The sequence below is a fragment of the Streptomyces sp. NPDC005722 genome (assembly GCF_040630935.1).
Taxonomy (GTDB): Bacteria; Actinomycetota; Actinomycetes; order Streptomycetales; family Streptomycetaceae; genus Actinacidiphila.
Window position 1 is genome coordinate 109619 of record NZ_JBEXYN010000006.1, and the last position, 56198, is coordinate 165816.

51 protein-coding genes (2 of these 51 running past the window's edge) are annotated in these 56198 nt (G+C 73.7%); 24 read left to right on the forward strand and 27 right to left on the reverse strand.

What is annotated here, in order from left to right; all coding sequences use genetic code 11:
- Window positions 1-683, reverse strand: partial view of an acyl-CoA dehydrogenase family protein gene (locus tag ABZ479_RS10040; RefSeq protein ID WP_500461072.1) — the 5' portion only. The gene continues 439 nt to the left of window position 1, outside the view; 683 of the gene's 1122 nt are visible here — the first part of the coding sequence; the start codon lies at window positions 681-683; its stop codon lies beyond the left edge, outside the window.
- Complete coding sequence (locus tag ABZ479_RS10045; RefSeq protein ID WP_500461073.1) at window positions 674-1870, reverse strand: amidohydrolase family protein; 1197 nt, start codon at window positions 1868-1870, stop codon at window positions 674-676. Before ABZ479_RS10045 ends, ABZ479_RS10040 begins: the two co-directional genes overlap by 10 nt.
- Before the next feature lie 168 nt (window positions 1871-2038).
- Between ABZ479_RS10045 and ABZ479_RS10050 the strand changes: the two genes are divergently transcribed.
- Together ABZ479_RS10050 and ABZ479_RS10055 are read left to right on the forward strand one after the other, a co-directional pair.
- Complete coding sequence (locus ABZ479_RS10050; protein ID WP_500461074.1) at window positions 2039-3538, forward strand: class I adenylate-forming enzyme family protein; 1500 nt, start codon at window positions 2039-2041, stop codon at window positions 3536-3538.
- 62 nt (window positions 3539-3600) lie between these two features.
- Window positions 3601-4704, forward strand: a complete 1104-nt coding sequence (locus tag ABZ479_RS10055) for a tetratricopeptide repeat protein (protein WP_500461075.1) — start codon at window positions 3601-3603, stop codon at window positions 4702-4704.
- A 79-nt stretch (window positions 4705-4783) separates the two neighbouring features.
- On the opposite strand, the gene ABZ479_RS10060 is transcribed toward ABZ479_RS10055, so the two are convergent.
- The 3 genes from ABZ479_RS10060 to ABZ479_RS10070 all read right to left on the reverse strand — a co-directional run bounded on the left by ABZ479_RS10060 (window position 4784) and on the right by ABZ479_RS10070 (window position 8415).
- Window positions 4784-6256, reverse strand: a complete 1473-nt coding sequence (locus tag ABZ479_RS10060; RefSeq protein ID WP_500461076.1) for a cellulose binding domain-containing protein — start codon at window positions 6254-6256, stop codon at window positions 4784-4786.
- Between the two features lie 102 nt (window positions 6257-6358).
- Window positions 6359-7750, reverse strand: coding sequence for a glycosyltransferase (locus tag ABZ479_RS10065; protein WP_500461078.1), 1392 nt, complete (start codon window positions 7748-7750; stop codon window positions 6359-6361).
- Between the two features lie 287 nt (window positions 7751-8037).
- Window positions 8038-8415, reverse strand: coding sequence for an STAS domain-containing protein (locus tag ABZ479_RS10070; RefSeq protein WP_499599914.1), 378 nt, complete (start codon window positions 8413-8415; stop codon window positions 8038-8040).
- Window positions 8416-8634: 219 nt separating this feature from the next.
- Here ABZ479_RS10070 and ABZ479_RS10075 point away from each other — a divergent pair, with 219 nt between their 5' ends.
- Both ABZ479_RS10075 and ABZ479_RS10080 read left to right on the forward strand, forming a co-directional pair.
- On the forward strand, window positions 8635-9183 hold the full coding sequence (locus ABZ479_RS10075; RefSeq protein WP_500461079.1) for a sigma-70 family RNA polymerase sigma factor: 549 nt from the start codon (window positions 8635-8637) through the stop codon (window positions 9181-9183).
- On the forward strand, window positions 9180-10469 hold the full coding sequence (locus tag ABZ479_RS10080) for a maleylpyruvate isomerase N-terminal domain-containing protein (protein WP_500461080.1): 1290 nt from the start codon (window positions 9180-9182) through the stop codon (window positions 10467-10469). Before ABZ479_RS10075 ends, ABZ479_RS10080 begins: the two co-directional genes overlap by 4 nt.
- Before the next feature lie 37 nt (window positions 10470-10506).
- Here ABZ479_RS10080 and ABZ479_RS10085 read toward each other — a convergent pair whose 3' ends face one another.
- The 3 genes from ABZ479_RS10085 to ABZ479_RS10095 are packed head-to-tail and all read right to left on the reverse strand — an operon-like array spanning window position 10507 to window position 13590.
- Window positions 10507-12075: a transporter gene (locus ABZ479_RS10085; protein WP_500461081.1), complete on the reverse strand. Its 1569-nt coding sequence runs from the start codon at window positions 12073-12075 to the stop codon at window positions 10507-10509.
- A complete protein-coding gene (locus tag ABZ479_RS10090; RefSeq protein WP_500461083.1) occupies window positions 12072-12887 on the reverse strand; it encodes an ABC transporter ATP-binding protein in 816 nt (271 codons plus the stop codon). Before ABZ479_RS10090 ends, ABZ479_RS10085 begins: the two co-directional genes overlap by 4 nt.
- 34 nt (window positions 12888-12921) lie before the next feature.
- The gene (locus ABZ479_RS10095; RefSeq protein ID WP_500461085.1) at window positions 12922-13590 is read right to left on the reverse strand and encodes a bifunctional DNA primase/polymerase; all 669 of its coding nucleotides are present in this window, start codon (window positions 13588-13590) and stop codon (window positions 12922-12924) included.
- A gap of 272 nt (window positions 13591-13862) precedes the next feature.
- Between ABZ479_RS10095 and ABZ479_RS10100 the strand changes: the two genes are divergently transcribed.
- Window positions 13863-15245: an NsdA family TPR-like regulatory protein gene (locus tag ABZ479_RS10100; protein ID WP_500461086.1), complete on the forward strand. Its 1383-nt coding sequence runs from the start codon at window positions 13863-13865 to the stop codon at window positions 15243-15245.
- A 204-nt stretch (window positions 15246-15449) separates the two neighbouring features.
- A complete protein-coding gene (locus ABZ479_RS10105; protein WP_500461087.1) occupies window positions 15450-16757 on the forward strand; it encodes a hypothetical protein in 1308 nt (435 codons plus the stop codon).
- 118 nt (window positions 16758-16875) lie between these two features.
- Here ABZ479_RS10105 and ABZ479_RS10110 read toward each other — a convergent pair whose 3' ends face one another.
- Complete coding sequence (locus tag ABZ479_RS10110; protein WP_500461089.1) at window positions 16876-18114, reverse strand: ABC transporter substrate-binding protein; 1239 nt, start codon at window positions 18112-18114, stop codon at window positions 16876-16878.
- Between the two features lie 196 nt (window positions 18115-18310).
- Between ABZ479_RS10110 and ABZ479_RS10115 the strand changes: the two genes are divergently transcribed.
- A complete protein-coding gene (locus ABZ479_RS10115) occupies window positions 18311-18757 on the forward strand; it encodes an SCO4402 family protein (protein WP_500461281.1) in 447 nt (148 codons plus the stop codon).
- 189 nt (window positions 18758-18946) lie between these two features.
- Entirely contained in the window at window positions 18947-19831 is an 885-nt protein-coding gene (gene purU / locus ABZ479_RS10120) for a formyltetrahydrofolate deformylase (protein WP_499599901.1), read from the forward strand.
- 52 nt (window positions 19832-19883) lie between these two features.
- Here purU and ABZ479_RS10125 read toward each other — a convergent pair whose 3' ends face one another.
- Window positions 19884-20771 carry an alpha/beta fold hydrolase gene (locus tag ABZ479_RS10125; RefSeq protein WP_500461091.1) on the reverse strand — a complete coding sequence of 296 codons (888 nt, stop codon included), beginning with the start codon at window positions 20769-20771 and terminating at the stop codon, window positions 19884-19886.
- A 583-nt stretch (window positions 20772-21354) separates the two neighbouring features.
- On the reverse strand, window positions 21355-22047 hold the full coding sequence (locus ABZ479_RS10130) for an iron-dependent transcriptional repressor DtxR (protein ID WP_018559992.1): 693 nt from the start codon (window positions 22045-22047) through the stop codon (window positions 21355-21357).
- 111 nt (window positions 22048-22158) lie between these two features.
- Here ABZ479_RS10130 and ABZ479_RS10135 point away from each other — a divergent pair, with 111 nt between their 5' ends.
- Window positions 22159-22908: an SIS domain-containing protein gene (locus ABZ479_RS10135; protein ID WP_499599899.1), complete on the forward strand. Its 750-nt coding sequence runs from the start codon at window positions 22159-22161 to the stop codon at window positions 22906-22908.
- A gap of 72 nt (window positions 22909-22980) precedes the next feature.
- Here ABZ479_RS10135 and ABZ479_RS10140 read toward each other — a convergent pair whose 3' ends face one another.
- Together ABZ479_RS10140 and pdxH are read right to left on the reverse strand one after the other, a co-directional pair.
- A complete protein-coding gene (locus ABZ479_RS10140; protein ID WP_500461092.1) occupies window positions 22981-24297 on the reverse strand; it encodes a PAS domain-containing protein in 1317 nt (438 codons plus the stop codon).
- 362 nt (window positions 24298-24659) lie between these two features.
- The gene (gene pdxH / locus ABZ479_RS10145) at window positions 24660-25283 is read right to left on the reverse strand and encodes a pyridoxamine 5'-phosphate oxidase (RefSeq protein WP_500461282.1); all 624 of its coding nucleotides are present in this window, start codon (window positions 25281-25283) and stop codon (window positions 24660-24662) included.
- A 283-nt stretch (window positions 25284-25566) separates the two neighbouring features.
- Here pdxH and ABZ479_RS10150 point away from each other — a divergent pair, with 283 nt between their 5' ends.
- Together ABZ479_RS10150 and thpR are read left to right on the forward strand one after the other, a co-directional pair.
- Window positions 25567-26667, forward strand: coding sequence for a citrate synthase 2 (locus ABZ479_RS10150; RefSeq protein ID WP_500330329.1), 1101 nt, complete (start codon window positions 25567-25569; stop codon window positions 26665-26667).
- A gap of 200 nt (window positions 26668-26867) precedes the next feature.
- The gene (gene thpR / locus ABZ479_RS10155) at window positions 26868-27437 is read left to right on the forward strand and encodes an RNA 2',3'-cyclic phosphodiesterase (protein ID WP_500461094.1); all 570 of its coding nucleotides are present in this window, start codon (window positions 26868-26870) and stop codon (window positions 27435-27437) included.
- A 150-nt stretch (window positions 27438-27587) separates the two neighbouring features.
- Here thpR and ABZ479_RS10160 read toward each other — a convergent pair whose 3' ends face one another.
- From ABZ479_RS10160 to ABZ479_RS10170, 3 genes are all read right to left on the reverse strand, one after another.
- Window positions 27588-28007: a CBS domain-containing protein gene (locus ABZ479_RS10160; RefSeq protein ID WP_499599893.1), complete on the reverse strand. Its 420-nt coding sequence runs from the start codon at window positions 28005-28007 to the stop codon at window positions 27588-27590.
- Window positions 28008-28076: 69 nt separating this feature from the next.
- Window positions 28077-29072, reverse strand: a complete 996-nt coding sequence (locus ABZ479_RS10165) for an aldo/keto reductase (protein WP_500461095.1) — start codon at window positions 29070-29072, stop codon at window positions 28077-28079.
- Between the two features lie 34 nt (window positions 29073-29106).
- Window positions 29107-29799 (reverse strand): GDSL-type esterase/lipase family protein, encoded by a 693-nt coding sequence (locus ABZ479_RS10170; RefSeq protein ID WP_500461284.1) that lies wholly within the window; start codon window positions 29797-29799, stop codon window positions 29107-29109.
- A 271-nt stretch (window positions 29800-30070) separates the two neighbouring features.
- Here ABZ479_RS10170 and ABZ479_RS10175 point away from each other — a divergent pair, with 271 nt between their 5' ends.
- A complete protein-coding gene (locus ABZ479_RS10175) occupies window positions 30071-30676 on the forward strand; it encodes a mycothiol-dependent nitroreductase Rv2466c family protein (protein ID WP_500461096.1) in 606 nt (201 codons plus the stop codon).
- 28 nt (window positions 30677-30704) lie between these two features.
- The gene (locus ABZ479_RS10180) at window positions 30705-31724 is read left to right on the forward strand and encodes a hypothetical protein (protein ID WP_500461098.1); all 1020 of its coding nucleotides are present in this window, start codon (window positions 30705-30707) and stop codon (window positions 31722-31724) included.
- A 73-nt stretch (window positions 31725-31797) separates the two neighbouring features.
- Here ABZ479_RS10180 and serC read toward each other — a convergent pair whose 3' ends face one another.
- Window positions 31798-32916, reverse strand: a complete 1119-nt coding sequence (serC, locus tag ABZ479_RS10185; protein ID WP_500461099.1) for a phosphoserine transaminase — start codon at window positions 32914-32916, stop codon at window positions 31798-31800.
- An 86-nt stretch (window positions 32917-33002) separates the two neighbouring features.
- Between serC and ABZ479_RS10190 the strand changes: the two genes are divergently transcribed.
- Window positions 33003-35801, forward strand: coding sequence for an FAD-binding and (Fe-S)-binding domain-containing protein (locus tag ABZ479_RS10190; protein ID WP_500461100.1), 2799 nt, complete (start codon window positions 33003-33005; stop codon window positions 35799-35801).
- Window positions 35802-35829: 28 nt separating this feature from the next.
- Here the strand turns inward: ABZ479_RS10190 and ABZ479_RS10195 are convergent, their stop codons facing one another.
- Together ABZ479_RS10195 and ABZ479_RS10200 are read right to left on the reverse strand one after the other, a co-directional pair.
- Entirely contained in the window at window positions 35830-36402 is a 573-nt protein-coding gene (locus ABZ479_RS10195; RefSeq protein WP_500461101.1) for a Uma2 family endonuclease, read from the reverse strand.
- Between the two features lie 130 nt (window positions 36403-36532).
- Window positions 36533-37435: an NADP-dependent oxidoreductase gene (locus ABZ479_RS10200; protein ID WP_500461103.1), complete on the reverse strand. Its 903-nt coding sequence runs from the start codon at window positions 37433-37435 to the stop codon at window positions 36533-36535.
- A 148-nt stretch (window positions 37436-37583) separates the two neighbouring features.
- Between ABZ479_RS10200 and ABZ479_RS10205 the strand changes: the two genes are divergently transcribed.
- Both ABZ479_RS10205 and ABZ479_RS10210 read left to right on the forward strand, forming a co-directional pair.
- A complete protein-coding gene (locus ABZ479_RS10205; RefSeq protein ID WP_500461105.1) occupies window positions 37584-38015 on the forward strand; it encodes a winged helix-turn-helix transcriptional regulator in 432 nt (143 codons plus the stop codon).
- Between the two features lie 208 nt (window positions 38016-38223).
- Window positions 38224-38610 carry a hypothetical protein gene (locus tag ABZ479_RS10210; RefSeq protein ID WP_500461107.1) on the forward strand — a complete coding sequence of 129 codons (387 nt, stop codon included), beginning with the start codon at window positions 38224-38226 and terminating at the stop codon, window positions 38608-38610.
- Between the two features lie 60 nt (window positions 38611-38670).
- Here ABZ479_RS10210 and ABZ479_RS10215 read toward each other — a convergent pair whose 3' ends face one another.
- Entirely contained in the window at window positions 38671-40161 is a 1491-nt protein-coding gene (locus ABZ479_RS10215) for an MFS transporter (RefSeq protein ID WP_500461108.1), read from the reverse strand.
- Between the two features lie 18 nt (window positions 40162-40179).
- Window positions 40180-40635 (reverse strand): MarR family winged helix-turn-helix transcriptional regulator, encoded by a 456-nt coding sequence (locus tag ABZ479_RS10220; protein WP_499599876.1) that lies wholly within the window; start codon window positions 40633-40635, stop codon window positions 40180-40182.
- A 143-nt stretch (window positions 40636-40778) separates the two neighbouring features.
- On the opposite strand from ABZ479_RS10220, the gene ABZ479_RS10225 reads away from it, so the two are divergent.
- A complete protein-coding gene (locus tag ABZ479_RS10225) occupies window positions 40779-40988 on the forward strand; it encodes a ribbon-helix-helix protein, CopG family (protein WP_499599874.1) in 210 nt (69 codons plus the stop codon).
- On the opposite strand, the gene ABZ479_RS10230 is transcribed toward ABZ479_RS10225, so the two are convergent.
- A complete protein-coding gene (locus tag ABZ479_RS10230; protein WP_500461111.1) occupies window positions 40958-42418 on the reverse strand; it encodes an NCS2 family permease in 1461 nt (486 codons plus the stop codon). The genes ABZ479_RS10225 and ABZ479_RS10230 overlap by 31 nt on opposite strands.
- Before the next feature lie 144 nt (window positions 42419-42562).
- Here ABZ479_RS10230 and ABZ479_RS10235 point away from each other — a divergent pair, with 144 nt between their 5' ends.
- Window positions 42563-42847 (forward strand): DUF2530 domain-containing protein, encoded by a 285-nt coding sequence (locus ABZ479_RS10235; protein ID WP_500461112.1) that lies wholly within the window; start codon window positions 42563-42565, stop codon window positions 42845-42847.
- Window positions 42848-43023: 176 nt separating this feature from the next.
- A complete protein-coding gene (locus tag ABZ479_RS10240) occupies window positions 43024-45450 on the forward strand; it encodes an HAD-IC family P-type ATPase (RefSeq protein WP_500461113.1) in 2427 nt (808 codons plus the stop codon).
- Between the two features lie 31 nt (window positions 45451-45481).
- On the opposite strand, the gene ABZ479_RS10245 is transcribed toward ABZ479_RS10240, so the two are convergent.
- The 3 genes from ABZ479_RS10245 to ABZ479_RS10255 all read right to left on the reverse strand — a co-directional run bounded on the left by ABZ479_RS10245 (window position 45482) and on the right by ABZ479_RS10255 (window position 51235).
- Window positions 45482-46321, reverse strand: a complete 840-nt coding sequence (locus ABZ479_RS10245) for a calcium-binding protein (RefSeq protein ID WP_500461114.1) — start codon at window positions 46319-46321, stop codon at window positions 45482-45484.
- A 154-nt stretch (window positions 46322-46475) separates the two neighbouring features.
- Window positions 46476-49631, reverse strand: a complete 3156-nt coding sequence (locus ABZ479_RS10250; RefSeq protein ID WP_500461286.1) for a sacsin N-terminal ATP-binding-like domain-containing protein — start codon at window positions 49629-49631, stop codon at window positions 46476-46478.
- Window positions 49632-50332: 701 nt separating this feature from the next.
- The gene (locus ABZ479_RS10255) at window positions 50333-51235 is read right to left on the reverse strand and encodes a DUF3027 domain-containing protein (RefSeq protein ID WP_499599867.1); all 903 of its coding nucleotides are present in this window, start codon (window positions 51233-51235) and stop codon (window positions 50333-50335) included.
- Window positions 51236-51449: 214 nt separating this feature from the next.
- On the opposite strand from ABZ479_RS10255, the gene ABZ479_RS10260 reads away from it, so the two are divergent.
- From ABZ479_RS10260 to ABZ479_RS10275, 4 genes are all read left to right on the forward strand, one after another.
- A complete protein-coding gene (locus tag ABZ479_RS10260; RefSeq protein WP_500461115.1) occupies window positions 51450-52829 on the forward strand; it encodes an MFS transporter in 1380 nt (459 codons plus the stop codon).
- A gap of 82 nt (window positions 52830-52911) precedes the next feature.
- The gene (locus tag ABZ479_RS10265) at window positions 52912-53382 is read left to right on the forward strand and encodes a hypothetical protein (RefSeq protein WP_500461116.1); all 471 of its coding nucleotides are present in this window, start codon (window positions 52912-52914) and stop codon (window positions 53380-53382) included.
- Between the two features lie 29 nt (window positions 53383-53411).
- Window positions 53412-54113, forward strand: a complete 702-nt coding sequence (locus ABZ479_RS10270; RefSeq protein ID WP_500461117.1) for a futalosine hydrolase — start codon at window positions 53412-53414, stop codon at window positions 54111-54113.
- On the forward strand, window positions 54110-54970 hold the full coding sequence (locus ABZ479_RS10275; protein ID WP_500461119.1) for a 1,4-dihydroxy-6-naphtoate synthase: 861 nt from the start codon (window positions 54110-54112) through the stop codon (window positions 54968-54970). Before ABZ479_RS10270 ends, ABZ479_RS10275 begins: the two co-directional genes overlap by 4 nt.
- An 18-nt stretch (window positions 54971-54988) precedes the next feature.
- Here ABZ479_RS10275 and ABZ479_RS10280 read toward each other — a convergent pair whose 3' ends face one another.
- Window positions 54989-55372 (reverse strand): cold-shock protein, encoded by a 384-nt coding sequence (locus ABZ479_RS10280; RefSeq protein ID WP_018560023.1) that lies wholly within the window; start codon window positions 55370-55372, stop codon window positions 54989-54991.
- Window positions 55373-55557: 185 nt separating this feature from the next.
- Between ABZ479_RS10280 and ABZ479_RS10285 the strand changes: the two genes are divergently transcribed.
- On the forward strand, window positions 55558-55803 hold the full coding sequence (locus ABZ479_RS10285) for a hypothetical protein (protein WP_499599859.1): 246 nt from the start codon (window positions 55558-55560) through the stop codon (window positions 55801-55803).
- Here the strand turns inward: ABZ479_RS10285 and ABZ479_RS10290 are convergent.
- A protein-coding gene (locus ABZ479_RS10290; RefSeq protein ID WP_500461121.1) for an HAD family hydrolase crosses the window boundary here: on the reverse strand, window positions 55773-56198 show its 3' portion. The gene runs 219 nt beyond the window's last position; 426 of the gene's 645 nt are visible here — the last part of the coding sequence; the start codon falls outside the window, past its right edge; it ends in the stop codon at window positions 55773-55775. The genes ABZ479_RS10285 and ABZ479_RS10290 overlap by 31 nt on opposite strands.

Here is a 56198-nt window from a genome sequence, read left to right on the forward strand (position 1 = left end):
CCGTCGTTCTCCGCGCCGACCCGGTTGGCGACCGGCACGCGCACCTCGTCGAGGAACACCTCGGCGAACTCCGTGGTCCCGGCGAGGGTCCGCAGCGGCCGTACCGTCACGCCTGGTGAGTCCATCGGCAGCGCCAGCCAGCTGATGCCGCGGTGCCGCGGCGCGCCGGGGTCGGTGCGCACCAGCAGTTCGCACCAGTCGGCGACCTCGGCGTGCGAGGTCCAGATCTTCGACCCGGTGACCACGTAGGCGTCGCCGTCGCGCACCGCCCGCGTGCGCAGCGACGCCAGGTCCGAGCCCGCCCCCGGCTCGCTGAACCCCTGGCACCACACCTCGTCCCCGCGCAGCACCGGGGGCAGCCAGCGTGCGCGCTGGCCGGCCGTCCCCTCGGCGGCGATGGTGGGCCCGGCGTGCAGCAGGCCGACGAAGTTCGCGCCGACGTAGGGCGCCCCGGCCAGCTCGGTCTCCTCCAGGAAGATCAGCCGCCGGGTCGGGTCGGCGTTCCAGTGCACGTCGGCGTAGCCCGCCTCGTGCAGACGCCGCTGCCAGCCGGTGTCGTACGCCCGCCGGGCGGGCCAGTCGGCGGGGTCCGGCGCGGGCGGCAGGGTGGGCAGCGTCCGGGCGAGCCAGCCGCGCAGCTCCTCCCGGTACGCCAGCTCCGCCTCGGTGTAGGTCAGGTCCACCGGTCCGGCTCCAGCCCCAGCATGCGGATGGCGTTGCCGCGCATGAGCTTGTACACCGTCTCGTCGTCGAGGCCCTTCACATGGTCGAGGGCGACCTCCTTGGTGTGCGGGAAGGTCGAGTCGACGTGCGGGTAGTCGGTCTCGAAGGTCGCGTTGTCCCGGCCCACCACGTCGATCGAGGCGACGCCGTGCTTGTCGCGGAAGAAGCAGCAGAAGATCTGCCGGTAGTAGTAGGTGGACGGCGGCTCGGGCACCACGTCGCGCACGCCGCCCCAGGCCCGGTGCTCCTCCCAGACGTCGTCGGCCCGCTCCAGGGCGTAGGGGATCCAGCCCATCTGCCCCTCGCTGTAGGCGAGCGTGAGCCGGGGGTGGCGCACCAGCACCCCGCTGAAGAGGAAGTCCATCATCGAGGCCATCGCGTTGTTGAAGGAGAGCGAGGCCTGGACGGCGGGCGGCGCGTCGGGGGACGCGGCCGGCATCTGCGAGGACGAGCCGATGTGCATGTTGACCACCGTCCCGGTCTCCTCGCAGACCGCGAAGAAGGGGTCCCAGTACCCCGAGTGGATGCTGGGCAGTCCCAGGTGGGTGGGGATCTCGCTGAAGGTGACGGCCCGCACCCCGCGGGCCGCGTTGCGGCGGATCTCCGCGACGGCCAGGCCGACGTCCCACAGCGGGATCAGGCAGAGCGGGATCAGCCGGCCGCCGCTGTCGCCGCACCACTCCTCGACCATCCAGTCGTTGTAGGCGCGGACGCAGGCGAGGGCGACCTCCTTGTCCTTGGCCTCGGCGAAGGTCTGGCCGCAGAAGCGCGGGAAGGTGGGGAAGCAGAGCGAGCCCTCGACGTGGTTGAGGTCCATGTCGGCGAGCCGGGCCTTGGGGTCCCAGCAGCCCCGCCGCATCTCCTCGCGGGTGATGCCCTCCAGGGTCATCTCGTCCCGGTCGAAGCCGACGGCGGCGATGTTCCGCTTGTACGGGAACTTGAGGTCCTCGTAGATCCACCAGTCGGTCGGCGGTCCGTCCGGGTCCATCGTGATCTGGTACTTGCCGGCGACGTAGGCGAGCTCCCCGATCCCGGCGGTCAGCGGCTGGGGACCGCGGTCCCGGTACTTCGCCGGCAGCCAGGTCTCGAAGAGGTGTGCGGGTTCGATCACGTGGTCGTCGACGCTGATGATCCGGGGCAGTTCCATCGCTCCCCGCCCTTCCTTGAATCTGATGCATCGTCAGATTCACACTACGCCCGCCGTCCCGGGCCGTCCATCGAGGGCGCGCGGACCCTGGACCGCACCCGGCCGGGCACCTACGCTCCGGGCAAGCCGTCTGACGGTACGTCAGGTAACTGACCGGAAGGAGAAGAAATGCGAAGCCTGGGCGACTCGCCGACCCTCTGGGCGCTCATCGCGGGGCGCGCCGCGCTGACCCCCGACGCCCCGGCGCTGCTCGACACCGACGACCGCCGGCTGACCTTCGGGCAGCTGCGCGACCGCGCCGAGCGGGTCGCCGCGGGGCTGCACGCCCGGGGCGTCCGGCCCGGCACCGCGGTCGCCTGGCAGCTGCCGACCCGCATCGAGACGGTGGTCCTCTCGGCGGCCCTGGCCCGGCTGGGCTCCGTGCAGACCCCGATCATGCCCTTCTACCGCGACCACGAGGTCGGCCACATACTCCGCCAGACGACCCCCGCCCTCTTCGCCGTCCCCGGCACATGGCGCGGCTTCGACCACACCGCGATGGCCCGCCGCCTCGGGGCCCACGAGGTCCTGGAGGCCTACGACTGCCTCCCGGAGGGCGACCCAGGCTCGCTCCCGGCCCCGCCCACAGACGGCACCCGGGTCCGCTGGATCTACTGGACCTCGGGCACCACCTCCGAACCCAAGGGAGTGCTGCACACCGACCGCAGCCTCATCGCCGGCGGCACCTGCCTCGCCCTCGCCCTGGAACTGGGACCCGATGACGTCGGCTCCGTCGCCTTCCCCTACGCGCACATCGGCGGCCCCGACTACCTGGTCATGCTGCTGCTGTGCGGCTTCCCCGCCCTGCTGCTGGAGCACTTCTCACTCCCGGATTCCCTGGAGGCCTACCGCAGGCACGGGGTGACCATGGCAGGCGGCAGCACCGCCTTCTACTCCCTCTTCCTCGCCGAGCAGCGCAAGCAGCCCGCGGGCGGCAGGATCATCCCGACCCTGCGCCTGCTGTCCGGCGGCGGCGCCCCCAAGCCGCCCGAGCTCTACCACGCGGTGGTCCGCGACCTCGGCTGCGCCCTAGCGCACGGCTACGGCATGACCGAGGCCCCCATGATCACCATGGGCTCGCCGCGCGACCCCGTCGACCGGCTCGCCACCACCGAGGGCCGCCCGCCCGCCGCCATGGAGATACGGATCGCCGAGGACGGCGAGGTGAGGCTGCGCGGCGAGGCCGTGTGCCAGGGCTACACGGACCCGCGGCTGACCGAGCGGGCCTTCGACGCGGACGGCTTCCTGCGCACCGGGGACGTCGGCAGGCTGACCCCGGACGGGTACCTGGTCCTGACCGGGCGCCTCAAGGACATCATCATCCGAAAGGGTGAGAACGTCTCGGCCAAGGAGATCGAGGAACTCCTCTACGCCCACCCCGGCGTCGCCGACGCCGCCGTGATCGGCCTGCCCGACCCCGAACGCGGGGAACGCGTCTGCGCCGTCGTCGAGCAGCCGCAGGGCGCGGGGCCGCTCACCCTCGCCGAGGTCACGGCCTTCCTCCGCGAGGCGGGCCTGGCCGTCCACAAACTGCCCGAACAGCTCGAGGTGGTGGACGCGCTGCCGCGGAACGAGACCCTGCGCAAGGTGCTGAAGTACAAGCTCAGGGAGCGCTTTACGAAAGCGTGAGGCACGTCCGGCGCAAAGCCGCGTAACCTCCTCCGCAAGAGTTCCAGAGGGGAAGGGTCACGGTGGGCACACAGGACGGCCAGGACCGGGCGCAGGACGGCCTGGAGGAAGGTCCCGGCACAGGTCCGGAAAGCGGCCCGCAGGACGGCCCGCAGGATCCCCTCGAACTGCTCCGGCAGGGCGACGCCGCACTGGACGCGGGCGAACTCACACAGGCGCGCGTGCACTTCGAGGCCGCGGAACGGCTGCTGGACGCGGACCCGGCGGCCGACGACGCCCGGCGCGCCGCGGCCCTGCGCGGCCGGGCCGTCTCCCACCTGCTGGCGGGCGAGGTGCGCTACGCCTCCCATCTGCTGGAGGAGGGCATCACCCGGCTGGAGCGGCGGACCGCCCCGGACGGCGCCCGGCCCGACCCCGACGCCCTGCTGATGCTGTACATCGCGTCGATCGGCCCGTACACCGACCTGGGCGCCTACGCCCGGGCCGCGCACGCCGCCGAGCAGGCGCTCAACCTCGCTCCCGAGGCGGGCGATCCGGCCCTGGTCGCCCAGATGCACCGCAGCATCGCCCGCACCCTGATCGTCGCGGGCCGCACCGGCGAGGCCGAGGCGTCGCTGGCCAAGGCGCAGGAGCTGTTCCAGCGACTGGAGTTGCACACGGACCTGGCCCACTGCCACTGGATGCGCGGCTACGTCCACTCCCAGGACGGCGACCTGGAGCAGGCCGAGCGCGAGTTGCGCACCGCCCGCGACATGCTGTCCGCCGGCCGGTCCGTGCTGTTCACGGTGCAGGTCGAGGTGGAGCTGGCGGACGTGCTGCGGCGGCGCGGCAAGCCCGCCGAGGCCGAGGAGCTGCTGACCCGCCTGCTGGACGAGCTCGGCCCGTGGCGCGGTGCCGTCCACGCCGGCGGCGCGCACCGGCTGCTCGGTCTGCTGGCCGAGGAGCGCGGCGACCCGGAGGCGGCGGAGGAGCACTACGTGTCCGCCCTGGCGTTGCTGGAACGCGCGGGAGCCGCCGGGGACCTGGCGGACATCTGCCGGCTGCTCGGCGACCTGCTGCGCCGCTCCGGCCGCGTCGAGGCCGCGCTGGACGCCTACCGGACGGGCCTGGGCCACCGGGCGGCGATCGGCACCACCACACTGGGACCCGCCCCCGCCGACACCTGACCCCGGCCGACCGCCCACCCGGGCCCACACCTCACAGGGCCCCGCGCCTCGCCCGGGCCGCCACGCCGCGCGGGGCGGCTCAGGGCTCGCGGACGGTGTTCACGTAGCCCGTGCCGCCCGCGGCGAGGCCGTCGACCGCCTTCTCCACCTCCGCCTGGGACAGCGCATTCCGGGCGTCGTGGTAGAACCAGTCGACCTGCATGTCCCAGGTGCGCTTCCCCGCGAACGGCAGGTCCACGAACCAGGTGTTGAAGTTCACGGACATGTTCTGGGTCGGGTAGTACTTCCCTCCGGTGCGGAACAGCTCGTGCCCGTCGAGGCTGTAGGTCACGACGCCGTGGGCGGCGGTGGTGACGAGGGTGTGCCACCCCTGGAGGGCGGCCGTCGTGGCCCGGGTCACCCGGTCCCCCTCCCTGGCGCTGCGCCAGGTCGTCGTGTCGAGCCGCGGACCGGGCGCGCCCCAGCCCCCGTTGGGCTGGTACTCGTTGTCGAGCTCGCTGTACTCGGCGTGGTGGTGGGGCGAGATCATGAAGAAGGTCTCGTTGATGTGATCGCCGTTGCGGCCGCTCTCCGGTTCGTCCGCGAAGCGGATCCGGGCGGCGAAGGTCCCGGTCAGGAACTTCGTGCCGGTGGTGTGCACCTCGGCCTGGGTGGTGCCGCGCCGCGTCCCGTCGGTGGCGGCGCGCAGCCGCAGGACCTGACCGCCCAGGGCGTTCTTGTCCGCGGGGAAGGCGACGCCCCGCGACGACCACGTGTCGTGGATGCCGGGCCCGCCCCCGCTGGTACGGACCAGCCAGCCGTGGGCGCGCAGCGCCGGATCCCGGGGTCCGCTGTAGCGGAAGTCGTCGAAGACGATCCCGGGGGGCGGCGCGGGCCGTGCCGCGCCCGCGGCGGAGCCCCGGGGAGGGGTGCCGGCCTCACCGTCCGGCTCGTCGCCCCAGACGTGCCTGCCGTCCAGGTACCCGGTGACCAGCTTCGACGGCCGGAAGGTGTCGTGGGCGGGGCTGAACGACCGGTCGTCGCGCTGGTCCACCTTCCCGCCGGGGCGGTACAGCTGGACCCCGATGGCGCCGCTCTTCGCGCCGGGCGCCAGGGTGCCCGCCGCCTTGGTGAAGGTGATCTCCAGGTAGTGGTCGGCGTTCGCCGCCGGCCGGTCCAGGGCGACGGTCCGCCCGTCGACGTCCGAGCAGCCGACCGAGGCCTGGACGCAGTTGAACGCGTACGGGGTGCCGCCGTCCTGCGTGAAGTAGTACCGGACCGCCACGTCGGCGAGGCTCACCCGGTGGTCGGAGGTGTTGACGACCTCCAGCCACGGCCGGGCCGCGCCGGCGGACACCGGTGTGCCCGCCTTGTAGCGGACGGTGAGCTCCGGCGGCGGCTGCTGCGCCTCGCGCCACTCGGGGTACAGCGCCGTGACGCCCGCGCCGACGGCGGCCGCCAGCAGCAGGTACCCGGCCGCCCTCCGGACGGGGCGGCGCCGTTTGCCGTGACCGGCGGGGACGGGACGCTCGGGCCGGACGGAGGGACGGACGGAGGGGCGGGCAGAACCCACGGAAGCTCCTAGCACGGGTGGAGGGGCGATGCCGACGGCATGCCATGCGGTCTCCGCGACGCGGCCGGACGGGACGGGACGGGACGGGAACGGACGCGCCGCCTACGGGGCGGTGTCGCGCACGGGCCCGGCCGGGCCGACGGCGCCGATGGCCGGTGGCGCGGTCCCGGGGTGCACGGACGCGTCCCACGGGTCCCACGTCCCGCCGGCGGCCTCCCGGCGCTGGTGCGGCAGGTGCGGCTGCGGGTGGGGCTGCCCGGCGGGCTCGAACGCGATGTCGTCGTGGGCGCCGCCGACCTCGATCCGGGCGCGGGTCCCCCAGTTGGTGCGCCGCAGCGTCGCCAGGGACCACAACCGCAGGGGCAGCAGCAGACCGATGTTGAGCAGGGCGTACAGCGGGGCGGCGAGGAAGGTCAGCAGCCGGTCGGCGATCCGCACCTGCGCGGCGCCGCGCAGGTAGTGGACGGAGCGCACCCAGGCCATGACGCACATGTAGGCGAGGTAGCCGGCCAGCAGCGTCCAGCCCCGCGGGTGCATCACCACCGCGACGAGCGCCGCGAGCAGTCCCGCGGTGAAGGCGACCCAGGTGGCCAGCTCGACGAGGTTCAGCCACCAGTACATGCGGTGCAGCCGGAGCTTGGCGAGCAGCAGGAAGCCCTCGCGGATGAACGACTTGCCCCAGCGGATCTGCTGGCGCACGTAGTGGCCGAGGCGCTCGGGGACGTCGGTGTAGCCGACCGCCGAGGGCTGGATCAGGGAGAGTCCCTCGGTGAGGCAGTAGTACGTCAGGCGCCGGTCGTCCCCGAAGGTCGCCGGGCGGCCGAGGAACCGCTGGTCGAGGAAGTCGTCGAGGTGCTTGCGGACGACCCACCCGCGGTACATGGCCAGCGACCCGCAGGCGCAGAGCACCGAGCCGAGGCGGGAGTAGGCGACCCGCTCGCCGAGGAAGGCGTTGACGTACCGCATGTCGATCAGACGGGTCAGGAGGTTGGTGCCGCGGTTGTGGGCGAGCACCAGCCCGGTGACGCACTGGACCCGGCGCTTGGTGAAGGGCTGGGCGAGCTCGGCGACGGCGTGCCGGTCGAGCAGGGTGTCGGAGTCGACGCACAGGTAGACGTCCGCGAGCGGCTCCTTCCCGAAGCCGGCGGCGAGCCCGTGGCGCTTGCCGCGGTTGTCGGGGAACCGGACGAAGTCGAGACGGACCCCGGCGCGCTCGAACTGCGGGCGCATCTCCTGGACCAGGGCCCCCGCCGAGTGGTCCTCGGAGCAGTCGTCGACCACGGTGAGGGAGTGCGGCAGCAGGGTCTGCGCGAGGACCGACTCCAGGCAGCCGCGCAGCATCGCCGGGGCCTCGTTGTAGACCGTGATCACGCCGTGGATGCGCAGCCGGGTCACGGGCTTGTCGAAGGCGAGCTCCGGACGGCGGCGCCGGCGGACGGAGAGCAGCAGTTTGACGGCGAGGAGTGCGCCGACGGTCACTCCGTACCAGTGCACATGACGAAGGGACCACGAGAGGTGGTCCCATGCACCCGCGAGATCGAGCATGGGCGGTGGAGACCTCCGAACGAACGCCCCCACCCGCCGGACAGAACCTTGAACACGTGTTCTGCGCACGAAGGTAACCCGAGCGGGGGGACGACGAAAGGTGCGCCCTCCACAGATTTCGCCTGAGTGACCCCAATCGGGCCTCCAGGGACGCTTCATGGACGAAGCGGACACCGGATGTGAGAGTGCTCACACAGGACTTGGCGGACCCGCCCGCCCCTCGCAGGGCGCACGCCCTAGGCGGACATCGGCCCCGCGGTGTCGTCGGTGGCGGCCTCCAGGTCGGGGAAGACCTCGAAGAGCCGGCGTACGCCGAGCGCGGCCAGCACCCGGTTGACGTGCGCGACGCCGTCGGAGGGGCTGTTCCGGGGGAGGATCAGGCGCAGTTGCCCGGCACAGGACCGCATCAGCCGCCGGGCGGCGATCAGCACGCCCACACCGCTGGAGTCGCAGAAGTGGACCCCGGCCAGGTCCAGCACCACACTGTGCCGTCCGTCGGCCACCGCGTCGTGCACGTGCTGGCGCACAACCGGCGCGGTCACGAGATCCATCTCCCCGGACACGGTCAGGACCACCCAACCGTCCCGTTCGTCCTGCAACACCTGCAATGCCACTGTCTGGCCCTTCTCCTGGCAGCGGTCGTACAGACCCTATGCCCCGCCGGAGCCGCTTCCCCGCAATCTTCCGGTCACACCCGGGTAACGCATTACCAGAATCGATCAGTTATGGCAGAAGCTTGCCGCAAGGCGCCGTACGTGGCAGCAATCGGCGGATACATTCGATCCGAGGCAGTGCGACCGTAGTAGGGCGACGGCGACAAAGGGGGAGACGCGATGGCGGCATCCGCACCACCCCGCTGGGACCGCAAGATGCAGCAGCGGCTCGCGCGCGGCGAGGAGGCCGCACTCGGAGAGCTGTACGACCGCTACGCCTCCCTCGTGCACAGCCTCGCCCACCGCGTCATGGACGACGAGGAGGCCGCCGCCCAGATCACCCGCGAGGTCTTCGGCTACATCTGGGAGAACCCGGACGCCTACGACCCCAAGCAGGGTTCGCTGCGCTCCTGGGTCGCCGGCCTCACCCAGCGCCAGGCCGTCCACCGGCTGCGCCAGTCCGAGAACCGCGGCGCCGGCACCCCCGAGCAGGTGGAGACCCGGGTCCGCGAGGCCTCGACGGCCGCCCGCGCCGACTACATCGTGACCTCCATGCCCGAACCCCTGCGCCAGGCCCTCGACCTCGCCTACCGCCGCCGCATGGACTACCGCGAGGCCGCCGCCGACCTCGGGGTCACCGAGGACGAGGCCCGCCGCCGCCTGCGGCTCGGACTCCAGTTGCTGTCCACCGCCGTCCAGGACTCCGCACCCCGGGGAAGGTCCCTGTGAACGGACCGGCCGAGAACGGCGAGACTCCCCCGCCCGGGACCAACCTGCCCCGGGTGCCGATGCCGCGCGGCGCCGCAGAGGACGGTCCGCTGCCCGAGGCCGGACCCGCGGCCCCGTCCCCGTCCTCACCCTCACCCGAGAGGGCCCGCGAGCCGGAGCGTGAACCCGCGCGGGAGCCCGCGCGGTCCGGCCCCCCGGAGTACGACCACCGCGTACTGCGCTCCCTGCTCGGCGCGTGGGCACTGTCAGCCTGCTCCCGCGACGAGGCCGGCGCCGTCGACGTCCACCTCACCGACTGCGCGCCCTGCGCCGAGGAGGCGATGCGGCTGCGCCGCGCGGTGGGCCTGCTGCACCAGGAGGAGTCCCTCGACCTCGACCCGCTGTTGCGCGCCCGGGTCCTGGAGGGCTGCCTGGGGCGCCGCCCGGCGCGCATCCCCGTCCCCGAGTGGGCCGCCCCCTACGACGCCGAGACCGCGCGCCTGGACGCGCTCCTCGCCGACCTCGGCGAACCCGAGTGGGACATGCCGGTCAAGCTGGTCTGGGCCGGCGGGGCGCGCGAGCTGACGCTCTGCGGCGTCCTCGCCCACCTCGGCTCGGTGGACGGCGTCGTCGCCACCGCCCTCGGCCTCGACGACCCGCTCGGCCCGGGCGCGCCCCGTACGCGCCTGGAGCGCACCGAGCTGGCCGGCGAGCGCTGCCGCCGCCACACGCACGCCTTCGTCCGCAACAAGTGGCGCACCCAGACCCGGGACATCGTGCGGACGCTGTCCTTCGCCGGGTCCGCGACCGGCGGCCTGCCGGTGGACTTCACCGACGCCGTGGTGCCGATGCGGGACGCCCTGATCGACCGCGCCTTCGAGTGCTGGATCCACGCCGAGGACATCGCGCAGGCCCTGGACTACCCCGAGTACGGACCGCCGGCGGCGCCGCACCTCAACCGCATGATCGACCTCGCGGCCCGGATGCTGCCCACCGCCCTGGCCGCGCTCCGGCAGGCGGGGCTGGCCGAGTCCTCCGCCCGTCTGGTGCGGGCCGGCGCCCCCGGCCGCACCCTCGACCTCCACGTCGAGGGCTCCGGCGGCGGTCACTGGTACATCTCCCTGGACTCGCCCGGCGCGATCGGCACCCCCGAGGCGGTGGTCGCCGAGATCGCCGTCGACCAGCTCGACTTCTGCCAGCTGGCCGCCGGCCACATCGCCCCCGGCCGCATCGCCGCCGGCCGCGACGGGGACGGCGCTGCGATCCGGGACGTCCTGTACGCCACGGCATCGTTGTCACGCCTCTAGGCCGCGCCCGCCCTCCAGCCCTCCCGCCGCGCGGGGCCTACCCCTTGCTCACCGCCGTCAGCACCTCCGGCAGCCGGCCCAGCAGACGGGGCGCCGCCGAACGGACCCCCGCCACCGCGAACGCGGCCCCGTAGAGGCAGCCCAGCGGCAGTACGAGCCACAGCGCGCCGTGCCGCCCCGAGACGTGGAGCCAGATCAGCACGCCGAGCACCGGAAGCGTGATCACCGCGCCCGTGAGCGCGCCCCCGACGAGGCTGAGCCACGCCAGGCTCGTCTGGCCCGGCGCGGCGGCGCTGCCGAAGCGGTTCTCCTGCGGCATGGAGTACGGGAAGCGCACGCTCGCCCAGGCGCCGGTGGCGACCAGCGCCCCGAGCAGCGCGAAGGAGAGCCCGAGCGTCTCGGCCACCGCGTCGGCCCGCCCCAGCAGGAAGGCCGCGCCGATGGTGACGACGGCCACGTACGGGACGCCCACCACCGCGATCGCCATGGCCCGCCCCCGCAGTTCCGCGTACGCGTCCGCGCGGGAGGAGATGGTCGCGGCGACCGTCCAGAAGGCGGAGCCGTCCATGCCGAACTGGTTGTACATCTGCAGCCCGAGCAGCCCGGCCGCCCAGCAGGCGGTGTAGACGCTGCCGTCCTGGACCGCCGAGACGAGCGGCAGCAGCAGCCCGACGGCCAGCGCGGTGGCCCAGGCGGCCTTGGTGCGCGGATCGCGCCAGGCGTAGCGGAACTGGCGCTCCATGACGGTGCCGGTGCGTCCCTCGGGGAACAGCCGGAACCGCGTCTCGCGGACGCTCGAGGGCCCCGCCTGGAGCGTGGAGGCGTCCGGGCGGGTCATCAGCCGGTCCAGGCTGGTGTGCCACCACAGGAGCACCAGGCCCACCGCGACCGCGGTCCAGGCGAGTTCGGCGACCGCGAGCCCGTACGAGCCCTCGCCCACCGACCGCACCGCGTCCAGCGCCGACGCCGGCGGCACCCAGCGCAGCACGGTGGTGAAACCGCTGATCCGCTCCAGACCGTTCCCCGAGGTCAGCGCGTTGGCGGCCAGGCTGACCAACTGGGCGCCCACCGCGATCAGCACGCCGCTGAGCACCGCCAGGTCGCGCCCCTTGCGGCTGGTCAGCAGGCGGGTGTTGGCCGCGGCGACGGCACGCGACAGGGCCACGCACATCAGCACGGCCAGCGGCACCGCGAGCACCGCGGCCACCGCCGAGGCGGCCCCCGCCACCACGGACACCGCCGCGCCGGCCACCACCAGGAGCGTCAGCAGCGGCCCGACGCCGACGAGCGAGGAGACCAGGAGCGCCCGGACCAGCGGCCACGGCCGCAGCGGCAGCATGGCCAGCCGGGTCGGGTCGAGGGTGTCGTCACCGCCGAAGACGAACAGCGGCATGACGGCCCAGCCGGCGCCGAGCACCACCCCGATGCCGACGGCCGCCGCGGGCGCGTACTCGTTGCCGTGCAGGAGGACGAGCCCCACGACCATGCCCAGCGCGTACAGCAGGGAGACCAGGGTGCCGACGATCCAGCCGACCCGGCGTCCGGTGGACTGGCGCAGCCCGTTGCGGAGGACCGACAGCTTGAGCCGTACGAAGGTCCCCGTCACGACCGGTCCGCCCCGGCCGGACCGCCCCCGGCGTTCGCCCCGCCGAGCCAGTCCAGGTCCTGCCCCGGGCCGCGGTCACGCGCGCCCACCAGGGTCAGGAAGGCGTCCTGCAGCGTCGGCGCCTGCCCGCGCACCTCGGCGATGGGGCCCTGCGCCACGATCCGGCCGGTGGCCATCACCGCCACCCAGTCGCACAGGCTCTCCACCAGCTCCATGACGTGCGAGGAGAAGACGACCGTCGCCCCGGACCCGGTGAAGCGCTCCAGCACCCCGCGGATCACCTGGGCGGAGACGGGGTCGACCCCCTCGAAGGGCTCGTCCAGGAAGAGCACTTCGGGGTTGTGGAGCAGGGCCGCGGCCAGGCCGATCTTCTTGCGCATGCCCGTCGAGTAGTCGACGACGAGCTTGTTGGCGGCGCCGGCCAGGTCGAGGACGTCGAGCAGTTGCGCGGCGCGGCGGTCGGTCTCCGCGCCCGGGATGCCGCGCAGCCGCCCCGTGTACGCCAGCAGTTCGCGGCCGGTGAGCCGTTCGAAGAGCCGCAGCCCCTCGGGCAGGACGCCGATGCGGGACTTCACGGCGACCGGGTCGCGCCAGACGTCGGCACCGCCGACCTCGATGAGGCCGTGGTCGGGCCGCAGCAGCCCGGTCACCATCGACAGGGTCGTGGTCTTGCCCGCCCCGTTGGGCCCCACGAGTCCCACGAAGTGCCCGGCGGGCAGGCTCAGGTCGATCCCGGCGACGGCGACCTGCTGCCCGAAGCGTTTCCACAGTCCCTGGACACGTACGGCGGGCGCGACGGATGCGTTCGGCATCCGCCCAGCCTATGCCGAGGGGGGTACGGCCCGGCTAGCGTCCGCGGCCGCAGGCGTAGGCGAGGGGGGAGATCAGTTCCTCGGTGTCCGGCAGCCACCGGTTGAGGGCCGTGGGCTGGCGCACCCACTGGACGACGCCGCCCGTCCCGAGCCGGGTGGGCGGGGCCGGCACCCAGTCGCCGTCGCCGCGCACCACCAGGTCGAGCGAGGACGGTGCCCAGCCGAGCCTGCGCAGCAGGTCCGGCGCCTTGGCGGCGGCCCCGGGCAGCACGAAGAAGATCATCCGGCGGGAAGGGGTCCCGAGCACCGGGCCGAGGGGCAGTTCCATGCGCTCCATGCGGGCCAGCGCGAGGCAGCCGGCGTCCTCGGGGACCTCGATCGCGTCGAAGGTGCGACCGGTGGGGAGCAGCACCGACGCGAGGGGCTGCCGCAGCCACATCCTGCGTACCGCGGCGCCGCTGCCGCTCGCCTCCCCCACCCAGCCGGGTCCGGACGGGTGCGCCCCGGGCGCGGGGCAGCCGGTGTCGCCGCAGGAACAGCGCGGGGTGCGCGGGACGCGCGCGCCGCCGCGGCCGGAGGGGGCGGCGTCCTCGACGAGCCAGGCACCGGGCAGCACATCCCAGTGCCGTTCGTCCGCGTACCCGACGGCGGCGTCGAGGAGTTGGCCGGCGATCCGCCGCGGGGCTGGGACGGTGTGTTCCACGGTGTCTTCCACGACCTTCACAACTGCCCTGCCCAGCGCGGGTTACGGGCAGTGAGGTCCCGGCCTCGCGGCTCATGGCGGGCGCACGGGAGCACGTGCGGGGGCGCGCGGTAGGGGGAGGTCCGACATCCGGGTAGTCACCCTTGCGTGTGTAGGCATGCATCCAGCCGCAAATTATGTCCTTTGCGGGGAATTTGAGTGGCGCGTACCGGGAAGGGATCTTCAGGAAGGGATCTTGAGGTCCCCAAAGCGGCAGCTGTGAGGGGGAGCCCATGGCCGCACGACCGCTCGTCGCCCGCCAGCCGAACGAACGGCTGCAGGCACTGATCCAGGAGGCAGGCTGCTCCAACGCCGGATTGGCCCGCCGGGTCAACATGTGCGGCGCGGAGCACGGCCTCGACCTGCGCTACGACAAGACCTCCGTGGCCCGCTGGCTACGCGGCCAGCAACCGCGGGGCCGGGCCCCGGCGATCATCGCCGAGGCCATCGGCCGCAAGCTCGGCCGCACCGTCACCATCGACGAGATCGGCATGGCCAACGGCAAGAACCTGGCCACCGGCGTCGGTCTGCACTTCTCACCCACCGTGCTCGGCGCGATCGAGCAGGTCTGCGAGTTGTGGCGGAGCGACGTCGGCCGCCGGGACTTCCTCACCGGCTCCAGCGTGGCGGCCTCGGCCCTGGTCGAGCCCAGCCGGGACTGGCTGATCACCCGCGCCGACGCCCAGGTCGCGCGGGCCGGCGGGCAGCGCGTGGGCATGTCCGACGTCGAGGCGGTACGGGCCACCACCCGCGCGCTCAACGAACTCGACCACCGCTTCGGCAGCGGTCACGTGCGCCCGGTGGTGGTGCACTACCTCAACAGCGTGGTCTCCGGGCTCCTCGCCGGCTCCTACCGCGAGGCGACGGGGCGTCAGCTCTTCTCCGCCGTCGCGCGCCTGACCGAACTCGCCGGCTACATGGCCGTCGACACCGGCCAGCCCGGCCTGGCGCAGCGCTACTACATCCAGGCGCTGCGGCTGGCGCAGGCCGCGGGCGACCGCGCGTACGGGGGCTACGTCCTGGCCGCCGGGATGAGTCACCTCGCCGCGCAGCTCGGCAACCCGCGCGAGATCGCCCAACTGGCCCGCGCCGCCCAGGAGGGCGCCCGCGGCCAGGTCACCGCCACCGCGCAGGCCATGTTCTACGCGGCGGAGGCGCGGGGCCACGCGCTGATGGGCGACGCGCGGGCCTGCGGGGCCGTCGCGGGACAGGCCGTGGAGGCGCTGGAGCGTTCCGAGCCGGGCGACGACCCCGACTGGATCCGGCACTTCGGGCCCGCCTACCTCGCCGACGAGCTCGCCCACTGCCACCGCGACCTCAACCAGGCGCCGCAAGCGGTGCGCCGGGCCGAGGAGGCGCTGGCCGGGCACGCCCCGGAGAAGGCCCGCCGCCGCGCGATCGGGCTGCTGCTGCTCGCCCAGGCCCAGGTCCAGCAACGGGAGGTCGAGCAGGCCTGCCACACCGGCGCCCGGGCCGTCGAGCTGCTCTCCACGCTCCGCACCAACCGCGGCGCGGAGTACCTCGACGACCTCCGCCTGCGCCTCCAGCCGTACGCGGCGGAGAACGCCGTCCGGGAGTTCGACGCCCGGCTGGAGGAGGAGGAACTGGCGGCGTGACGACACGGGGACGGGGGTGCCACACGCCCCCGTCCACCGAATCGTTACAGGAACGACATCAACCCCGCGGTAGGGGCACCCTGTTCTGCGACGCGGCGGCCGCCCGGACCCCACGGGACCGACCGCGGCGTGGTGACCCCCGAAGCAGACCCGGTAGCGTGAGCCGACGATTCCGTAGCGACGGAGAAGGCAGAGGTACCGGAGATGCACGGCGGACGCGGTGACGAGGCGTATCCGGAGGTGCACGAGGGCGTGGTGCTGCCCGCGGACGGGGGCATACCCGGCCCGGGAGCGGCCACGGCGTGGGGTACCGGCCCCGCGGCCGGGCAGCCGTGGGGCGAGCAGCCCCAGGCGTACGGCGCCCCGCAGCAGTCCCTCCCGGACTCCGACGCGACACAGCTCTTCCCGCCGTACCCGCAGGCCCGGCCGCCCATGCCGGCCCATGCGCCGCAGCAGCCCCCGGCGCCCCAGTACCAGCCCGGCCCTGTGGCGGACGCCACACAGATGCTGCCGCCGTACCCGATGGCCGACGCCTCCTACGGCGTGCACCCGGGCGCCCCGGCCGAGGCGGACGCCACCCAGCACCTGCCGCGCTTCGAGGACGCACAGGCCCCGCAGCAGGCCCCCGGCTACGGCTACCCGCACGACCCCCAGGGCCACCAGGGCCACCAGGGCCACGACGACGGGATGCTCGCGCCACAGCAGCCCCACGACGACTTCGGGCACCTCTACCGCCAGGACGGGCCGCCCGCGCAGCAGCCCGGCTACGCCGCGGCCCCGGACTACGGACAGCCCGCCTACGGACAGCCCGCGTACGGACAGCCCGCCTACGCGCCGCAGCCGTCCTACGACCACGACGAGCCCGCCCCGGCCCGCCGCAGGATGACCCCGGCCGCGCTGATCGGCATCGTCGTCGGCGGCTGTGCCGTGGCCGGTCTCCTCGCCGGCGCCCTGATGAGCGGCGGGGACGACAGCCCGACCGCCGGCGGCCAGTCCCCCGCGCCCTCGTCCAGCGCCTCGGCCCCGGCGTCCTCCGGGGGCGGCGGCGACGACGCGGCGGAGAAGCAGGCCAAGGGACTGGAGGCACTGCTCAAGACGAGCGGCAGCAACCGGACCTCGGTGATCAACGCGGTCGCCGGCATCAAGGGCTGCCGGAACCTCGACGGGGCCGCCGCCGATCTGCGGGCCGCCGCGCAGCAGCGCAACGACCTGATGGCACAACTGAAGTCGCTGCCGGTGGACAAGCTCCCCGCCCACCAGGAGCTCACCGACGCCCTCAACAAGGCGTGGACGGCCTCCGCTGCCGCCGACAACCACTACGCGGCCTGGGCCGACCAGGTGAAGAGCAGCAAGAAGCTCTGCCGTCACGACCAGGCGCGCCCGACCGGCCAGTACTCGGCGGGCAACACCCAGAGCGGCACGGCCACGCAGGCGAAGGCGCGTGCGGCGGCGCTGTGGAACCCCATCGCGAAGAAGTACGGGCTGACGCAGCACCAGGGCAGCCAGCTCTGACGCGGGTTCCCCGTGAAACGGCGGAGCGCCGGCGGCCGTGGCCGCCGGCGCTCCGGCTGTCTGGGGGTCCGGGGGTCCCCCGGCGTCGCGGGCCGCCGTTCCGGCGCCCGGCCGGGCGTCAGCCCGGGGCGTTCTCCAGGGTCTTCGTCACGTCCACGAAGCCCTTGCGCGCGGCGACCAGCCGGCCCTTCTCGACCTTCTGGAAGGTGACCCGGCCGTTGACCAGTCGCGGCTGCTCGATGATGGCGGCCGCGTCCTCGTCCCGCCAGCCGAGCGGGGGCGTGAGGCCGTCGGTGGAGACGTCGTGCGCCCCGTCCAGCGCCTTCTTCAGCGTCGGCGCCGTGACCGCCTGGTCCTTGCCCATCTTCTCGATGACCTCGGTGAGGGCGGTGTAGGCGATCCATGTCGTCTGCACGCCCGGGTCGTTCGGGTCGATGTCGTTGTCGCCGAAGGCGTACCGCTTGATCGTGTTCCGCATCAGCGCCCAGCGCGAGTCGGAGGCCGGCGGGTACCAGCCGGTGATGTAGGCGCCCTCCAGCGGGCTGTTCTTTCCGCCGGTGCTGTCGAGGGTGGACTGCTGGACGCTGCCGAGGACGGAGGCGATCCGCGCCTGGGGGCCGTCCTCCAGGCCGGAGAGCGGGTCGGTGGTCGTCGTGCGGCGGAAGGCGTCGAAGAAGGTGGCGGTCTTGTCGCCGAGCGCGGCGCTCACGCAGTCGCCGGGCTTGTTGGAGCCGATGGCCTGCCGGGATATCGCGTTGTAGTCGGTGGCGTCCTCGGCGGCGCGCAGGTCGGTGGCTCCGGAACGGCCCGCGGCGCGCAGGCCCGCGTCGAGGAAGCGCACGAAGAGGTCGCCCGCGGCCGTGTCGGGGCGTACGAGGCTCACCTTGTCGCACTTGCCCGCCAGTTGACTGCCGGCACCGGCCATCAGCGCGGGCAACCCGCCGTTGACGGGGTAGGAGAGCGGGCTCTCGAACTCGTCCTGGGTGATGCCGTAGCCGCCGAGGTACGGGATGCCCTCGGCCTCGAGCGTGGTGGTGAAGGCGGCGCCGTACTGGCTGTAGGAGCCGACGACCGCGACCGCGCCCGCGTCGGCGGCCTGCTCGGCGCAGTCGCCGGCGCCGATCGCGGTGTTGTGGTCGTTGCAGGTGATGACCTTCAACTCCCGGCCGGCGATGCCGCCGCGGGCGTTGACGTACTTCGCGTAGGTCTTGGCCATCGCCGGCATACCCGGCATGTTGGTCGCGTTGGTGTTCTGCGGCGCCCAGGTCATGACGACGATCGGGCCGGTGGTGCCGCCCGTCCCCCCGGGGAGCGTGCCGCATCCTGCGAGCAGGGCGACGCCGGCGATCGCCGACACGAACGGAACGGCTCTGCGTGTGCGGCAATCACTCATGGAATGGGAAGATTCCGCGTTTTCCGCAACGCCAGGGTGAACGCGAGGGAACGGAGGGTCACCATCGGGTGAACAGAGTGTGTGGAGCGGGGAGCACGTACGATCGTGCACTGTGCAGAGTACGGAGAAGTCTTCCCGCCGCGGCACCCGCTCGTCCACGATGGGGGGCATGCCGCTCAACGACATGCCCTGGTGGCGCTGGCGCGCGAACGTGCGCTCGGCGCTGCACATGATCAGCGACCCGGTGTTCCAGCGTGACGTCTGGCTCGCCGGGCAACCGAACTACGGCGACGTGACCGACGCCGTCTACCGCCTCGTCGAGGACACCTGGCTGGACAACTGGTCCGCGGAGAAGTACGTGGGCACCGTCTTCCGGGACTCCCAGGAGGCGGCCCTGGTCGACGTGGCCGTGCTGCGGGTGCTGAAGATCCTGCACCAGGTGGGCGCGGACGCCCCCGTCTCCGCGTACCTGGAGAACCACGCCTGGCCGGAGGCGGTGCGGGCGGCCCGCGAGGCGCACGTGCGGCTGGCGACCGGGGACGGCGAGGACCCGGACACGCCGCCGCGTTCACTGGAAATCCTCAAGATCTACACACGCACGGCCTGAGCCCTCGGCACCGCCGTCCGCTCCCGCCGGCCCGTGTCGCCGGCCCGTGCCGTCGTCGCGCGCGGCCTTCCGTCGCGCCGCGAACCGGCGTGAGCGCCGCGGCAGCCGGGTGCCACCTGCGACGACACCCGGACGCCCGGCTGGCGGACGGCTTGGAACGGTGGGGCGACTTTGTGCGACGCTAGCCCCGTGAACGCCGCCGACGAGTCGCAGCCGCAGCCCCAGGACCAGCAGTACATCCTCACCCTGTCGTGCCCCGACAAGGCGGGCATCGTGCACGCCGTGTCGAGCTACCTCTTCATGACCGGGTGCAACATCGAGGACAGCCAGCAGTTCGGCGACCACGACACCGGGCTGTTCTTCATGCGGGTGCACTTCTCGGCGGGCCACCCGGTCACCGCCGACAAGCTGCGGGCCAGCTTCGCGGCCGTCGCCGACGCCTACGCCATGGACTGGCAGATCACGCCCTCCGCCGAGCGGATGCGCGTCATCCTGATGGTCAGCAAGTTCGGGCACTGCCTCAACGACCTGCTCTTCCGCACCAGCATCGGCGCGCTGCCGGTGGAGATCGCCGCCGTGGTCTCCAACCACACCGACTTCGCCGAACTGGCGGGTTCCTACGACGTCCCCTTCCACCACATCCCGGTGACGAAGGAGAACAAGGCCGAGGCCGAGGCGGAGCTGCTCTCGCTGGTGGAGAAGGAGAACGTCCAACTGGTCGTCCTCGCCCGCTACATGCAGGTGCTGTCGGACCACCTCTGCAAGGAGCTCTCCGGCCGGATCATCAACATCCACCACTCCTTCCTGCCCAGCTTCAAGGGCGCCCGGCCCTACCACCAGGCCCATGCCCGCGGGGTGAAGCTGATCGGCGCGACGGCGCACTACGTCACCGCCGACCTCGACGAGGGCCCGATCATCGAGCAGGAGGTCGAGCGGGTGGGCCACGAGGTCAACCCGGAGCAGCTGGTCGCCATCGGCCGCGACGTGGAGTGCCAGGCCCTGGCGCGCGCCGTGAAGTGGCACAGCGAGCACCGCGTCCTGCTCAACGGCCGCCGCACGGTCGTCTTCGCCTGACCGCCGCCGCCGCTCCCCGCTCAGCGCTCCCCTCCCGGCGTCCCGCGCCCGGTCAGGCCTGGCACACCGGCAGACCCGCCACGTCCGCCAGGAAGGTCTCGACCGCCGCGTACCAGGCCTCGGGCTGGTCCCAGGGGACGAGGTGCCCGGCGTCGGGGATCTCCGCGTACGAGCCCCGGGGCAGCACCCGCACCATCTCCTGGGCCTCGGCACGGCCCAGCTCGCCGTCCCAGCCGCGGACGACGAGGGCGGGGCAGGACACCTGGGCCAGCTCGTCCCAGTGGGCGTCGTGGATCCAGGACTCACGGGAGCGCAGCATGTGCCGCCGCGCGAACACCGGGCGCCAGCCGTCGGCGTGCTCCTCCATCACCTCGGCGAAGAACTCCCCCCGTGCCGGGCGTGAGCCCTCCAGCCAGGGATCCTCCTCGCCGAACCAACGGCGCACCGCGTCGGGCCCGGGGAAGGGCAGCGGCCAGGCCCCGAACCAGTCCTCCCAGCGGCGCTGGCTCGCCTCCCCGAGGGCCACCGCCCGCATGTCGCACAGGACCACGGCCCGCACCAGCGACGGCCGGCGGGCGGCGAGCTGCCAGGCGGTGAGGGCACCCATCGAGTGCCCCACGACGGTGACCGGCGCGAGCCCCAGCTGTTCGACGACTGCGGCCGCGTCGGCCACGTAGGCGTCCCGCGTGTAGGGCCCCTCGGGCTTGGCGCTACCCCCGTGACCGCGCTGGTCCAGGGCGACCACCCGGTGGCGGACGGCGAGCCGGCGGGCGGTGCCGGCCCACTGGGAGGCCCGTCCCATCAGGCCGTGCAGCAGCAGGACGGCGGGCCGCGGGGCTTCCCCGGTCACCGCCCCGGGCCCGGGGACGGACCCGTCGGCGTACTCCCACGCCGTGAGCGGGAGGCCGCCCGCTCCGGTGACTTCGACGCGCCTGACCATGTGCCGCACCCCCTGGTACGTGACGTTCAGACCCCCACGTTATCGAAAGCCTGTTCTATACGCGTCTTCACACGCGCAACACCGCTCTTTCGAGTGACAACGCTCAAGGATTGCCGGCCCGCGCCGAGGGGAGGACTTCAGCGGGACGCGGCCCGGCGGGGAAGACGGGCAGCGGGGAGCCACCCGGACAGCTCGGGGATCCGGGTGGCCTCCACGGGGGCCCAGGGGAGGGGACGGGGGAATCGGGGGAGGAAGGGACTCCGGCGCATGGGGAGGCGCCGGGGTCCCTCGGACAAGGCCCCGCACCTGCGGCGCCCACGGCCCCACTGATCAAGCCGGCATCGGGCAAGGGCCGGGAGGAACGCAGGGAGGCACCCCGGCCGTCCGGCCCACGGCGCGGAACGGCACGGACCCGGCGCAGCACCTGCACCCCCTCGCCCCGGAACAACGACGCGACCGACCGACCGGCCGGCGGGGAACCCCGACGCACCGGTTCCGTCACCTGCCGCCTCCGGCACGAACCCCGCCCGCACGCACCCGAAAGGCGCGCCGGACCGTGGAGGAGTCCCGGGGAACGGGGGTCCTAGCGCTTGGCGACGAACACGTGCGAGGCGGTCTCCGTGCTCAGCTCCGCGGCCTCGCCGCCGCTGCCGACCAGCACGCCGCCCGCCGACGGGGTCACCGACACCACCGCGCCCGGCTGCACACCGGCCCGCCGCAGGGTGTACATCAGCTGGGCGTCCGTCTGGATCGGCTCGCCGATCCGCCGCACGACCACGCTCGCGCCCGCCTGGCCCGTCTCCAGGTCGATCAGGCTGACCATGCCCTCGTCCAGGAAGGGGTCCGCGCCGTCCTTCTCGCCGAGTTCCTCCAGGCCGGGGATGGGGTTGCCGTACGGCGACTCCGTCGGGTGCCGCAGCAGCTCGAGGACGCGGCGCTCGACCGCCTCGCTCATCACGTGCTCCCAGCGGCACGCCTCGGCGTGCACGTGCTCCCACTCCAGCCCGATGACGTCGACCAGCAGGCACTCGGCCAGCCGGTGCTTGCGCATCACGCGCGTCGCGATCCGCCGGCCCTCGGAGGTCAGCTCCAGATGCCGGTCGCCCGCGACGTGCACCAGCCCGTCCCGCTCCATGCGCGCGACGGTCTGACTGACCGTCGGTCCGCTCTGGTCGAGCCGTTCGGCGATTCGGGCGCGCATGGGGACGACACCCTCCTCCTCCAGCTCAAGGATGGTGCGGAGATACATCTCCGTCGTGTCGATCAGTCCGGACATGCGTGCCCCTCGGTGGCTCGTACGTGGCCCTGGACTCAATTCTGACGCATGCGACCGACAACCGGGGCCCTGTGGTTGACAGGCGGACGCCGCGGCAGCACGGTTCTCGGCATGACCGATCTGGCCGCCACATATTTCGATGCCGCCATCGCACTGCTGAGGCGCGTGAGGGACGAGGAGTCCGCGGGGATCGAGGCGGCCGCGGCCGCGCTCGCGGACACCGTGGCGAACGGGGGGCGGGTGTTCGCCTACGGCGCGGGGCACTCCTCGCTCCCCGCCCAGGACGTCGTCTACCGCGCGGGCGGCCTCGCCCTGGTCAACCTGCTGGCCGTGCCGGGCGCGGTCGGCGTGGACGTCGTCCCCGCCACCCTGGGCAGCGCCCTCGAACAGGTCGGCGGCCTGGCCCGCGTCGTGCTGCGCAGTTCCCCCGCCCGGGCGGGGGACCTCCTGGTGGTCATCTCCCTCTCCGGCCGCAACCCGCTCCCGGTGGAGATGGCGCTGGAGGCGAAGGCGCTCGGGATGACGGTGATCGGCGTCACATCGGTGGCGTACGCGAAGGAGACGCACTCACGGCACGCGAGCGGCACCTTCCTGAAGGACCACTGCGACGTCGTCGTGGACAGCAAGATCGCGCCGGGGGACGCCGAGCTGTCCGTGCCGGGGATCCCGGCCCCGTTCGGCCCGGCCTCCACCGTGGTGACCAGCGCGCTGATGCAGGCCGTCGTGGCCACGGCCGCGGCGGACCTGGCGGAACGCGGCGTCACCCCGCCCATGCTCCGCTCGGGCAACGTCGACGGCGGCCACGAGTGGAACGCCGAGGTCTTCGAGCAGTACGCGGACCGGATCTTCTACCGCCACTGAGCGCTCAGGCCGCCGCTGGACCGTCGTCGGACCGCCGTCGGACCGCCACCGGTAACGCCGCCGGGCCCGCCGTCACACCCGCGGCGCCAGGTCGAGGCAGGCCGCCGCACGCAGCGCGACGTCCTCGGCGAAGGCGGCGTCCGCGCGGTCGAAGGGACGGCGGCCCGCGCCGCGCAGGAAGGTGAGCACGCCGAGCGTGCGACCGCGGCTGCGCAGCACGGCGCACAGCCCGTGGACGGTGCCGTCGGGCCAGCGCCGCGCGGCCGCCCAGCTGTCGACCTGGGCCCGTGAGGCGGGCTCCGCGGCCGCGGCCCCGAAGCCGGCCCGGACGGAGCCCGTGCGCGCGACCGCCTGCAGGGCGGGGTGACCCTCGCCGTACCGGACCGGGATGCCGCCGGACACCGGCAGGCAGGGCCCGGCTCCGCCGGGGGGCGTGGCGGCGGCCCGGACGAGGCGCACCCCGTCGGGCGCGAGCACGTCGAGCAGGGCGTGCTCGGCGAACCCGGCGAGGGCGAAGTCCACGTAGCAGGTGGCCGCCTCCAGGCGGTCCTCGCACTCGGCGACGGCCAGCGCGGCGCGGTGCAGCTGGTTGCTGCGGAAGCGCAGCCGCGCCGCCTCCTGCTCGGCGAGCTTGGTGTCGGTGATGTCGTGGAAGAGCCACCCGACACCGAGGGGCACCGGTTCCTCGCCCAGCGGCGAGCCGAGCCGCACGAAGCCGCTGCGCCAGCAGCAGCGTGCGCCGCCGTCCGCCCGCAGGCCCACCCACAGCTCGCTGGGCGCGGGGGGCGCGCCCTCGGCGAGCACGTGCTGCAGGGCGCTCTCCAGTTCCTCCGCGCCCTGGTCGAGGAAGTCGCCCAGCGGCCGCCCGAGCGGCGCGTCCCGGCTGGTGCGCAGCACACGGGCGGCGTACGCGTTGACGACGACGGGACGCAGGTCGGCGTCGACGAGGACGACCCCGCACGGCGCGTCGTCGAAGAGGGCCTCGCTGAGGGCTATCGAGCGCTCCAGGTCGATCTGCGCGTGCACCTCGGAGAAGGCGCAGTAGACGCCCGCGGGACGTCCGTCGGGGCCGTGCACGGCGGCGGCCTGGGTCCGCACCAGCACGCGGCGGCCGTCCTTGGTCAGCAGCGCGAACTCGTGGACCTGGCGGCCCTCCGCGTCCATGGCGCCGAGCAGCCGTCCGCGCACCTCCTCGGCGTCGGCGGTGCGCGCCGCCCAGCCGGCGAACCCGCGCCGGCCGACGGCCTCCTCCGCGGTCCAGCCCAGGATGCGGGTGGCCTCGGAGTTCCAGTGCGTGATCACTCCGTCGCGGTCCAGGGCACAGAGTCCGGCCTCCATGCCGTCGAGGAGCGCGGCGAGCAGCTGCGGCGTCGCATCGAATGACTGCACGTCTGGACATTCAACCCCTGTGTGACCGACGACACAGGAACTTCACGAAATTCGGTCGCCTCGGGACCGCCCTCCCCGGGGCGGGAAAAAAACCGCTTGTCGTCCGCCGGACCGTTTCCTAGGGTTGCGAGCACACATGAAGGGAGGTGGTCCGGAGAATGATTTCCCATCGGACGCGTGAGGTGACTGCGGGCTGACGCCTGCGTTCCTCGCCTGCGCGCGATGTGCGCAGCGGGCCAATTCATCGCAGTCACCCGACCCGCGGGCTCGTCGGATTCGTCCGGCCGATGCCCGGACGGCTCGCCGTCCGGGAAGCAGCCCGCGGGTCGTCTGCGTCCACGGGCGGTGAACGCTCCCGCCCTTCAGGGCGACAGGCGCCGTACCGTCCAGCCGCCCTCCCCCGCGGTGTACACCAGACGGTCGTGCAGCCGGTTCTCGCGTCCCTGCCAGAACTCCACGCCCCGCGCGACGACCCGGAAGCCTCCCCAGTGCGGCGGCACGGGCACCTCCGTGCCCTCGGGGTAGCGGGCCGCCAGCTCCTCGTAACGGTGTTCCAGCTCCTCCCGCGAGCCCACCACCGACGACTGCGCGCTCGCCCAGGCGCCGATCCGCGAGCCGTGCGGCCGGGTGCGGAAGTACGCCTCGGTCTCCTCGCGCGAGACGCGTTCGACGTCCCCCGCCACGATCACCTGGCGGGCGATCGGGTGCCAGGGGAAGAGCAGCGAGGCGTGGGGCCGTTCGGTGAGCTCGCGGCCCTTCCTGGAGCCGTAGTTGGTGAAGAAGACGAAGCCGCGGTGGTCGTAGCTCTTCAGCAGGACGGTGCGCGAGCTGGGCAGCCCGTCGGCCCCCGCGGTGGAGACCACCATGGCGTTGGGCTCGTCGACGCGGGCGTTGACGGCGTCGGCGAACCAGTGCGCGAACTGGGTGTACGGGTCGCCGGCCAGCTCGGCCTCGGTCAGTCCGTGGGCGCGGTACTGCTTGCGCATGGCGGCGGGGTCGTGGTGGCTGTGCTGCACCCGCACATCTTGCAGCACGGCGGCGGCACCGTGTGCCGGACGCTGCGGGGGAACCCACGCGGGAAGTCCCCGCAACATGTGCCGGACCTCACGCTTCACGTCACCTGCCGCAGGGGACAGACTTACAGCCGGGTATCCGTGCCCTCTCGACATCGGGGGATGTCGTACGGGGCACCGAGTGCCGACCCCCGTGCACCACCCCGCGTGCCACAAGCACCACCGGATCGTCGACCGCATCAAGAGGAGCCGCCTGATGTCCGACTTCGTACCCGGACTCGAGGGAGTCGTCGCCTTCGAGACGGAGATCGCCGAACCCGACAAGGAGGGCGGCGCCCTGCGCTACCGCGGGGTGGACATCGAGGACCTGGTGGGCCACGTCTCCTTCGGGAACGTGTGGGGCCTGCTGGTCGACGGTGCGTTCAACCCCGGCCTGCCGCCCGCCGAGCCCTTCCCGATCCCCGTCCACTCCGGCGACATCCGCGTCGACGTCCAGTCGGCGCTGGCCATGCTCGCCCCGGTGTGGGGACTGAAGCCGCTGCTGGACATCGACGCCGAGCAGGCCCGCGAGGACCTCGCCCGCGCGGCCGTCATGGCGCTGTCGTACGTGGCGCAGTCGGCGCGCGGCCAGGGGCTGCCCATGGTGCCGCAGAGCGAGATCGACAAGGCGGAGACGGTCGTCGAGCGCTTCATGATCCGCTGGCGCGGCGAGCCCGACCCCAAGCACGTCAAGGCCGTGGACGCCTACTGGACCTCCGCCGCCGAGCACGGCATGAACGCCTCGACCTTCACCGCCCGGGTGATCGCCTCCACGGGCGCCGACGTCGCGGCGGCGCTGTCCGGCGCGGTCGGCGCCATGTCGGGCCCGCTGCACGGCGGTGCGCCCTCCCGCGTGCTGGGCATGATCGAGGAGATCGAGCGGACCGGCGACGCCGAGGCGTACGTGAAGCAGGCCCTCGACAAGGGCGAACGCCTGATGGGCTTCGGCCACCGGGTCTACCGGGCGGAGGACCCGCGGGCGCGGGTGCTGCGCCGTACGGCCAGGGAGCTGGGCGCCCCCCGCTTCGAGATCGCGGAGGCGCTGGAGAAGGCCGCCCTGGAGGAGCTGCACTCCCGTCGCCCGGACCGCGTCCTGGCGACCAACGTGGAGTTCTGGGCCGCGATCATCCTGGACTTCGCCGAGGTCCCGGCCCACATGTTCACCTCGATGTTCAGCTGCGCCCGCACCGCCGGCTGGTCGGCGCACATCCTGGAGCAGAAGCGCACCGGCCGCCTGGTGCGCCCCTCGGCCCGCTACGTCGGCCCGGGCTCCCGGGACCCGCGCGAGGTCGAGGGCTACGCGGACATCGCACGCTAGGCCGTGTCGTCACATGCCCGCCTGCCCCACGGTGCCTGGCACGGCACCTCGCTGCGTTGTCGAATCGTCCGAGTAGCCCACTACGAGGACGACTCTCCGCCTTGCGATGCACCGCACCAGACGCCGTGGGGCCCGCCCTCCGGGCGGCCGGCGCTCATGTGACGACACGCCCTAGCCCCTGCCCGGTGCACCCTGGGGGCATGAGGCTGTTCGTGGCCGTCGTGCCCCCCGGGGCCGCCCTCGCCGAGCTGGGGGGCGCCGTGGACGCGCTCCGCGCCCTGCCGGGCGCGGAGGGGCTGCGCTGGACGGAGCGTGCCGGCTGGCACGTGACGCTGGCGTTCCTGGGCGAGGTGGACGAGGGCCTGCTGCCGAACCTGGTCGAGCGGCTGGAGAGGGCCGCGCGGCGCCATCCGGCCTGCCGGATCTCACTGACCGGCGGGGGCCGCTTCGGCGACCGCACGCTGTGGGCCGGGCTGGTCGGGGACGACCTGGCACGCCCCGCCGCGGCCGCACAGGCCGCCGCCCGGCGGGCGGGCGTCCACCACGAGGACGAACACGGCCGCTTCCACGCGCACCTCACCCTCGCCCGGCAGCGCGCCGGGCGCACCAGGGTGGGCCTGCGGCCCTTCACGGACGCCCTCGGGCGGTTCGCCGGGACGCCGTGGACGGCGGCGGCGTTCTCCCTGGTGCGGAGCCATCCGCCCGTGCCCGGGGTGCCGGGGGCGCAGCCGCGCTACGAGACGGTGCGGACCTGCCCGCTGGGGCAGTGAGGCCGCCCCGTTAACCTCGATGCGTGGATCCGAAGACCCGTACCCGAGTAATGACCGCCGCCCTCGCCCTGCTGGTGGTCGTGGTGATCGTCGGCACGCTGGTGCGCGGCTAGCCGTCGGGGCGCCGGGAGGCCGGGAGGGCCGGCCGGGTCAGGCGCCGGCGTAGACCCTCTCGACGAATTCCGCGACCTGTTCGTCGGTGAGGTGGCGGGCCAGGTCGGCCTCGGTGATGATGCCGATCAGCTTCTTGTCCTCGACGACCGGGAGCCGCTTGATGCGGTGCGACTCCATCTCGGTCAGGACGTCGGACACGTCGGCGTCGGCGTCGATCCACCGGGGGGTGCCCTCGCACAGATCGCCGCAGGTCACCTTGGAGGGGTCGTGACCGGCGGCGATGCACTTGGTGACGATGTCCCGGTCGGTGATGATGCCGCACATCCGGTCGTTCACGTCGTGGACCGGCAGCGCGCCGACGTTGAGCTCGCGCATCAGCTGCGCGGCCCGGTCGAGAGTCTCGGTCGCCGGTATCGCACGGGCGCCGGGGTGCATGATCTCTTTGGCTGTGGTCATACCCTCATCGTGCGCCCGACCGGGTGAATCTGCGACCGGGCGCACGACGGGGGCGGGGGCCGTGGAGCCCTACCAGGCGAAGGCCTCCGGGGACGGGCCCGGGCCCGGGAAGATCTCGTCCAGCTCGGCCGACAGCTCCGCCGGCAGCTCCAGCTCGACGGCCCGCAGCGCGGAGTCCAGCTGCTCGCGGGTGCGCGGGCCGACGATCGGGCCGGTGATGCCGGGGCGGCCCAGCAGCCAGGCCAGGGCGACGTCACCGGGCTGCAGGCCGGCCTTGTCGACCGCGTCCTCGTACCGCTGCACCTGCTCGCGCAGCACGGCGTCCTTCAGGGAGTCGGCGCTGCGGCCGGAGGTGGAGCGGGAGCCGCCGCCCTCGCGCTCCTTGCGCAGCGCGCCGCCCAGCAGGCCGCCGTGGAGCGGCGACCAGGGGATGACGCCCAGGCCGTACTCCTGCGCGGCCGGGATGACCTCCATCTCGGCACGGCGCTCGACCAGGTTGTACAGGCACTGCTCGCTGACCAGGCCGAGCGAGTGGCGCCGCGCGGCGGCCTCGTTGGCCTGGGCGATGCCCCAGCCGGAGAAGTTGGACGACCCGGCGTAGAGCACCTTGCCCTGCTGCACCAGGACGTCGATCGCCTGCCAGATCTCCTCCCACGGCGTCGCGCGGTCGATGTGGTGGAACTGGTAGACGTCGATGTGGTCGGTGCCCAGGCGCTTCAGGCTGGCCTCGGCGGCGCGGCGGATGTTGAGCGCGGAGAGCCTGTCGTCGTTCGGCCAGGGCGCGCCGTCGGTGCCCATGTTGCCGTAGACCTTGGTCGCCAGGACGGTCCTGTCGCGGCGGCCGCCGCCCTTGGCGAACCAGCTTCCGATGATCTCCTCGGTGCGGCCCTTGTTCTCGCCCCAGCCGTAGACGTTGGCCGTGTCGAAGAAGTTGACGCCCGCGTCGTGCGCGGCGTCCATGATGGCGTGGCTGTCGGCCTCGTCCGTCTGCGGGCCGAAGTTCATCGTTCCCAGAACGAGCCGGCTGACCTTGAGTCCGGTGCGTCCGAGCTGTGTGTACTCCATGGGGCACAAGCCAAGCCGTTGGAGTGCGCTCGAATCAAGGGGAGTTGAGGGTGCGTCGGTAGGGCGCGCCGAGGCCCCACGCCTGGTGCGCGGCGTCGGCGAACGCCGCCGCGATCCGGTGCTCCCCGGAGGCGTTGGGGTGGGTGCCGTCGTAGGTGTCGCGGGCGATGTCGTACCCGGCCGGGCGGGAGGCCAGCAGCAACGGCGAGACCGGGGTGTCCAGGTCGGCGACCGCCTTGGCCAGGCGGGTGTTGAACTCCTCGCACTGCGCCCCGAATCCGGGGTCCTGGTCGCAGCGCGAGTTGGGTATGACGGGCAGCAGCACCGCGGCGACCAGGGGGTTGGCGGCCCGCGCCCGCACGACGAACTCCCTTGCGTTGGCCTCGGTCTGCTCGGGGTTGGTGTAGAAGCCGAGGTCGATCAGCCCGAGCGAGACCAGCAGCACGTCGGGGCGGTGCTCCCGTACGGCGCCCTCGATCAGCGGCGCCATGTGCAGCCAGCCCTCGCCCCAGCCCGCGAGGTGGCGGCGCGCGGACGGCGGGAAGGCGGGGTCGGCGTAGCGCTGCGACACGGCCGCGTCGGCGGCGGGGTCGTACAGCGCGGTCCGCGGGCCGACGATCGCGAAGTCCTCGCCCTCCGTGCCCTGCGCCCGCAGGTGCTGCCACATGCGGTAGCGCCAGGTGTGCTCCCCGGCACTGCCGACGGTCATGGAGTCGCCGACGAACATCCACGCCGTACGGCGCCGGGACGGGCTGCGCCCGGGCGTGCCGCGTCCCGGCGTGCTGCGGGGCCCGTCACCGGGGCCGGAAGGTGCGCTGGACATGGAGGGGATCTTAGGGCCCACGGCCCCGTCCGCACGGCCCTGACCTCGGTCCCGGCGGTGTCACGCCCGTCACGGCCGGGGGCCGGCGCGCACCGGCCGTCTCCGCGATTGGCCCACCGCGGATGCCCCTGAGTGGCCCTGCTGAACGGGCCGTTCCGTTCCTAGGGTGACGCGCATGACGCACTCCGTGGACTTCTACTTCGACCCCGTCTGCCCCTTCGCCTGGATCACCTCCCGCTGGATCCTGGAGGTGGAGCGGGAACGCGAACTGCGCCTGCGCTTCCGGGTGATGAGCCTGTCCGTGCTCAACGAGGGCCGCGAGGGCCTGCCCGAGCGCTACGAGCGGCTGCTGAGCACCGGCTGGGGCCCGGTGCGGGTCTGCGTCGCCGCCGCGCGGCACCACGGGGAGCACGTGCTGCGGGAGTTGTACACGGCGCTCGGCACCCGGCTGCACGTCCAGGACCGCCCGGTCTCCGACGAGGTGCTGCGCGAGGCGCTGGCGGAGGCGGGCCTGCCGCCGGGACTGGCGGAGGCCGCGGGCGGCACCGCGTACGACGAGGAGCTGCGCAGGAGCCACCACGAGGGCATGGACCCGGTCGGCGAGGAGGTCGGCACCCCCACCCTGCACATCGACGGGGCCGCCTTCTTCGGCCCCGTCCTCACCTCGATCCCGCGCGGCGAGGAGGCGGTACGGCTCTTCGACGGGGTGCGGGCGCTGGCCGGCCACCCGGCCTTCTTCGAGCTGAAGCGCAGCCGCACCGGAGGCCTCGACTTCGCCTGAGCCGTCGTGCACCTGGCAGGCTTGGCGCATGCGCCCACTGCTCGCCGCCGCCGCGGCCTCCGTCCTCGTCATGGGTCCCCTGGTCGGCACGGCGGCCGCCGCCGACGACGGGGAGTCCGTGGCCTTCACGATGTCGGACCCGCGGATCACCGAGTCGAGCGGCCTGGTCGCCAGCCGTCTCCACAAGGGCGTCTACTGGACGCACAACGACAGCGACGACGGCCCGTACGTCTACGCCGTCGACTCCGCGACGGGCAAGACGGTCGCCACCGTCACCCTGCGCGGCGTGGGCAGCCCGCGCGACGTCGAGGCGATCTCGATGGGCCCGGACGGCGCCCTGTACGTCGGCGACATCGGCGACAACCTCGACGGCTCCTGGCCGCACGTGTGGATCTATCGCTTCCCCGAACCGAAGCGGCTGGCGGACCAGACGGTGACCGCGACGCAGTTCACCGTCACCTACGACAAGGGCCCGCGCAACGCCGAGGCGGTGATGGTCGACCCGAAGTCCGGACGGGCGTACATCGCGAGCAAGAACGAGGACGGCGGCGGCCTCTACGAGGGCCCGGCGAAGCTCTCCGCGAGCGGCACCAACGTCTTCCGGCGGATCGCGGACATCCCGCTGTGGATCACCGACGGCGCCTTCTCCCCGGACGGCAGCCGGCTGGTGCTGCGCGGCTACTTCGGCGCCCTGATGTACCGCTGGTCCGACGGCACGGCGCGCCGGATCGACCAGATGCACGTACCGCTGCAGCGGCAGGGCGAGTCCGTCGCCTTCACCCCGGACGGCCGGGCCCTGATGTACGGCAGCGAGGGCACGGACAGCGAGGTCTGGCGCGTGCCGCTGAGCGGGGACGACCTGCCCGACGCGGCCCGCCGGGACACCGCCTCCTCCCCCGGCCCCTCGGGGAGTTCATCGGCGGACGCCGCCGGCGCCGGCGCGGACGGGCCCGGTTCGACCCGGCAGTTCACGCTGGGTGCCGTCACCCTGGCGGCGGTCGCCGCGCTGCTGATCGGGGTGCGCCGGCTGCTGCGCCGGGAGCGCTGAACCGCCGCGGGAACGCCGGTGGGCGGGGCCGTCGCCCCGCCCACCGGCGGTGGTGGCCCCGAAGGGCCGGGGGTCAGAGCCGCTCGATGACGAAGTCGACGCAGGCGGTCAGGGCCTGGACGTCCGCCGGCTCGACGGCCGGGAACATCGCGACGCGCAGCTGGTTGCGGCCCAGCTTGCGGTAGGGCTCGGTGTCCACGATGCCGTTGGCGCGCAGCACCTTGGCGACCGCCGCGGCGTCCACCTCGTCGCTGAAGTCGATCGTGCCGACGACCTGCGAGCGCTTGGCCGGGTCGGTGACGAACGGGGTGGCGTGCTTGGAGTCCTCGGCCCAGGTGTACAGGCGCGAGGAGGAGTCGGCGGTGCGCGCGACGGCCCAGTCGAGGCCGCCCCGGCCGTTGATCCACTCCAGCTGGTCGTTCAGCAGGAAGAGGGTGGCGAGCGCCGGGGTGTTGTACGTCTGGTTCTTCCGCGAGTTGTCGATCGCGGTGGGCAGGTCGAAGAAGGCCGGGATGTGGCGGCCGGACGCGGCGATCCGCTCGGCGCGCTCCAGCGCGGCCGGGGAGAACACCGCGATCCACAGCCCGCCGTCGGCGGCGAAGGACTTCTGCGGGGCGAAGTAGTAGACGTCGGTCTCGGCGATGTCGACCGGCAGGCCGCCCGCGCCGGAGGTGGCGTCGACCAGGACGAGGGCGCCCTCGTCGGCGCCGGCGACGCGCCGCAGCGGCATCGCGACACCGGTGGAGGTCTCGTTGTGGGTGAAGGCGTAGACGTCCACGCCCGCCTCGGCGGCGGCCTCGGGGTGGGAGCCCGGGTCGGCGGAGATCACGGTCGGCTCGTCCAGCCACGGCGCCAGCTTGGCGGCCTTGGCGAACTTGGAGGAGAACTCGCCGAAGCTCAGGTGCTGCGACTTGCGCTCGACCAGTCCGTGGGTGGCGATGTCCCAGAAGGCGGTGGAGCCGCCGTTGCCGAGCACCACCTCGTAGCCCTCGGGCAGCGCGAACAGCTCGCGGACGCCGTCCCGGACCCGGCCGACGAGGTCCTTCACCGGCGCCTGCCGGTGAGAGGTGCCCATCAGCGAGGTGCCGGTCGCGGCGAGTGCGCTGAGCGCCTCGGGCCGCACCTTGGAGGGGCCCGAACCGAATCGTCCGTCGGCGGGCTTGATGTCAGCGGGAATCTGGATCTCGGCCACGTTCGCAGCGTAGTGCGTGACGACCCCGTCACGGGGCTCCGTTCCATCCGGTGAGACATGCGCCGCGGTGGGGCAGGCTGAGGGGCATGGCGGACGATCTGCGGCAGGCACTGCGCCGCGACCTGGAGCGGGCCGTACGCGGCGAGGTCTCCTTCGACGCGCAGAGCAGGGCGCTGACCACGATGGACGCGTCCAACTACCGTCGTGTCCCGGTGGGCGTGGTCGCGCCGCACGACGCCGACGACGTGGCCGCGGCGCTCGCCGTGTGCCGGGAGCACGGGGTGCCGGTGGTGCCGCGCGGCGGCGGCACGTCGATCGCGGGGCAGGCGACGGGCACCGGGGTCGTGCTCGACTTCACCCGGCACATGCACCGGATCGTGTCACTCAGTCCCGAGGCGTTGACGGCCCGTGTGCAGCCGGGGGTGGTCCTGGACGACCTGCGGCGCGCCGCCGCCGCGCACGGGCTGACCTTCGGCCCCGATCCGTCCACCCACAGCCGCTGCACCCTCGGCGGCATGATCGGCAACAACGCGTGCGGCGCGCACTCCGTGGCCTGGGGCACCACGGCGGACAACGTCCGGGCCCTGGAGTGCCTGACCTACGGCGGCGAAGTGCTGCGCACCGACAGGCCGCTCCGCGCCGACCTGCGGGAACTGGTCGACGGCCACCTCGCCCTGCTGCGCACCGGCTACCCGCAGCAGCTCCCCCGCCGCATCTCCGGCTACGCCCTGGACGCCCTGCTCCCCGAACGCGGCCGGGACCTGGCCCGCGCCCTGACCGGCAGCGAGGGCACGCTCGCCGTCATCACGGAGGCCGAGGTCCGGCTGGTGCCCGCGCCCCCGGTGCGCGTGCTGGTCGTCCTCGGCTACCCGGACGAGGGCGCCGCCGCCGACGCCGCGAACGGCCTGCTGCCGTACGGCCCGCTGACGGTGGAGGGGATGGCCGCCGACCTGGTGGGCGGGGAGGCCGCCGAGCTGCTGCCCCGGGGCGGCGCGTGGCTGTTCGTCGAGATGCCCGGCACCGGCGAGGCGGAGGCGCTGCGACGGCTGGCCGACGCGGGCGACTCGGTCGTCGTCACCGACCCCGTCGCGCAGCGGGCGCTGTGGCGGGTGCGCGAGGAGGCCGCCGGGACGGCCACCCGCACCCCCGGGGGCGCGGAGGCCTGGCCGGGCTGGGAGGACTGCGCGGTGCCCCCGGCGCGGCTCGGCGCGTACCTGCGCGACTTCCGCGCGCTGCTGGGCGAGCACGGCCTGCACGGCACCCCGTACGGGCACTTCGGCGACGGCTGCATCCACGTGCGCATCGACTTCGACCTGCTCGGGGCCGCCGGCGTGGCCCGCTTCCGGCGCTTCTCCGAGGAGGTCGCGGACCTGGTCGTCGCGCACGGCGGCTCGCTGTCCGGTGAGCACGGCGACGGGCAGGCCCGCGCCGAACTGCTGCCCCGGATGTACGGGGACGAACTGGTCGCCCTCTTCGGCCGGTTCAAGGACGCGCTGGACCCGGCGGGCGGCCTCAACCCCGGCATGCTCGTACGGCCCCGGCCCCTCGACACCGACCTGCGGTTCTCGGTGCTGCCGCGCGGGCCGGTCGACGTCGCCTTCGGCTATCCCCACGACGGCGGGGACTTCTCGGCGGCGGTGCGCCGCTGCGTCGGCGTCGCCAAGTGCCGTGACACGGGCGGGGGTCCGGGGGCGGGTGTCATGTGCCCCTCGTACCGGGCGACGGGCGAGGAGCGGCACTCCACCCGCGGCCGGGCCCGGTTGCTGCACGAGATGCTCGCCGGCGAGGTCGTCACCGGCGGCTGGCGCTCGCCGGAGGTCGCGGACGCCCTCGACCTGTGCCTGTCCTGCAAGGGCTGCCGCACGGACTGCCCGGTCGGCGTCGACATGGCCACCTACAAGGCGGAGTTCCTGCACCACCACTACCGGCGGCGGCTGCGGCCCGCCTCCCACTACCTGATGGGCGGGCTGCCGACCTGGCTGCGCGCCGCCGCCCCGGTCGCCGGGACCGTGAACGCCCTGGCCCGGGTGCGCCCGCTGGCCGCCCTCGCCAAGCGGGCGGCGGGTCTCGCGCCCGAGCGGGAACTGCCGCTGCCGGCCGAGGAGTCCTTCGTGCGCTGGTGGCGCCGGCAGGGGTGGCCCGCGCCGGGAGCGGGAACGGGGACCGGAACGGGGACGGGGACGGGGACGACCGTGGTCCTGTGGCCGGACACCTTCACCGACCGCTTCTCCCCTGAGGCCGGCCGCGCCGCGGTGCGTGTGCTCCAGGCGGCCGGTTTGCGGGTCGTCCTGCCGCCTGGGCGTGTGTGCTGCGGCCTGACCTGGGTCTCGACCGGACGGCTCGACCGGGCCCGCCGGGTGATGAGCCGCACGGTACGGAGGATGGCGCCGGTGGTGGCCGCCGGCCATCCCGTCGTCGTCCTGGAACCGAGCTGCGCGGCGGCGCTCCGCACCGACCTGCCCGAACTCCTGGGCACCGACGAGGCGGCGGCCCTGGCGGGCTCGGTGCGCACCTTCGCCCAGGTGCTGGAGGAGGAGGCGCCCGGCTGGGCACCGCCGCGTCTCGACCGGCCCGTCACCGGCCAGACCCACTGCCACCAGCACGCCGTCCTGGGCGACGCCGCCGAGCGAAGGCTGCGCGCCCGCGCCGGGCTCAGCGGCACCCTGGCCTCCGGCTGCTGCGGTCTGGCCGGCAACTTCGGCTTCGAACGCGGCCACTACGAGGTGTCCGTCGCCTGCGCCGAGGACCGGCTCCTCCCCGCCGTCCGTGCCGCCCGCCCGGACGCGGCCGTCCTGGCGGACGGCTTCTCCTGCCGCACCCAGCTCGCCCAGCTCGCCGGGGTGCGCGCCCGGCACCTCGCGGAGTTGCTGGCGGACGGGCTGTGAGGCGGCGGACCGTGGCGAACGCGGGGCCTCAGAACTCCGCGGTGTCCAGCTCGAGCCCGAACGGCTCGGGCAGCCGCAGCGGCGTGCCAAAGGGATGCGGGCCGTCCACCGACCGGTAGCCGAGCTCCCCCGGCTCCGCGTACAGGGTGCAGCTCCGTTCCTGCCGGTCGACGAGCAGGTACAGCGGGGCGCCGTACTCGGCGTAACGGCGGCGTTTGACGATCCGGTCGGTGTCCCCGTTGGACTCCGAGGTCACCTCCACCACCAGCAGGGTCTGATCGGGCAGCAGCGCCCGGGCGCCTTTGACGAGTTCGCGGGGCACGACCGCCAGGTCGGGCACGTACCAGTTGTTCGACCCCGGCAGATCGAGGTTGCCCGAGCCCGCGATGCACCCGAGCACGCGGAGCGCGGGCCGGATCTGCTCGCGGACCTTGTCCGCGACGTCCTCGTGGTCCCAGGTCGGCGGCACTTGGTCGATCACCCCCTCGACCAGCTGCACCCGGTCCCCCCGCATGTGCTGGATCGCGAACTTCAGTGCGGTCTCCGGGTCGTCGGTGACGTACGAGTGCCCCGCAGGGCCCGAGTGGGGCTGTGAGCTCATCGGTCCTCCAGGGGCTCCGTGCGTGCGACTGACGACAGCTCCGATTCTCACGCAGCCGCCGCCCGCCCGGGGCGCCCCGATCGCACATTCACTCGAAACGATGAAGCGCCTCCGGTCGCCGGAGCGGGCGTCACGGCACCAGCACGAGCCTCCCCCGCAGGCCGCCCTCCGCGAGGCGGGCGTGGGCCTTGGCGACCTCCGCCAGCGGGTAGGTGTCGGCCACCCGCGTGGTGAGCACGCCCCCGTCCACCAGGGCCGCCAGCTCCGCGAGGCGGGCCCCGTCCGGCCGGACCTGGACGGCGGCGACGCGGACGCCGCGCTCGGCGGCGGGCACCGCGTCGGGCCGGACGGTGACGTAACCGCCGCCGTCCCGTACCGCCGCCACCGCCGGGGCGCCCATCCCCGCCGCGTCGAGGGCGGCGTCGGCCCGGACGCCGTCCAGGGACGACACGGCCTCGTCGGCGCCCAGGTCCCGCAGCAGCGGCAGGTCGGCGGGGCGGGCCAGGGCGACGACGTGCAGCCCCGCGTGGCGGGCCAGCTGGACGGCGTAGCCCCCGACCGCGCCCGCGGCGCCGGTGACCAGCAGGCGGTCGCCGGGCCGGGCGGCGAGCAGGCCGAGCGCCTGGTCGGCGGTGAGGGCGTTGGTGGGGAGGGTGGCGGCGTGGACGGGGTCGACGGACGAGGGGGCCGCGGCGACGGCGTCCGCGTCCAGCACGACGTACTCCGCGTGCGCCTTGGTCCGCGGCCCGAGCCCGCCCACGGCGCCCACCACGGCGGTGCCCGGCGCGGGGCCGGAGACCCCGGCGCCGACCGCGTCGACGGTGCCGGCGACGTCCCAGCCCAGCCCGAGGAACCCGCCGGGCACCAGGGCCGCGGCACCGAGCAGGCCGGCCCGTACGGCGAGGTCGGCGGGGTTGACCCCGGCCGCGGCGACCCGCACCCGGACCTGGCCGGGCCCGGGCTCCGGCAGCGGCACCTCGGCCACCTCCAGCACCTCCGGTCCGCCGAATTCCCTGATCACGACAGCATGCATGGCGAAGACTCCCTGATCCTGTGGACAACGTCCTGTGGACAACGGCGGTCGGGCACCGCCACAAACAAACCTAGGGAGAGCTACTCTCTCTGGGTAAGTACGTACCTGGAAGTACGTACCGAACCCAGGAGTCCCGGAGGGCAGCACCATGGCGACGACCACCGCGTCCCAGCGGCGCGAGGAGGCGCGTACGGCCTACAACGCGTTCATGAAGGGCTGCCCGACGAACCTGCTGCTCTCCCGGATCAGCGACAAGTGGGTCGGCCTCGTCCTCTCCGCGCTCAAGGAGCGCCCGCAGCGCTACAGCGACCTCGGCCGCCGCATCGCGGGCGTCAGCCAGAAGATGCTCACCCAGACCCTGCGCACCCTGGAGCGCGACGGCCTGGTGTCGCGGACGGTCACGCCCTCGGTGCCCGTGCGGGTGGACTACGCGCTCACGCCGCTGGGCGCGAGCCTGGCCACGTTGTTCTCGGCCGTGAAGGAGTGGGCGGAGGAGAACATCGAGGAGGTCGTCGAGGCCCGCGAGCGCTACGACGCGGAGGCGGAGGAGCAGGCCCGGGCCGAACAGGCGGCGTCCTGAGAGGCGGGGCGCAGGTGCGGGGGCGGGCGCCGGGCGCCAGGCGCCGGGTGCGCCCTGGCGCGGCGACCGGCCGCCCGGTTTCGCCGATCCCCTGTGCCGTTCATCCGGTTTCCGGCATCCTGTAGAGCCATAATCGGCCATTTCGGCTGAGTTACGGCAATGGGGGGACACCATGCCCGGTGGAGAGCGGGGCACACTCGGTCGGCTCGTGAGAGCGCTCAGCCTGGCGACGCTGGTGACCGTCTACGTCGCCAGCCTGCTGATCACCTACCGCCAGCTGCACGCCAAACCCGTGCTCCAGGACGTCATCGGGGCACCGGACTGGACCCGGGCGGTTCTTGTCATGGGCCTGGTGATCGGCGGCGGGCTGGGCACGGCCGCGGCGATCGTCGACGACCGCCGTGAGCTGCCCTCGTGGTTCCTGACCGCCGTGGGCGTGGCGGGTGCGCTGGCCTGGAGCCTGTGGGCCTCGTCGAGCCTGGGCGAGGACTACGTCCACATGCTCTTCGCGGCCACCGCCCCGGTCACCGGCCTGCTGGTGTGGGCCGAGCTGATGCGGCAGTTCCGCAACCAGCGCCGGGTCGCCGTCGTCTGACGGCCCGGCGCCGCGGCCGGGCGGTGGCCGGTCGAGCCGCCGCCCGGGCCGGGGCCGCGCTCAGGCGGCCACCGACTCCGACTCCCGCGGGACGAACTCGACCAGCTTGTGGTCCTTGCCCCGGTGCAGGTCGATCTTGAGCCGCAACCCGCCCAGCCGGGCCAGGACGAGTCCGACGCACGCCGCCGCCACCGCGGCGACCAGGCCGCCCGCCAGGAACCCGGTACGGGCCCCGAAGACGTCCGTGATCCAGCCGACGAGCGGTCCGCCCAGCGGCGTGCCGCCCACGAAGACCATCATGAACAGGCTCATCACGCGGCCCCGCATCGCGGGGTCGGTGGCGAGCTGCACGCTGGCGTTGGCCGTGGTGTTGAAGGTCAGGCCGAAGATGCCGATCGGCAGCATCAGCGCCAGGAAGATCCAGTACGTCGGCGCCAGCGCCGCGACGACCTCCAGCACACCGAACCCCAGCGCCGCGCCCACCAGCAGCCGCAGCCTGCTGCTGCCGCGCCGGGCCGCCAGCAGCGCGCCGACCACGGAGCCGACCGCGAGCACCGAGTTGAACAGGCCGTACATGCCGGCGTCGCCGTGGAAGACGTGGTCGGCGAAGGCGGTGAGCCAGATCGGGAAGTTGTACGCGAAGGTGCCGATGAAGCCGACCAGCACGATGGGCCAGATCAGCTCCGGCCGCCCGGCGACGTAGCGCAGCCCCTCGCGGAGCTGGCCCTTGCCGCGCGGCGCGGTGGGCACCGCGTACAGCTCGGAGCTGCGCATGAGCAGCAGCCCGGCGAGCGGCGCCAGGAAGGACAGGCCGTTGAAGAGGAAGGCCCAGCCGCTGCCGACCGCGGTGATCAGCGCGCCCGCGACGGCGGGGCCGATGAGGCGGGCGCTCTGGAAGTTGGCGGAGTTCAGGGAGACCGCGTTGCGGACGTCGGCCGGGCCGACCATCTCGACGACGAACGCCTGCCGGGCCGGGTTGTCCACGACGGTGACCATGCCGAGGCCGAAGGCGATGGCGTACACGTGCCAGACCTGCACGGCGCCGCTGAGGGTGAGGGCGGCGAGGGCCAGGCCCAGCAGGCCCATCAGGAGCTGGGTGGCCAGCAGGATGCGGCGCTTGGGGTAGCGGTCGGCGATGACGCCGCCGTAGAGCCCGAAGAGCAGCATGGGGAGGAACTGCAGCGCGGTCGTGATGCCGACGGCGAAGGAGGACCCGGTGAGGCTGAGCACCAGCCAGTCCTGCGCGATGCGGGACATCCAGGTGCCGGTGTTGGAGACGATCGCCCCGCCGGCGAAGAGCCGGTAGTTGCGGTTGCGGAGCGAGCTGAACATGCCACCGGGCGCGGACGGTGCGGCGGGACGGCCGGCGCCGGGGCCCCCGGTCGGTCCGTTCGGTCCGTTCACTCCCGGCCCGGCCGGTCCCGCCGCCCCCGCGGCGGCGTCGGCGCCGGCCGGGGTGGGCAGGTCGGCCGGGTCGGCCGTACCGGCCGGTCCGGTCCGCTCGGGGGTGTTCGGTTCGGGTGCGGCGTCAGATGCGGCTGCCGAACTCAATCCGGTCTCGCCTCCTCGTCATCGTTTCCTTGCGTCGGCGTGAGCGAGCTTGTCCAGGACGGGCGCCGCCTCGCGGAGCACGGCGCGTTCCTCCTCCGAGAGGGTGGCCATGAGTTCGGCCAGGAACGCGTTGCGCCGGGCCCGGCTCTCCTCGAGCATCGCCTCCGCCTGCTCGGTCTGCCGGACGACGACCTGGCGCCGGTCGTCCGGGTGCGGGTCCCGGTGCACCAGGCCCTTCGACTCGAGCATGGCGACGATCCGCGTCATGGACGGCGGCTGTACGTGCTCCTTGCGGGCCAGCTCCCCGGGGGTGGCGGACCCGCAGCGCGCGAGGGTGCCCAGTACGGACATCTCCGTCGGGCTCAGCGACTCGTCGACCCGCTGGTGGCGCAGTCGGCGGGAGAGCCGCATCACGGCGCCGCGCAGCGTGTTCACCGCTGCGCGGTCGTCCTCGGACAGTTCGTTCACGATCATTAGCCTAGCTCATTACTTACGCTAAATAAAATCCGGCGGAACGGTGCCGTATCCAAACGCATTCGTCAAGGAAGTCACCCATCCGGGTGAGTTCCGCCCCGAAAAGGAGGCATGCGCCGACAGGGCCGCCGGACCCTTGGGCCATGGCTTCGAGAGTGCTCAGCATGCGCATAGACGGGGACCTGCTGGACCGTCTCCAGGCTCACGCCGCGAAACGCGGGATGAGCGTCCAGGACTACATCGTCCGGACGCTCATCCGCGATGACTTCGACGAACGGCTCAAGGCCTCCGTCGACGAGACCGAGCAGTTCTACACCGGCGGTTACGTCAGTCCCAGCGCCGGCATCAGGTAGTAGAAGGCGAAGACCGCCGACACCGCGTACAGCGCGGGCGGCACCTCACGGCCGCGCCCCGCCACCAGCCGCAGCACGCAGAAGGTGATGAACCCGATGCCGATGCCGTTGGTGATCGAGTAGGTGAACGGCATGAGCAGCATGGTCAGGAACGCCGGGACGGCGATCGTGACGTCGCTCCAGTCGATCTCCCGGACGCTGCCCGCCATGATCAGGAAGCCCACCGCGACCAGCGCGGGGGTGGCCGCCTGGGCCGGGACCATCGTGGCCAGCGGCGCGAAGAACAGGGCGACGACGAAGAGCAGCCCGGTGGCGATCGAGGCGAGTCCGGTGCGCGCACCCTCGCCGGCGCCGGCGGTGGACTCCGCGTAGCAGGTGTTGGCCGAGCAGGAGGTGAAGCCGCCCGCCGCGGTCGCGACGCCGTCGACCATCAGGACCCGGCTCATCCCGGGCAGGTCGCCCTTGGAGTCCAGCAGGTGCGCCTCGTCGGCGACGCCGAGGATGGTGCCCATCGCGTCGAAGAAGCAGCTCAGCAGCACCGTGAAGACGAAGAGGACGCCGGTGAGCACACCGACCTCCTGGAAGCCGCCGAACAGGCTCACCTTGCCGAACAGTCCGAAGTCGGGGCTCGCGACCGGGTTGCCGGGCCACTGCGGGACGGTGAGGCCCCATGCGGCGTCCTTGACGTTCGCCACCGCGTCCACGACCAGGGCGAGGAGCGTCATGGCGACGATGCTGATCAGGATGGCGCCGGGCACCTTGCGGACGATCAGCCCGAGGGTCAGCAGCACGCCGAGGATGAAGATCAGCACCGGCCAGCCGGTCAGGTGGCCGTTGATGCCCAGCTGCAGTGGCACGGTCGTGTGCGCGGCGTCCGGGATGCGGGTCACGAAGCCGGAGTCGACCAGGCCGATCAGCACGATGAACAGGCCGATGCCGATGGCGATCGCCTTGCGCAGGCCGAGCGGCACCGCGCTCATCACCCGTTCCCGCAGACCGGTGGCGACCAGCACCATGATCGCGAGGCCCGCCAGGACCACCATGCCCATCGCGTCCGGCCAGCTCATCTTGGGCGCGAGCTGGAGCGCGACGATGCTGTTCACGCCGAGGCCCGCGGCCAGCGCGATCGGGACGTTGCCGATGACGCCCATGAGCAGGGTGGTGAAGGCGGCGGTCACGACGGTGGCGGTGACCAGCTGGCCGCCGTCGAGGTGGTGGCCGTACTTGTCCACGCCCGAGCTGAGGATGATCGGGTTCAGGACGATGATGTAGGCCATCGCGAAGAAGGTGGCCAGACCACCGCGGATCTCCCGGGGGACCGAGGACCCCCGCTCGGTGATCCGGAAGTAGCGGTCGAGCGCGCCGCCGGCGGCCGCCGGGGGCGGGGTCGGGGAGCTGGGCACGACCTTGGCGGTGGTCGACGGGGACATGCGGTTCCTTGCGTGGGGGGAGCTTTTGGAGGTTCCTACGACTGAAACCGGTCAGCCTCGGACCGTTTCAGTATGAACATATGAGCCTCGCAAACGCTATCTCCGCGCGTAGACCCCCTTGGGGCAGTGGGTACGCTGTGCGGTATGAGCAGCAGCAGCCACAGCAAGGGGACGACCGGGTTGCGCGAGGCGCCCGCACCTCTGGAGGCGAACGACGTCGCAACCGTCACCGTCGGCACGGTCATCTGGTTCGCGCTCTTCCTCGTCCAGCTCCCCTTCTACGGCTGGTACTCCGACCACGGCCACGCCTGGTGGATCTGGACCTGCCTGGCCGGCGGCGGCCTCGGTCTCATCGGCCTCTGGTACGTGCGCGCGCGCCGGGACGCCATACAGCGGGCGCGCGCCGCCGAGGCCGCCGGACGGGACTGAGCCGGGCCGGCCCACCCGGCCGCCCCGCCCCGTCCCGCCCCTCCCCGGCGGCCGCACCGCGCGTCCCGCCCCGGTACCGGGCGGCTACACCCCCGGTCGTACGGCGCCCCGGAGATGTCCCCGAGAGCGGTCCCTCGCCGCGCCGCGCGCGCCGCCCCCCACGTACCGTCGAAGCCATGACGGAGAGCACGCAGCGGGAGGCGGCCGGGACGCGACCGGCCGTGCTCGGTGGACTGACCGCCGCCGAGGTGGCGGAGCGGGTGGCGCGGGGCGAGGTGAACGACGTCCCGGTGCGCTCCTCGCGCTCGATGGCCGAGATCGTGCGTGCGAACGTCTTCACCCGCTTCAACGCGATCATCGGGGTGCTCTTCCTGATCATCCTGGTGGTCGGCCCGATCCAGGACGGCCTGTTCGGCTTCGTCATCATCGCCAACACCGGCATCGGCATCTTCCAGGAGTGGCGCGCCAAGAAGACCCTGGACGGACTCGCCGTGATCGGGGAGGCGCGACCCACCGTCCGCCGGGACGGGGTCGCCGGCCCGGTCCCCACCTCCGCGATCGTCCTCGGCGACCTCGTCGAACTCGGGCCGGGCGACAAGGTGGTGGTCGACGGGGAGGTGGCCGAGGCCGACAGCCTGGAGGTCGACGAGTCGCTGCTCACCGGGGAGGCCGATCCGGTCGTCAAGCGCCCCGGCGACCCCGTCATGTCCGGCAGCTTCGTCGTCGCCGGCGGCGGGGCCTTCACCGCGACCAAGGTCGGCCGGGAGGCCTACGCGGCGCAACTCGCCGAGGAGGCGAGCCGCTTCACCCTCGTCCACTCCGAACTGCGCAGCGGCATCAGCCGGATCCTCAAGTACGTGACGTGGATGATGGTCCCCACCGCGATCGGCCTGATCGTCAGCCAGCTCGTCCTGGAGGACAACGACTGGCGCGAGGCGGTCCGCCGGATGATCGGCGGCATCGTGCCGATGGTGCCCGAGGGCCTGGTCCTGCTGACCTCCGTGGCCTTCGCCATCGGCGTGGTGCGGCTGGGCCGCAAGCAGTGCCTCGTCCAGGAGCTGCCCGCGATCGAGGGGCTGGCCCGGGTGGACGTGGTCTGCCTGGACAAGACCGGCACCCTCACCGAGGGCGGGATGGACGTCGCCGAGCTGCGGATGCTGGACGGCGTCGCGGAGCCCTACGTACGGCAGGTGCTCGGCGCGGTCAGCGCCGCCGACCCGCGCCCCAACCCGACGCTGGCCGCCGTCGCCGCGGCGTTCCCGGCCCCGGACGACGGCTGGCACGTCACGGACGCGCTGCCCTTCTCCTCCGCCCGCAGGTACAGCGCGGCGGCGTTCACCGAGCCGGGCGGGGAACGCAGCGCCTGGCTGCTCGGCGCCCCCGACGTGCTGCTCCCCGCCGGCGACCGGGCGCTCGGCGAGGTCGACGGCCTCAACGCCCGGGGACTGCGGGTGCTGCTGCTCGCCCGGACGGCGAAGGAGCTGGACGACCCCGCGGTGGGCGCCTCGGCCACCCCGGCCGCGCTGGTCGTCCTGGAGCAGCGGCTGCGCCCCGACGCCGCCGACACCCTGCGCTACTTCGCCGAGCAGGAGGTGCACGCCAAGGTCATCTCCGGCGACAACGCCGTCTCCGTCGGCGCGGTCGCCGGCAAGCTGGGGCTGCCGGGCGCCGAGCGGACGGTCGACGCCCGGCAGCTGCCCGCCGAGCGCGCGCGGATGGCGGCCGAGCTCGACCGGGGCACGGTCTTCGGCCGGGTCACGCCGCAGCAGAAGCGGGAGATGGTGGGCGCGCTCCAGTCCGGCGGCCACAACGTGGCGATGACCGGGGACGGCGTCAACGACGTCCTGGCCCTCAAGGACGCCGACATCGGCGTCGCCATGGGGTCGGGTTCCGAGGCGACCCGGGCGGTGGCGCAGATCGTGCTGCTCGACAACAGCTTCGCGGCGCTCCCGTCGGTCGTGGCGGAGGGCCGCCGCGTCATCGGCAACATCACGCGCGTCGCGACGCTCTTCCTCACCAAGACCGTCTACTCGGTGCTGCTCGCCCTGCTGGTGATCATCTGGCACGCGCCGTACCCGTTCCTCCCCCGGCACCTGACGCTGCTGTCCACGCTGACCATCGGCGTCCCCGCCTTCTTCCTCGCCCTCGCGCCCAACAAGGAGCGGGCCAGGCCGCAGTTCGTGGGCCGGGTCATGCGCTACTCGCTGCCCGCCGGGGTGATCGCGGGCGTCGCCACCTTCGTGACGTACATGCTCGCCCGCCACCATTACCGCGGCGCCGGCGCGCTGGAGGCGGAGACCAGCGCCGCGACGCTGACCCTCTTCCTGGTCGCGATGTGGGTGCTGGCACTGGTCGCGCGCCCCTACACCTGGTGGCGGATCGGCCTGGTCCTCACCATGGGCGCGGGTTTCCTGGTCGTGCTGGTCACGCCGTGGCTGCAGGAGTTCTTCGCGCTCCGCCTGGTCGGCACCCAGGGCCCCTGGACCGCCGTCGCCGTGGCGGTGGCCGCCGCGTTCGTGCTGGAGGTGGTCTGGCGCCGCGTACGCCGCACCGACGAGGACGACACCGTGCCGGACAAGCGCAGGGCGCCGGGCCCCCGCTGAGGGGGACCCGGCGCCCGGGGAGCGGCGGGTGCTACCGCACGTCGACGAAGTCGGACGGGCCGGCGACCGCGCCGGTCGGCGAGGTGGTGACGAAGTTGAAGCGCCAGTAGCCGTCCACGGAGGCCTTGACGGTGGTCTTCAGGGCGCCGGTGCTGCTGGACTTGACGGTCTTGACCGTCTTGTAGGTGCTGGTGCCCTTCTTGCGGAACTGCAGCTGCACGGACTGGCCCGTGTACCCGGCGTACTTGTGGGTCTCCCAGTTGGCCCGGGTGAGCTTGCCGGTGACGGTGATGGTCTTGCCCTTCTTCACCGGCTCCGGAGTGGCGTTGACCGTCAGCTCGGCGTTGCGCTTGATCTTCGCGGTGCCGGCGACCTCCTTCTCGACGAAGTCGCCGTCCTTGCCCCCGACCACGGCGTACACCTTCCAGGTACCGGCGAGGGCGTTCTTGTAGAGGTCCGCCTTGGGGTCGATGGTGATGCTGACCTTGCAGGTGGACGTGGTGGTGTTGACCACGGTGCAGGCGGCGTAGTCCGAGGCCGGGAAGAGGCCGCCGTCGATGCCGGTGCCGGTGAAGGCCGAGCCGTGCCAGAGGAAGACCGCGCCGCCGTCGATGCCCGACGGGTCGGTGGCGGTCACCGCGACGGAGACCGTCTTCTTGGCGCTCGTCCCGAGGACGATGTCCTTGCCGGCGTTGACGACGACCTTGGTGATCCGGGTGTCACCCACGACCTCGTCCGCCGCCGCCTTGGCGGCGAAGGTCCGGAGGGAGGTGGTGGTGTCCGGCCCGTCGGCGGCCTGCGCGGCCGGGACGGCCAGCGAGGCGAGGGCCAGGGCACCGGAGACCGCGGCCACAGTGGCGCGAATACGCATGCGTGAAGATCCCCCAAAGAAGCGACGCCCGTCGATCCCCCCGACACGGCGTCTCGAATGGTGAGAGGGAAGCGTATGGGCGAACACTCACCTCGTGGACACCTTTTCGACACATGATCCGGTGTGATCACCGACACGCCGGGCCGCAACCGGCTCAGTCGAACCAGCGGTCCCGGGCCAGCTCCTCCGTGCGGGTGAGGTCCTCCAGCAGCGCGGCCACCTCGAAGCGGCGCTGCCACGCGCCGGCCGCCCACGACAGGCCGGCGGCGACGCCCTCCAGCGTGGCGGCGTGCAGGGTGCCCCCGGTCCACCGCCAGTCGAGTTCGGCGGTGCCGCCGTCAGCCACCCGGACCAGCAGTTCCTCGTGCTCGACGTACGACAGCGGGGCGCCCGGCAGCAGCTCCCGCACCGCGTCCGCGACGTCGTGCGGCTCGCCCTCCGAGACGACCGGGGCCTCGAAGGCCTCGCTGAGCCGGCGCACCTGGAACAGCTCGGCCAGCGCGGCGGCACGGACCGGCGGCACCGGGAGCAGGGGCAGGCCCACGGTGAGCGGGATCAGGTCGGGCGCGTCCGCGACGAACGCCTCGCCGGCCTCGACCACCCGCGTCTCGCGGCCGTCGACGACGGCCCGCAGCTCGTCGGGGAGGGTGACCTGATCGGGGTCGAGGGTGGCCAGCTCGGAGTGGAGCCGGTGCAGTTGGGCCGGGGTGACGGCGGAGTCCGGGTCGGCGAGCCGGGCGAGCAGCTCCGCGCCGCCGCCGGGCTCGTCCAGCAGGGCCGCGACGGACGTGCGCACGCCCAGGGCGCGCAGCACCTGGTCGTCCACGGCCCCGGCCTCGGCGTCCTCGTACAGCCCGGCGAGCAGCGGGTCGCCGCCGGCGGCGCGCAGGCCCACCGGGCGGCGGCCGTCGAGGACCGGGTGGTCGCGCAGCCACCAGGCGGTGTAGGGCCGCACGGACTCCGTGGTGCCGTCCGGCAGCAGGACCCGCACCGGCTGGGTGACCGCGTCGCGCAGCGGCGGCACGGAGAGCATGGCCAGCGCCTGCGGCCAGGCGTCGTCGTCGACGAGGTCGAGGTCGCGCACGGCGACGATCTCGGTGGCGACCGGCGGCACGTCGGTGTCCGGCAGCCGGTCGAGGACGTCCTCGCACCAGACGTCGACCGCGTCGAGCAGCCCCGCGTCGTCCGGCTCGGCCCAGTCGCCCTCGCGGGGCTCCAGTTCGTCCGGGTCGAGCACCACGTCGGTGGCCCTGACCAGCGCGAAGGTGGCGAGGACGCCGACCGCGGTCAGCGGCTGCTCGCCCCAGCGGGCGGCCAGGTCCGCGTCGACGGAGCCGAGTTCGCCCTCCCGGACGACCTGCTCGAAGGCGCTGCCCGGCAGCACCAGTTCACCGGCCGGCGCGAGCTCGCCCTCGTCGTCGGTGAGGGCGAGCGCGGCCAGCCAGGGCTCGTCGCCGGGGGCGAGGTTCGCGGCGCGGACCAGGCCGAGGACGACCTCGGCCAGTTCCTCCGCGTCCAGCGCGGGCGCGTCCTCGTCCCAGGCGTCGTCGGCGTCCAGGGACGCGGCCACCGCCGCGCGCACCTGCGGGGTGGTGAGGACGGCGCGCGGGGTCGCCGGGGTGGCGCCGAGCTTCTCCAGCAGCGGGTGCGCTGCCTCCGGGTCGGCCACCTTCAGGCCCAGCCGGGCCAGTTCCGAGGCGGCCGGCAGCCCGGTGCTGACCGGGGCGGCCCCTTCGGCGTAGACGCTGTCCATCTCGGGCAGCGGCAGCAGCACCTGGCGCGGTCCGATGACCGTGCGACGGTCGGCCAGCGGTACGGGCAGCCCGCTCAGCCGGTCGGGGTCGGTGCCGGCCAGGGAGTCGTACAGGCGGTGCCACCAGGCCGCGGGCCGCTCCACCCCGGCGAGCCGGTCGATCGCGTCGCCCAGCGGCAGCCGGGCCACCCCGAGGACGCGCAGTTCGGGGCGGCGTTCCAGGCCGGCGGGCAGCAGCGTCGGGAAGACCTCCGCGAGCACACCGACCGTCTCCGCGCCGGTGCCCTCGACGACCTCGGCCTCCACGGGGCGCAGCGCGGGCGGGAGTTCGTCCTCGTCGTCGCCGCCGGTGACGTCGGCGGCGCGCGGCAGGAAGGCGGTGCGCGGCAGCCGCTCCAGCACGTGGCGGCGCAGTTCCGCGTCCAGCTCGCCCTTGCCGAGCGGGCCGGGCACCAGGTCCACGATGCCCGCGGCGACCGGCCGCCAGTCCGCCAGCAGCCGTACGTACAGCTCCGCCGCCCGCGCGACCAGGAAGTCGGTGAGGGCGCCGGGCGCGGCGTGGCGCCGGCTCGGGTCCAGCGGCAGCGAGGCGATGAGCAGCGCGGGCAGTCCCAGCGGCTCGTCCGTCGGGGTCGGGGCGTGCACGAAGGGCGCTGTCCGCGGCCGCTCGGGCGCACCGTCCCCGCCCACCGGGACGGCCCAGGTCACCGACCACACCGGCCGCAGCCGCTCCTCCACCGGGCGGTCGGCCAGCAGCGCCGCCTCCAGCGCGCCGGCCTCGCTCGCGGTGCGCCAGCGGGTGGTGCCGTTGACGCTGTCCACGACGACGGTCAGCCCGTCCTCCTGGCGCCGGGTCAGCGTCCGTACGCCCTCCGGCGTCTCGACGACCACCTCGGCCAGGCCGGGCAGGGACAGCAGCAGCGCGTCGTCGATCCCCGCGAGCAGGTGCGCCGCGAGGTCCGCGGCGGCCCCGTCGCGCAGCGGCAGCACGACGCAGGTGTCGTAGCCGTCCGGGGCGGTGCCCTCCGCGGGCAGCGGCAGCCGCAGCAGCGGTACGTGGCCGTCCCGGCGGCGCAGTTCGTCGGTGAGCCCCGGGGAACGTCCACCGGTCTCCCGCGCCAGGTCCCGGGCCTCGGCCAGCGACCAGCGGACGCCGCCGCTGCGGCTGAGGATCGCGGGCTCGTCGCTGACGGACAGCACGGCGGAGAAGCCGACGCCGAAGCGGCCGACGGCCAGGTCGCCCGCCTCGCGCTTGGCGCTGGCACGCAGCGTCGACAGGGACTCCACGCCCACGGCGTCCAGGTGGGCGCCGGTGTTCGCGGCCGCGAGCACCCCCTCGCGCAGGGTCAGCCGCAGCCGGCCGGTCACTCCCGCACGCGTCGCCGCGTCGGCGGCGTTCTGGGCCAGTTCGACGACGAGGCGGTCGCGGTAGCCGCCGAGTGCGAGGTCCTCCTCGGCGTTGGCGTCCTCCCGGAACCGGGCGGGCGACGCGGCCCACGCGTCCAGCACGGCCCGCCGCAGCCGTGCGGTCCCGAACGGATCTGCGCCCCGGTCCATCGCGGTCCCGCTCACGTCGTCTTCTCCCTCAAGCGCTCTCGCATGCCCTGTGCGGGTGACGCTACCGCGTGCGCCCGCACCCGGTCGTCCCGCACACCCCGGCCCCGGGCCCCGCCGGGACCCCCGGCGGGGCCGGTCATCCGGTTCGTACGGGACGTCGGCCACCCCGGGCGGCCGTGCTGACCGCCACCCGGCTCCACGCCCTGCCGGCGCGCCCCGCACGCGGCACGAACCGCATCAACCTGCTGGCCACCTCGTCCCGCAACTGGCGTACGCACAGCTCACCTCGCCCGACGACGGCATCGTGCCGTTCGGCCGGATACGTCGTCGGGCCGCCGCTTCCCGGGGCGTGCGCGCCCGCGTGCACTCGTGCGTGAGCGCGGTGGGGCCCTGCCGTCGTTTCCTGGTGCCGCCCAGGCAGCCACGGCCTGTGCCGGGACGTACCTGCGTGGTGGGCGTCGTCGCGCCGGCGCAAGCACACCGCTCACCGCGGGCACGCACCGCGCCCACCACCGGGACCCGGGGCGACAGCCCGCACACAACAGCGAGGCGCACACCCCCGGCGCCGCTCGCCACCAGCGCACGCCCCGACGACCCGCCCCGCGCGGACGAGGCACACGCCCTGACCACCACGCGAACCGGCACACCACCAGGCAACGGCCGGGGCACCCCGCGAGGTGCCCCGGGGACCGGCGGAGCCGTCAGCTGTGGCCGAGTTCCTCGGCCGGGGTGGTGTCCTCGACGGAGCCGTGGCGGTCGGGGTGGAGGGGGAGCGGCTCGACCGCGGTCTCGTCGAGGACGGGCGGGGCCGGGCGCGGGGTCTTCGGCATGACCGCGGCCTCGGAGTGCGCCCCGCACCCGTAGGCGAGGGAGACGACGCGCCCGTCGGCCGGGGAGAACTCGTTGGCGCAGACGCCGAAGGCCTGCCGCAGGGAGCCCGCGATGGGGACGAGGAAGCCGCAGGAGACGCACTGGGCGGGCGCGGCCTGGGCCATGGGGGCCTTGGGGCCGTACTCGTCCTCCCAGCGGTCCGCGGCGACGTGCAGCCCGTAGCGGGACAGCACGCGCGGCCGGGCCATGCCGATCTCCTCCGCGACGGCGCCGATCGTGCCGACCGTGGGCGCCAGCGGCAGGGCCGCGGGCGGTCCGCCGGAGACGTCGGCGTCCTCGGCCTCGACGAGTTCGGCCATCTCGTCGGAGACCGGCGAGTTCGGCGGCGGCACGTCCTCCCCGGAGAAGCCGGCCTCCAGGCGCAGGTCCTCCGCCTCGGTGGGCAGCAGGTCGCCGGGGCCGAGGTCGCCGGGGCGCAGGCGCTCGCTCCACGGCACCCATTCGGGCGCGAGGACGGCCTCGGGCCCGGGCACGAGCACCGTCTCGTCCAGGGTGATCGACTTGGCGCGGGAGGCCCGGGTGAGCGTGACCGCCCACCGCCAGCCGCGGTAGGCGGCCTCGCGGCAGTCGAACAGGTGCGTCACGACACGGTCGCCCTCGGCGACCGCACCGAGGTGCTCGCCCACCGCTTTCTCGCCGAAGGCCTCGACGGCGGCTTCGAGGGCGAGGTCGACCGCCTCGACGCACAGGCGGTCTGGGGTACGGCTTCGCATCGCAGCACTCACAAGAATCGATTCTCTCCTACGCCGTCTTACGCGTGCGCCGCCGAGGGTCGGGCGGGGCGGTGGCGGAGCGGACCGGAGGACCGCTTCAAACGCTGCCTGCCCGTACGTCCACGGGCGCACCTGATGACTCCATTCTGCGCGATCGCACGCTATCGGTGCGCGCCCCGTTCGGAAAGCCGCCCGGTAGGGCAGACTGGCGAGCGTGGCACGCACAGTGACGTCCGGCCCCGGACGGGTTCGCAGGGCGGGGAACGCCGTCGCGCGCGCCACGCAGCGTACGTCGTCCGCCGTGGTGCGCCGCTTCAGGCGGCACACGCATTCGGGCGGGGCGGGCGAGTCGGGCCTGGCGAAGCTGATCGAGCTGCACGCCGTGAACTCGGCCGGCGACATGCTGATCACCGTGGCGCTCGCCAGCACGATCTTCTTCTCCGTGCCGACCGGCGAGGCGCGCGGCCGGGTGGCACTCTACCTGCTGGTCACGATGGCCCCGTTCGCGCTGCTGGCCCCCGTGGTCGGTCCGCTGCTGGACCGGATCCCGCACGGGCGGCGCGCCGCGATGGCGATGTCGATGCTGGCCCGGGCGATCCTGGCCTGGACGATGGCCGGGGTGGTGGCGACCGCCGGACTGGAGCTGTATCCGGCCGCCTTGGGCGTGCTCGTGGCGTCGAAGGCGTACGGGGTGGTGCGCAGCGCGGTGGTGCCACGGCTGCTGCCGGTGCGCACGACGCTGGTGAAGGCGAACTCCCGGGTGAGTCTGACCGGCCTGCTGGCCACGGCGCTGGCGGCGCCGATCGGCGGGCTGCTGCATCTGATCGGGCCGGGCGTGCCGCTGTACGGGGCGTTCGTCGTGTTCGTCTGCGGGACGCTGCTGTCCTTCTCCCTCCCGCACAAGGTGGACTCCGCCAAGGGCGAGGCGCGCGCCGAGCTGAGCGCGGGCGAGGACGTCGAGCCGCACCGCCTGGGCCGGCAGTGGCGGGAGAAGCGGCCGGGGCTGCGGAGCGTCGGCGGCCCGGTGCTGCACGCCCTGCAGGCCAACGCCGCGCTGCGGGCGCTGTCGGGGTTCCTGACGCTCTTCCTCGCGTTCCTGCTGCGCGAGCATCCGCTGGGCGGCCTGTCGGGGCCCGTGTCGCTGGGCCTGGTCGCGGTGGCGGCGGGCTCCGGCAACGCCTTCGGCACCGCGCTCGGCTCCTGGCTGCGCGCCCGCGGACCGGAGCGGATCATCATCAGCGCGCTGGCCGCCGCCCTGGCGGCGACGTGTCTGGCGGCGGCCTGGTACGGGGTGCTGACCATCGCCGTCGTCGCGGCGGCGGCGGGCATCGCGCAGGCGCTGGGCAAGCTCTCGCTGGACGCCCTGATCCAGCGTGACGTGCCGGAGGAGGTGCGCACCTCGGCGTTCGCCCGCTCGGAGACCGCACTCCAGCTGGCGTGGGTCATCGGCGGCGCCATCGGCATCGTGCTGCCCCTCCACGGCACGCTCGGGATGGCGGTGGGGGCGGCCTTTGTGGCGCTCGGCGTCGTGTTCTCGGTCCGCGGTCTGGCGACCGGCGCCCGGGGGAGGGCGACGCGTCCGCGCACGGTGTGAGCACGGGAGGCCCACGGGAGGCCGGGGACACGAGCGGGCCCCCCGCGTAGCGGGAGCGCGACCGCCCGGTAGCCTCACCTTCATGAGCAATCGCCGCCGTGCCGCCGCCCTCGGTGCCGTGTCCCTCGGGCTGATCGCCCTCTCCGCCTGCGAGAAGCCGACCCCCCTGGCGACCGTCACCGTCGGCGACAGGACCGTGACCACCGAGGCCACCAGCAAGTGCTACCTCGACGGGAAGAAGCTGACGGAGCAGGCCTTCCTGGCCTGCCTGCAGGGCAAGCCCGAGAAGACCATCACGGTCCGGCCCGGTGACAAGGTGCGCATCGGCGTCGACCCCGCGATCGCCGAGAAGGGCTGGGTCGTGGCCGCCGGCACCTCCGGCAAGTCGGGGCTGCTGAAGGACACCACCTACCGCTCCTTCGACGCGGAGACGCTGCTCGCCGACGCGCAGTCGGGTGCCTCGGCCAGCGAGGTCACCCTCAACATCATCGAGACCGGCAGCGCCCAGGACTACCTCGGCGTCTGGCAGTTCAAGCTGAAGACGGCGGACTGAACCGCCAGCCGGGTCCGCCGGTCGAGGACATGACGCCCCGTCTGCTCGTCGTCACCGCCGTCCCGGCGGAGCGCGACGCGGTCGTCCGCGGTCTCGGCGGCGCGGCCGCCGAACGGCCCGTTCCGGGTGGCCGCCTCCTGCTGCGCACCGCGCTGGCGGACGTGCTGGCCGCGGGCGTCGGGCCGGCGGCCGCCGCGGCCGGCACGGCGGCGGCGCTGACCGCGGCCGAGTACACGCTGGTCGTCTCGGCCGGGATCGCCGGCGGTTTCCAGCCCGGCGCACCGGTGGGCTCGGCGGTCGTCGCCGACGCGGTCGTCGCCGCCGACCTGGGCGCGGAGGGCCCGGAGGGCTTCCTCCCGGTCGCCGAGCTGGGTTTCGGCACCTCCGAGCACCGTCCGCCCGGGCCGCTGTCACGCCGGGTCGCCGAGGTGCTCGGCGCGGCGTACGGGCCGGTCCTGACGGTGTCGACGGTCACGGGCACGGCGGCCCGCGCCACCGAGCTGACGCGCCGTCACCCGGGTGTCCTGGCCGAGGCCATGGAGGGCTTCGGCGTCGCGGAGGCGGCCGCGGCGCACGGGCTGCCCGTCCTGGAACTCCGTACGGTGTCCAATCCCGTGGGGCCGCGCGACCGCGCGGCCTGGCGGATCGGGGAGGCGCTCGACGCGCTCGCCGACGCCTTCGCCCTGCTCGGGAAGCAACCGGCCGTACTCGACGTTGGAGATCGGACATGAGCCAAGAGCGCGCGCTGCGGATCGCCTACTCCCCGTGTCCCAACGACACCTTCGTCTTCCATGCCTGGGCGCACGGCCGGGTCCCGGGCGCGCCGCCGATCGACGTGACGTTCGCGGACATCGACATCACCAACGGCATGGCCGAGCGCGGCGAGTTCGACGTCCTGAAGGTCTCCTACGCGGTGCTGCCCTACGTGCTCGACGAGTACGCGCTGCTGCCCTGCGGCGGCGCGCTGGGCCGCGGCTGCGGCCCGCTCGTGCTGACCAGGGACGAGGGCACGGGCACGGGCGCCGACCTGAGCGGGCGCACGGTGGCGGTGCCGAGCGAGCGCTCGACGGCGTACCTGCTCTTCCGGCTGTGGGCGGCCGCCGAAGTGCCGGGCGGCGTCGGCGAGATCGTCGTCCTGCCGTTCCACGAGATCATGCCCGCGGTGCGGGACGGCCGGGTCGACGCCGGCCTCGTGATCCACGAGGCGCGCTTCACCTACCAGGACTACGGACTGCACAAACTCGCGGACATGGGCGAGCACTGGGAGCGGACGACCACCCTGCCCATCCCGCTCGGCGCGATCATCGCCAAGCGTTCCCTGGGCGAGGAGCGGCTGCGGGAACTGGCGGACGCGGCCCGCACCTCCGTCCTCATGGCCTGGGACGAGCCCGAGGCCTCGCGCGGCTACGTCATGGAGCACGCGCAGGAGATGGACCCGAAGGTGGCGGACCAGCACATCGGGCTGTACGTCAACGAGTTCACGTCGGCGCTGGGCGAGGAGGGCTACGCGGCGGTCCGCGGGCTGCTCACCCGGGCCGCGGCCGAGGGGCTGGTGCCGCCCCTCGGCCCGCACGCGCTCGAGTGGTGAGCCCGGGCCCGGACGGGGTCAGACGTCCAGCTGGTCCGCGACGACACGCAGGACGGAGGCGATCTTGTGGCCGTGGGCCTTGTCCGGGTAACGGCCGCGCTGCAGCGAGCGGGCGACGTCCTCCAGCAGCGTGGTGAGGTCCTGCACGATGGGCAGCAGTTCGTCGGGCTTGCGCCGCTGCGCGGCCGCCACGGACGGCGCCGGATCCAGCAGGGTCACCGAGAGGGCCTGGTCGCCGCGTTGCCCGGCGACCACCCCGAACTCGACTCGCTGCCCCGGCTTCAGCGTGGCCACGCCGTCCGGCAGGACGGAGGAGTGGACGAAGACGTCGCCGCCGTCGTCGCGGGAGAGGAAGCCGAAGCCCTTCTCGCTGTTGAACCACTTGACCTTGCCGGTAGGCACGTCCGACCTCGTCCTCGCTGTAGACAGAAAAAAGCTCTTGGATAGCAAGACAGCGGGTCCTTGGCAGACCCGCTGCCCATAAGGCTAATGGCCCGGGGGCGTGTGACAAGACTTCGTGGTCCTACGGCTCCGGCCCGCATCCGGCCGGTGCGCTGCGACTTCCCCGGGCGATCTACCCTGGTCCGGTGACCAACGAAACCCGGAAACCGGGCGATCTCCTCGTGCGCGCCGGCGCCGCCGTCTTCGTCGTCGGCGCACTCGGCACTCTCGCCACCGTGGCCCCGCTCTTCCTGGGGTCCGACCCGCTGCCGACCGCCGCCTACCTGGTGTCGATGCTCATGGGCGTCGGCTTCGGGCTGGCCCTGGCCGGGCTGCTGCGCTCCGCGCGGGCGCAGAGCCGTCAGGCGACGGCGTCCGGATCCGGGGCGTAGGAGGCGAACCAGGCGGGGAACTCCGTCAGGTCGGCGAGCACGACGTCGGCGCCCGCGGCGCGCAGTTCGTCCGCGGTGACGGGACCCGTGGCCACCGCCACGGACAGCGCGCCGGCCGTACGGGCCCCGACGACGTCCCCCACGTGGTCGCCGACGTAGACCGCCGCCCCGTACTCGGTCAGGGCCTCCGCCTTCGCCTCGGCCCACAGCCAGCCGCGCACCTCGTCGACCTCGATGCCCAGGTGCGCGAGGTGCAGCTTGGCGTTCGGCTCGTGCTTGGCCGTGACCACGACGGCCCGGCCGCCCACGGCGTGGACGGCGGCGACGGCCTCGCGCGCCCCGGGCATGGCCGGGGTCGGGGCGACGGCGTACTCGGGGTACAGCGCCCGGTAGCG

Bases quoted from the DNA above. Each gene is read 5' to 3' on its own strand.
- ABZ479_RS10045 (WP_500461073.1), bottom strand. From the start codon at position 1,870: ATGGAACTGCCCCGGATCATCAGCGTCGACGACCACGTGATCGAACCC.
- ABZ479_RS10050 (WP_500461074.1), top strand. From the start codon at position 2,039: ATGCGAAGCCTGGGCGACTCGCCGACCCTCTGGGCGCTCATCGCGGGG.
- ABZ479_RS10075 (WP_500461079.1), top strand. From the start codon at position 8,635: ATGGCGGCATCCGCACCACCCCGCTGGGACCGCAAGATGCAGCAGCGG.
- ABZ479_RS10090 (WP_500461083.1), bottom strand. From the start codon at position 12,887: ATGCCGAACGCATCCGTCGCGCCCGCCGTACGTGTCCAGGGACTGTGG.
- ABZ479_RS10100 (WP_500461086.1), top strand. From the start codon at position 13,863: ATGGCCGCACGACCGCTCGTCGCCCGCCAGCCGAACGAACGGCTGCAG.
- ABZ479_RS10105 (WP_500461087.1), top strand. From the start codon at position 15,450: ATGCACGGCGGACGCGGTGACGAGGCGTATCCGGAGGTGCACGAGGGC.
- ABZ479_RS10115 (WP_500461281.1), top strand. From the start codon at position 18,311: ATGGGGGGCATGCCGCTCAACGACATGCCCTGGTGGCGCTGGCGCGCG.
- ABZ479_RS10125 (WP_500461091.1), bottom strand. From the start codon at position 20,771: ATGGTCAGGCGCGTCGAAGTCACCGGAGCGGGCGGCCTCCCGCTCACG.
- ABZ479_RS10130 (WP_018559992.1), bottom strand. From the start codon at position 22,047: ATGTCCGGACTGATCGACACGACGGAGATGTATCTCCGCACCATCCTT.
- ABZ479_RS10135 (WP_499599899.1), top strand. From the start codon at position 22,159: ATGACCGATCTGGCCGCCACATATTTCGATGCCGCCATCGCACTGCTG.
- pdxH (WP_500461282.1), bottom strand. From the start codon at position 25,283: ATGCGCAAGCAGTACCGCGCCCACGGACTGACCGAGGCCGAGCTGGCC.
- ABZ479_RS10150 (WP_500330329.1), top strand. From the start codon at position 25,567: ATGTCCGACTTCGTACCCGGACTCGAGGGAGTCGTCGCCTTCGAGACG.
- thpR (WP_500461094.1), top strand. From the start codon at position 26,868: ATGAGGCTGTTCGTGGCCGTCGTGCCCCCCGGGGCCGCCCTCGCCGAG.
- ABZ479_RS10160 (WP_499599893.1), bottom strand. From the start codon at position 28,007: ATGACCACAGCCAAAGAGATCATGCACCCCGGCGCCCGTGCGATACCG.
- ABZ479_RS10165 (WP_500461095.1), bottom strand. From the start codon at position 29,072: ATGGAGTACACACAGCTCGGACGCACCGGACTCAAGGTCAGCCGGCTC.
- ABZ479_RS10170 (WP_500461284.1), bottom strand. From the start codon at position 29,799: ATGTTCGTCGGCGACTCCATGACCGTCGGCAGTGCCGGGGAGCACACC.
- ABZ479_RS10175 (WP_500461096.1), top strand. From the start codon at position 30,071: ATGACGCACTCCGTGGACTTCTACTTCGACCCCGTCTGCCCCTTCGCC.
- ABZ479_RS10180 (WP_500461098.1), top strand. From the start codon at position 30,705: ATGCGCCCACTGCTCGCCGCCGCCGCGGCCTCCGTCCTCGTCATGGGT.
- ABZ479_RS10190 (WP_500461100.1), top strand. From the start codon at position 33,003: ATGGCGGACGATCTGCGGCAGGCACTGCGCCGCGACCTGGAGCGGGCC.
- ABZ479_RS10195 (WP_500461101.1), bottom strand. From the start codon at position 36,402: ATGAGCTCACAGCCCCACTCGGGCCCTGCGGGGCACTCGTACGTCACC.
- ABZ479_RS10200 (WP_500461103.1), bottom strand. From the start codon at position 37,435: ATGCATGCTGTCGTGATCAGGGAATTCGGCGGACCGGAGGTGCTGGAG.
- ABZ479_RS10205 (WP_500461105.1), top strand. From the start codon at position 37,584: ATGGCGACGACCACCGCGTCCCAGCGGCGCGAGGAGGCGCGTACGGCC.
- ABZ479_RS10220 (WP_499599876.1), bottom strand. From the start codon at position 40,635: ATGATCGTGAACGAACTGTCCGAGGACGACCGCGCAGCGGTGAACACG.
- ABZ479_RS10225 (WP_499599874.1), top strand. From the start codon at position 40,779: ATGGCTTCGAGAGTGCTCAGCATGCGCATAGACGGGGACCTGCTGGAC.
- ABZ479_RS10230 (WP_500461111.1), bottom strand. From the start codon at position 42,418: ATGTCCCCGTCGACCACCGCCAAGGTCGTGCCCAGCTCCCCGACCCCG.
- ABZ479_RS10235 (WP_500461112.1), top strand. From the start codon at position 42,563: ATGAGCAGCAGCAGCCACAGCAAGGGGACGACCGGGTTGCGCGAGGCG.
- ABZ479_RS10240 (WP_500461113.1), top strand. From the start codon at position 43,024: ATGACGGAGAGCACGCAGCGGGAGGCGGCCGGGACGCGACCGGCCGTG.
- ABZ479_RS10245 (WP_500461114.1), bottom strand. From the start codon at position 46,321: ATGCGTATTCGCGCCACTGTGGCCGCGGTCTCCGGTGCCCTGGCCCTC.
- ABZ479_RS10250 (WP_500461286.1), bottom strand. From the start codon at position 49,631: ATGGACCGGGGCGCAGATCCGTTCGGGACCGCACGGCTGCGGCGGGCC.
- ABZ479_RS10255 (WP_499599867.1), bottom strand. From the start codon at position 51,235: ATGCGAAGCCGTACCCCAGACCGCCTGTGCGTCGAGGCGGTCGACCTC.
- ABZ479_RS10265 (WP_500461116.1), top strand. From the start codon at position 52,912: ATGAGCAATCGCCGCCGTGCCGCCGCCCTCGGTGCCGTGTCCCTCGGG.
- ABZ479_RS10270 (WP_500461117.1), top strand. From the start codon at position 53,412: ATGACGCCCCGTCTGCTCGTCGTCACCGCCGTCCCGGCGGAGCGCGAC.
- ABZ479_RS10275 (WP_500461119.1), top strand. From the start codon at position 54,110: ATGAGCCAAGAGCGCGCGCTGCGGATCGCCTACTCCCCGTGTCCCAAC.